Raw genomic sequence first — 48,707 nt, 5'->3', positions numbered from 1 at the left:
ATTCCTTCTTATCACGCTTGATTTTACCCGCTTTTATGAGTTCCTCTTTCTCTGCCCGAATGCGTTCAAGCAGAACCGAAGCAGGTTCATCATTAGGGTCTTGTGGAACAAGTTGACCTCTAATTGCAAGGTCGAGGATTTTTGATTTTGTCAAAGAAACAGTTTCAGCTAAAATCTCTTTTTCTTCTCTAATTTGATTTATCAAAGAATCCATTTCAACAAATTTGCTAACCATTGCCGATTGTGTTGTTATAGTGCAAACAGGAATTAAGGTTGATAGAATTCTTTCTAATGCCAACTTAGGCATAGCTACCTGATGGGTTTTGTCTTGAAATTGTTGCTGAACAAATTCCGATTGTATAATCAAGCATAAATAGGTTTTATTGATCTGTATGTTTGTAATTTTTACTGCATTTTCAGTAAGGTTCATTCCATCTAACTCAGTAGGCACTTCACCAGTAACACCAATTGTACCAGCAATGGTAACATAAAGATCATCTTTTGAAATCGTATAGTTTTTGATTTGTAAAAATACTTCCTCTGAAATATATTTCAGATCATCCGTATTTATAGAGTGATTTTTCATGTCGGTTACTCGGATATAAGCGTGAGCGGTTCGACAAGGTGAAAAGCCCACTCCCTTCGGAAGTCTCTTGCCTCCTTTAACTGCTGCAATATCTCGAACTCTACACCATTCCCACCCTTTCGGCACTTCAAAAGGTATCTCATCTTCAATACATTTTACGCTACCATTTTGAAACTTCTCATAATGTAAATTATGGATTCAATTTTCACTCAATTCTCAGTCAATGAGAGTTGGGTGGATTTTTTATATCCTATAATTACAAAATAAAACGCCCACAGGGCAGAAAGACAGGTACAGGATATGTACAACAACAATTTTACGGAAGAACCGATTGTCATCGGTATCGACCATGGTTTCTCCTTAATCAAGACTAGAAATCACATTTTCAGCAACGGAGTAAGCAACTTCTGGGCATTAATGATTTTGCGGATATATGGTTGTATTGTTACATGATTCGGTGTGAGACGTACAAATCCGTTTTCTTCCAGTGAGAGCAGGTCATGGGAGCAGATGCTGTACCAATTATAAAGGATATTCAGTGGCATTCTGTATTCCGGACACAACGCAAGAACCCGTAACAGTTTTGTAGTAATTTCAGACAAATTGTGAAAACCTATCAGATTAGATAACTGCTTGCCATACAGGTCTTCGTCGGTTTGTGCTGATGGATTGCCGACAAAGGGATTGTGAGTTGAGAGTAGTACATTTTCTTTTAGCTGGTCAAGCAACACATCCGGAGTATATACGGATAAAGATAACAACTTTGCAATAAGCTGAATGGACATGGTATGGTTACATACAGTTTCAATCGTAATCTTCTATGTTTCTTATTTCATGGTAGTAAATTGTTTCGATATGGGAAGTATATCATAAAATAAGAAGCGGAACAACTGTTCGTAATGTGCGAGAGCTATTTTTTGAAAGATTTTTTGGGATTCCATTTCTTAAATTCTATTTAATCTTTTTCAATTTGTACTCAACTGTGACTCAATGTAGAATGCGACCGGTTTTACTAAAATGAATCTATCAGGTTTATGCATCATTGCCGGCATAAAGATGACAAAACTTGGCAATCATTTAGGTAAAGGAGGTTTCGCATGGAGTTGACAGTAAACAAAGCGGGCAAGTATGCTTTAGTATGGCTTACAAATGCGGAAAAGGCTGATCCAAAAGTTATGGACAGCCTACAGCCTTTGATTGAGCAGTGTAAGGAGAAGAAGTACAGATTGGCTATTTTTGAATCAGGTGAGCAGGATTTGTTGGAAAAAACAACAGATTTGCTGATTCACAATCGAGGACTGGAAAAGACCGATGATGGAAAAACAACTGCTTTGCCAAAACAGGCATCAGGAGAAATGTAGCGAGCGGCGATTCGCCCGATACTACCCCACATCGTTTCTTTCTACCCCAAATTAGTGAAATTGGGGTAGAAAATACATAGAGTAAGTAAAGATGATTTAAAGAAGTAGCAAATGATTAAGCATATAATATGAGAAGATTGATTTTTATAAAAATAGCGGCTGAAATTACTCAGCCGCCACATAATCTAAAATTTTTTGTCTTTAGGTGGACAAGGGTCATTACCATAGCTATCTTTATCACGAATTTGTCCGCTGCGTCCGTGAATTACTAATTCACTTTGTTGTTTCATTGCAATAGGACGTCCATATTCAATAGCTTGTTTTTGGGTGGTAAAAGTTTTTGTGGCTTTATCAGAGCACTCACGCTTAAGCTGCCACTGTCCGTTGTTAGGTATAATGTGTTGATTTGCCATAAAATAGTCCTTTCTCTGCTTAAGCAGTGGTGTAGTGTTTCCAAGGGATTCTTGCGGGATGAACTTTTGCAAGAAAACGCACAATGTCTGGTCTGCCATCATAAGTAGGTATTCCGCGTGAGTTTTGAGCCATTAATATAATTGGTATGTTTCCGAAAAATGGAATAAAACTTGCACGAACTTGTTCCTTGGACGGACTTGTAAGAACATATGGTTTCACAACAGCGATTGCAAAGGTTACACCTTGCTCTCTGATTTTTGCTCCATCGAACTGCATAGGTTTATCCTCCTTTCCTAATTTTTAGGAATACAGATAAAGCCTTTCAAAATGATTGAATTCCGTGTAGGAATGTGTTATGATTCAAATGCGACTTTGAATTCGCAAGAGCGATTTCATTTTGAAAGGGTGGTCTTTTGGACCATCTTTTTTTATCCCTGCTTTAGCACTCGTAGGAATAGAGCGCTAACTATCCTTAAAAGTAGAATATCACAAAATAAATATTAAGTCAATAAAAATGCGAATAACTCACAAAAAACTTGACATAATATCCTAAAATGGGTATATTATATATGAAAAGGAGGTGCTGTGATATGTTAGTACAGTTTATGATAAAGAATGTATTGTCTTTTAGAGATGAAACGATTTTGGATATGACAGCAATTAATGCATATAAGGAACATGAATGTAATTTAATTGATATAGGTGCAAAAGATAAATTTGTGAGAGTTGCAGCAATTTATGGAGCTAATGCAAGTGGAAAGTCTAATTTAAATATTGCTATGAGATATTTTCAGAAAATAGTGGTAGAATCATTGAACAATGTTGATGATGGCGAAGATGCAGTATTGAAACGGTATTACAATCCTTTTTCATTTGAAAGTAATAATGAAAATTCGGAATTTCAAATTATTGAAATTGTGGGAGAAGATGAATATAGATATGGTTTTGAATATAACTCCGAATGTATTGTTGCAGAATGGCTTTATAGAAAAAACTTGAATACAAATAGAACATCTATCATCTTTGAGAGAACGACAGAAAATGTGGAATTTGGGGCATCTGTTAGAAAAGAGTGTGAATTGTATAAAACTCAAATTCCGACAGAAACATTAGTGTTGTCTTTTTTTAATAAATTAAAGCTGAAAACTGAAGTTTTTAAAACTGTGTATAATAGCATTATGGATACATTGGTGGTTTCTACAGATTTTTGCGAAGATCAAGGTCTTTTGGAAGCAATGTTACCCCAGATTATAGATGAAGAAAAAGAGGATTTATTGAGATTTCTTAATGCAATAGATACTGGAATTAAAGATATTGGTTATGATGATAATGAAAAAGAGATTAGTTTTTTTACAGTTCACAAGGGGAGAGATGATAAATATTATCCGTTAGGATTATATTGTGAGTCGGAGGGAACAATAAAAAGTATTATGCTCTTTATATATGCAAGAACTGCGATACTTAACGATAAGTCTATCTTTGTTGATGAATTGAATGTGAAATTACATCCGCTATTGTTAAAATTTATCATTGATTTGTTCTATAATAATAATTCAGAGGCACAATTGATTTATACCACACATGATACAACGTTAATGGATAAGAAATTCTTTAGAAGGGATCAAATTTGGTTTGTTCAAAAAGACCAATTTGGATATTCTGAATTATCGGCATTGTCAGATTTTAAGGTTAGGTCAGATGCATCCTTTGAGAAGGACTATTTGGCTGGTGTATATGGAGGAATTCCATTTCTTAAGGAGTATGCAATGAAAGAAGGTGATTAGATGGGTTCGGATGATTTGTTTAAAAAGAGACGTGAAGAAAGAAAACGAAGAAAACATGAATATAGACCGATAAATACAAACTCTTTTTTGATTGTAACTGAGGGAGAAAGAACAGAACCCTTATACTTAAAAGGAATACAGAAGAAAATCAAAGAAAAAATGGACGGAAGAATTGATGTCATTGAAATACCGGTTATTGATATACATGGTGAGGGCTGTGGAACAGGAAAATTAATCGAAGTTACGGAACGAATTGTGAAAGAGGCCAAAATACTATATCAGAATGTATGGGTGGTTTTTGATAAAGATGATTTTGATGATTTCGATGTAGCCATACAATTAGGAAAAGAAAAAGGATATCAGGTGGCATGGAGTAATCAGTCGTTTGAATATTGGTTATATTTACATTTCAATTATAGCGATTCGGCACTTCATAGATATGATTGGAATGAAAAGTTAAATGAAATATTTAAGCAATACAATTTAGGGGATGGAACATATCGGAAAAATTATGATAATATTTACGATTTAGTAAATGTGTATGATGGGGTTAATAGTGCTATAAGAAATGCAAAGAGACGCATGGCCGGATTTGTGGATGAAAGGGATATTCCTTCACAATATGATCCAGGGACTATGGTATATAAGTTGGTGGAAGACTTAAAACGCTATTTGGATGAATAGAGGAGAATGTACGAATGGGTAAAGTATTGATTATAAAAAATAATAACGAAGATCCAAGAATATATCAGTTCGCTGAGAAAAGTTATATTGAAAAGAAGATTGGGTATTATAATACATTAGATGGTTCTCTTAATGAAAAGGGGGTACAAGAGCTAAAGGAAAGGTTTGATGGTGATGGACTTGTCTTAATGATTACGTATGATAAATGTGAACCAGGAAAAACAGAAGAAATACAGGATGTTTTTATAGGATCTAATGCCAATATAAATGAAAAAAATAATATTGAGTATACGATGAAAGTACATTTGTCATATACAAAGCATAATCGTGCGATAGAGAGTATAATAGATAAAATAGATTTAAGTCTGTCGGAAGATTTTGATAATGGATGTTATGTTATGATGAGTGATATGGAGAATCTTTATCAAGAATTAAGAGAAAGAATTATTACAAAATGTAAGAACTATGATTTGGCAGGAAAAGATTATAATTTAATTGAGAAACCGAATAACTATGTTATGAATGTTTTGGCACAAAAGGATATTCAATCGATTCGTGTTTTTTCATGTGATTTAGCTGGAGATAATAGAACAGAATTTCAAAGAGATAGAGAAAGAGTTGTGAATTGTAAAGCGTTCAGACGATTGGTTGATAAAGCACAAATTTTCGGAGCAGAAAAAGGTGATTATTTTAGAACACGTATGACACATTCACTGGAGGTGAATCAAATCGCAAAAGCTATTGCATATGCATTGGGACTGAATTTAGATTTAACTGAGGCAATAGCATTAGGACATGACTTGGGACATACACCATTTGGACATCAAGGCGAAAGAACATTGGATGATATATTGAGTGGCAAGATAGATGCAGGTATAATACTTGTGAAACATGAGGATAATAAAGGGTTAAACGAAAAGAAATGTTCAAAGATTAGCACTGAAGATTTATTGCAAAAAAGATGCTTTGGAGGTTTCAAACATAATTATCAGAGCGCACGAATTCTGACTGAATTGGAGGAAAAGTATAAAGAACATCCTGGGTTAAATGTGAGCGTTCAGGTGGTAGAGGGTGTTTTAAAACATACTAAATTAAAATTGAATGAAATTGAAATATCAGATTTTTTATCGGAGGAATATATATCAAAAATTAAGTTTAATAAAGGTAAAGAGGTACAGGTTTGCTCTAGTTTAGAAGGACAAGTGGTTGCTATTGCAGATGAAATTGCTCAGAGAGGACATGATGTGGATGATGCCCTAACTTCAGGCGTAATGACAATCAACGAACTTTTGGATAGATTTGCAATTGAAAAATGTAGTGTATTGCGAAGCAGAATAGAAGAAGAGATTGAAAATATAAATAATTCTGCATATTCTATTGTTGATCGCGAGGAGTTGAAAACAGCAAGAATAGTTTCGATTATTATAAACTATTTTGTTGAGAACACGATTAAACATTCTGTTGAGAATATTGATAATTACCAATATTTAGGAGAAATAACCATGGATAATGAAATTAAAATTATCGAATTTCCTGAAGATGTTGAAAAGGTAAATGATTATTTGGAAAAAGTTGTACAGAAAAAAGTAATATGTAATAGTGAGGTGGCTAGAGCAGATTACAATGCCAGTATGATAGTGCAGACTTTATTTAAAAAATATTATTGTAATCCAAGATTATTACATTCAGGAACAGTTCATAGAATATTTTTGGAGACATTAAAACATTGTAATAACGAAGTCGCAAACAGTGCAATTAGTTTGAGTGATGGTAGTATTAAGTTAGTTAATATGGAAATTGAGGAACTGACCAAACGAGAATTGGATGGAGCTACTATTATGGCGTATCTAGAAGACAAGGATGTAGATACCACTTCGGAAGATATTATCATATTTGAAAAACGAAAAATTCTAGTAAGAGCAATAGTTGATTATATAGCCGGAATGACAGATGGTTATGCTTTGGAGGAATACGAAAAACTAAAATAAGTAGATGAGATCGGCAAGCATTTTTCGCTTGCCTTTTTCACACCTATAACTTACAATGTTGTTATAATTGAAGAAAGGAAAATTAACAATATGGATAAAAATACCAACGACCTTACACTTTGTCAGGAAATTGCCGGATACTGCCGTATTTCTGTTGATGAAGAGTTAGACAGAGACAATACATCTATTGAGAATCAGAAGAAGATTATTGAAGAGTTTGTAAAAGCTAAGTTTCCCAAGTGTAAGCTTTCTATATATGAAGACCGAGACCGTTCCGGGTATACCTTTGAACAGCGTGAAGGCTACCAGAAGCTTCGTAAGAAGCTGATGAATAGTCATATTAGTGTACTTATTGTAAAGGATTTCAGCCGATTTTCCCGTCGAAACAGTAAAGGTCTTGTAGAACTGGAAGATTTAAGAGATGCAGGCGTTCGTATCATTTCCATTGGTGATGCCATTGATTATCCGACTTATGACGACTGGACAGCCATACAGTTTCGATTTTTGATTAATGAGATGCCGGTTACGGATACCAGTAAAAAGGTGCGTAATGTTATCAGCCGAAGACAGGCTGATGGCGAGTGGATTTGTTCTGTGCCTTACGGTTATATCATTTCTAATATGAAGAAACAGGAAATATCTGTTGTGCCGGATGAGGCAGAAGTGATTCGCAAGGTTTTTGAATTATACAATGATGGTTGGGGCTACAAGAAAATTGCCAACTACCTTACAGACAAAAAGATACCTACGCCACGTATGAAAGAGATTCAGAGGGCAGAGGAGCGAGGAGATGAGTGCAAGCTTAAGGCAAAGCCGGAATGGAGCATTGTAACCATTCAGGGAATTTTATCAAATGATTTTTATATCGGAACACTCAGGCAGCACAAGTACACCAGAAAGAAGATTCATGGTGTGGATACAAAGGTGGATGAATCAGAGCATTTTGTATTTGAAAATCATCACGAAGCAATAGTTGATTATAAAACATGGGCATATACCCAAGAACAGTTAAAAAAAAGAACTACAACCCATTATCGTGGAGTAAAGAAATATGATAATGTGTATTCGGGCTTTATGTTCTGTGGGGATTGCGGTTCGCCAATGTTTTCTATGAGTAGAAGCGACATTGCACCGGCATATACCTGTGGTACTTACCATAAAAGAGGTTTGAAGGGGTGTAGTTCCCATCATATCAGAGTGGATTTCCTCGATAGTATCCTGAAAGAGTATGTGAAGAAGGTAAGAGATAACTCCCAGGATATGATTAAAGAATTGGAAACTTCCATTAAGAAAGAATCTACAGAGGTTAAGGAAAGTGAGAATACATTTTCACTTTTGGAAAGTCAACTTTCGGATGCCAAGGATGAGCTGAAAGCAGTGAAGAAACGAAAGATCAAAGAAATTGCCAAGGCGGATGAAGACACAGCCTCGATTATTGAAGAGACCTACGCAGAGATTGAGGATGAATTGATTAACAGAATCAAAGGACTCCAAAATCAGATGAATCTGAGTGTGGATAAGCGAAATGATATTATTCGAATCAACAGACTGGCGAAGACGGCCATTGATATTTTCAATGATATTCTGAATAAGAAGAACTTGGATAAGAAAGACTTGGAGTTAATTATTGATAAGATAATCGTATTTGAGGACAGAATCCATGTGAAGCTGAAAGCAGATATTGATAATCTCTTAAAAATCGGTGTTGTAACTACTTTCTATTATCAGCAGGTAGAGGGTAGAGAACAATTGTTAAGTGTTGCTGAAGAAACGAAAGGCAACGTGGCCAGTGCTATAACAGATATCGGTACAGATAACTTTGCACATATGGAAATGAATGAATTAGAAATGATTGCATCAGATAAAAAAGCAGGAAAAGAGACTATCGTAAATTTTAATCAAGACAGTAAGGTTATAGTAAAACATAAGGAGTCACCTGATACACGTAATAATTTAACCAAGTTATGTGTAGATGATCTTCTAACCACTACCGTTCCGCTAAAAACCCGCAACAAACCGGAACGACTCTTTACTGTCAATGTTATCAGTAGTGGTGACCCTATGGAGATATATACAGATATGGATGGGCAGATTGTGTTAAAGAAATATTCTCCGATGGCAGATGTATCGGAATTTGCAGTAGAATATGCGGAGTCCATAGCACAGAATACAGGAATGACAATTGCAATAACTGACAGGGATTGTGTTATTGCGGCAGCAGGAACACAGAAAAAGAATGTACAGGGAAAGCATATTACCAAAGAACTTAATGATATTATGGATAAAAGGCAGAGTGTTGTAGCATGTGCCAGTGAGAATGATTATGTAAAAGCGGTAACAGACTATGATTGTGAGTCAGAGGTGATAAGTCCGATAATATGTGCCGGAGATGTTCTTGGTATGGTTATTATGTTTGGCAATGACAAGAAACAGAAGCTTGGCGAGAGCGAGAAAAGAATAGTTAAAGTTGCGGCGGATTTTTTGGGCAGACATATGGACAATTAGCAGATAATTTTAATATAATAATATGATGTAAGGCAAAATACCATTTGCCATATACATCTAAATGCCAGAAGTTAGAAATATTGCACGGCTTCAGGCATTTACATATTAATATAAGTTAATTACGATTGGCAGACATTCCGGAGGAAGATTATGAGATTAGATAAATATTTAAAGGTTTCAAGACTTATTAAAAGACGTACAGTAGCTAATGATGCGTGTGATGCAGGCAGGGTAATGATTAATGGTAAAGTGGCTAAGGCATCAGTTGATGTCAAGGCAGGAGATATAATAGAGATATCTTTTGGTAACAAGAATGTTAAGGTAAGAGTTACAGACGTAAAGGACACAGTTAAGAAAGAAGAAGCTAAGGAGATGTTTGAATATATTTAATGATTAAGTATATTTAATGTTTGAGCATATCTAATAGTTTAATGTGTTTAAATAATAGTTATAATTAAGCATTTTTTGGCGTACCGCCTAATATATTAGACAGGTAAGATAAATGTATAATATATGGAGGCAGTTATGGACGATATTAAAAGGGTAAGACATCCTCATACAGTAAGAATGGAAGATAGAAAGAAGGCTCAGTTTACTGGTATTACTGACGTTATATCCTTTGAACCATCAAAGGTAATACTTGAGTCAGATTATGGCGTTATTGTTATAAAAGGGGAGTCACTTCACGTTAATAAGCTGTCAGTTGAGAAGGGGGAGCTTGATGTTGATGGCAGGGTTGACTCACTTGTGTATTCACAGAACAGCATAAGTATGAAAAAAGGCGACTCATTAGTGAACAGGTTATTTAGATAATTGTGAATACATCTTTTAGACATTATAAAGATTAATTAATTATATAAGTCCAGCAGTAGCGGGGAATAATGCTTATGTCAGGTGATATTATATGGGAGAGCGGCACATTTTTATATGCACTTTGGTGGGGAATGGTGCTCGCATTTCAATATGATACGATAAGAATAATAAGAAGAATAATAAGACACCGTCGTGTATTTATGATTGCTGTAGAAGATGTTATATACTGGATATATGTAGGAATACGGATATTTATTATATGTTTCTATGTTAATAGCGGAATTATAAGATCATTTATTGTAGTGGGGCTTGTGTGCGGTGCAGTTCTATATCTTAAGGCGTTAAGCGTGTATTACATAAAATATGGAGTAAGGCTTGTAGGAATTTTACTGAAACCATTGAAAATGCTTGTGTCTGTGATTAGAATAGTGTTGCAGTCATTAAGGAAAGACAGACCGAAGAATGGAGAGATATAGATGAGATTTGAGACAAAGAGAGAAAGGGAACAGCGAAGAAAAAGACAGAAACGCTCAGCAATTCTGGGTATGGTATTTGCTATGCTTGTTGTTGTGGGTCTTGGCGTGCTTTTATGGAATGGCAAGAAGAATATTGAAGCCAAAAATGTAGAGTACGAAAAGCAGATTAAAGAGCTTCAGGAACAGGTTGATGAAGAAAAACAGCGTACAGAAGAGCTTAATGAATATAAGAAGTATGTGCAGACGAAGAAGTTTGCGGAGGAGATTGCCAAGGATAAATTCGGACTTATATATCCAGATGAGATAATATTTAAAGGGAAGAAGTAACGTAACAGGGTTCGACACATTTTTTATATAACTGCTATTATAATGGTGTTCGGTTTAAGAAAACAGTATATTTAGACCAGAAATGAGGGGCTATGGCAGTTAAGAATGATGGATTGTGTATGACTTATACGATAAACAGATTGTCCGAAACAGCTAAGACGTTTCGCCGTCTGGGAGAAGCATATGAGTGTGCATCAGGTGATGAAGCACAAAGTCCCAGCTTTAAAAGACAGTTGTTTCTTGTTGCAGATATTCTTGAGGACTGCACGCTTATGCAGTTACAGGCAGATAAGCCGTCTAAGGGAATTGCAAGAGATATGGCTTCAAGGGCACTTGTCGCAGGAATAGTTATTAAAGATGTCAATATATTAAAAGACAAGACAGGCAGGAGTGAAGTTGTTATACTTGCAAGAACTCTTGGCAAGGGCTGTGTCGCAGAGAGAAAGATACGGAAAATAGTATGTGATGTTATGGGGATTGGATACTATTCAGACCATAATAACAGGCTTGTCATTAACGACAACTGCCAGCAGTATGTGTTTCATCAGGAGAACCGTTTCCGATTTTTATCAGGAGTTGCAAGAAAATGTAAAGAAAAAAGCGGCTTTAATGGCGATAATTTTATGGTATCAAGCCTGTCGTGTGGTAAAGTTGTGGCGGCAATTGCAGATGGCTGTGGAAGTGGCAAGAGGGCATTTATTGAGAGCAGAATGGTTATAGAACTTATGGAGAACTGTATAGATGCCGGATTTGAGGAGAAGACAGCCATAGATTTTATCAATACGGCATACATTAATTGCAGTGGCAAAGACAGCCCTGTAACTATGGATATGAGTGTTGTGGACTGCCAGTCAGGTATGATGCATTGCATAAAGTTAGGGGCAGTATCTACATTTATTAAAAGGGAGGGCTGGGTTGAGATAATCAAATCGTCCACACTTCCTATCGGTGTGCTTGAAAAGGTAGATTACGACTGCACAGCCAAGAAGTTGTACGATGGTGACTATGTAATTATGGTGAGCGATGGTGTGCTTGATAATCTTCCGTGTCTTAATAAAGAGGAGAAAATGGTAGAGATTATCGAGGAAGTTGTAATGAAAAAGCCTAAAGCGATAGCTGACGAGATACTTAGAAAGTCAATGTCATATAATAATTGTGAAGTATGTGATGACTGCACAGTGCTTGTGTTCGGACTGTTTGACACCTACAACAAATAAATATATAATTGGGCAATATTGCCATATAAAACAACAGGAGAAAGCATTTAATATGGATGTTAATAATATAGAGAAAAAGGTATGGGCATACATAAAGGCTAATAATATGCTTGAGGATTGCAGTAATGCAGTTGTCGGTGTGTCAGGCGGAGCAGATTCTGTCTGTCTTATGATTATGCTTAACGATTATATTATACATAATAATAAAGACGTAAAGCTTCATATTGTACACGTTAATCATGGTATAAGAAAAGAAGCCGCTGATGATGAGCAGTTTACAAGAAAGCTGTGTGAAAGTCTTAAGCTTGATTATCATTGCTACAATATAGAATGTGAAAAGATAGCAAGGGAGAATAATCTTACTGTTGAGGAAGCTGGAAGACTTGAAAGATATGATATATTTGACAAGCTTTCAAAGCAGTATGATAAGACAAGGATATTTGTTGCCCATCATATGAATGACCAGGCAGAAACGGTTATTATGAATATGGCGAGGGGTACATCACTTAAAGGAATAAGAGGAATTGTGCCGGTGAGGGATAACATATGCCGTCCTCTTCTTTGCATAACAAGACAGGACATAGAAAGCTGGCTTGTGCTAAGAAACCAGTCATTTGTGACAGATGTGACTAATTATGATAACGATTATACAAGGAATTCAATAAGAAATGTCCTGTTGCCATATATGGGTGAGCATATTAATAAAAATGTTGTGCAGAATATTGCATTTATGGCGCAAGAAGTACGGGCGGTTGAGAATTTTGTTGATAAAGAAGCAGACAAGCTGTACAAAAGCTGTGCAATACAGGATGGTGCAGGGATAAGATTATCAGTTGAACAGCTTGGGCAGGCAGATGAGGTGCTTGGAAAAAGAGTTATATATAAGGCACTTGTTAAGCTTGCAGGAAGGGCTAAGGATATATATTCGGTCAATGTATATGATGTATACAAGCTTATTAATCTTCAGACAGGAAGAAAGGTAGACTCGGTATATGGAATAAAGGCAGTGCGTGAATATGAATATATTGTGCTTGAAAGAAAGAACAGAGCAGAGAATACATTTTCTGACACAGCAAGTAACAGATATAGAGCGGACACAGAGCTAACAGCAGATGCAGGACTTGTAGAGGTTCATCGCATAGATATCACTAAATGTAGTAAAGATAGAGAAGTAATTGTTGATATAGATAAGACAGTATATATACCGGAGTATGATAAAATGTATTCAGCAAGTATCAAAATGTCCGTTTATGACAATAATGATAATGACGAAGAATTGGCGGAGAATGCTTCAAATGGTAAAATTTGCGTAAATAAATTGAATAACAGCTATACGAAGTATTTTGATTATGATAAACTTAATAAGTTACTTGATATCAGATTTAAGAATGTCGAGGATAGGATTGTGGTATCGGAAAGCGGTAATACCAAGAAGCTTAAGAAAGAACTGACAGACCGCAAGATACCTGCTTCACACAGAGATGAAATACTGCTTGTGTGTGATAATAACCGCGTGCTATGGGCGTGTGGTGTGCGCAGATGCGAAGATTGCAGGGTCACAGGCTCTACAAAGAACGTATTTAAAATACAGCTTATATTGAAAGAGAGGAATTAATTATGTCAAATAAGCACAAGATAAGTGTAATGATTTCAGAGGACAAACTTCAAGAGAAGATAGCAGAGATTGGTGCTAAGATTAGCGCTGATTATGAGGGTAAGGAAATTAAGCTTATATGTATTCTTAAGGGAAGCATATTCTTCTGCTGTGAACTTGCCAAGAGAATAACAGTTCCAGTAAAGATAGATTTTATGCAGACTTCAAGCTACGGAAGCGGAACAACTTCAAGTGGTAATATTGTAATTAAGAAAGAACTTGATGAGTCTATAGAAGGCGAACATGTAATAGTTGTAGAAGATATTATCGATTCAGGTAATACTTTATTCAGACTTATGCCTATGTTAGAGGAAAGAAATCCAGCAGACATATGTATATGTACACTTCTTGATAAGCCAGACAGAAGAGAAGTTGATATAGATGTTAAGTATAACGGATTTAATATTCCGGATGAATTCGTTGTAGGATATGGCCTTGACTATGACCAGATGTATAGAAATCTTCCATTTATAGGAGTTGTTCATCTTGATGATGAGAATTGATTATTACCTAATTACGAATATATGTAAGAATGGAGATTGATATGGATAATAAGAAAAATGTAAGATTTTCAGGAATGGGAATCTATATGATTATTGTGATTATAGCAGCGATGTTTATTATGTATGTTGCAAGAATGAATACAGGTACAAGCAATTATACTTATAACGAATTAGTTAACGATATCAGCAAGGGTAAGATAGAGAGCGTATCCATAAGACAGAATGCAGAAGTTCCAACTGGTGTTGTAACTGTTAAGGTGAGCGGTGAGCAGTCAGTTAAGAGTGTATATGTATCAGATGTTAAAGATGTAGAAGAACTTTTACTTGATAAGAATATAGAATATACACTTAAAGATGTTGCAAGACAGAGTGTTATGCTTACAACTATACTTCCATTTGGCTTAAGCCTTCTTGTTATTGTATTCATTATGATGATGTTTACAAGACAGGCTGGTGGCGGTGGTAATGCCAAGATGATGAATTTTGGAAAGAGCAGGGCCAGAATGATAAGCAGTGCTGATAATAAAGTTACATTTAAGGATGTAGCTGGTCTTCAGGAAGAAAAAGAAGAACTTGAGGAGATAGTTGATTTCCTTAAAGATCCAGTAAGATATACTTCTCTTGGTGCAAGAATACCTAAGGGTGTTATTCTTACAGGTGCACCTGGTACAGGTAAGACACTTCTTGCCAAAGCTGTTGCCGGAGAGGCAAGCGTACCATTCTTTAGCATATCAGGTTCGGATTTCGTAGAGATGTTTGTTGGTGTTGGTGCTTCAAGAGTAAGAGATATGTTTGAGGAAGCTAAGAAGAACGCACCTTGTATTATATTCATTGATGAGATTGATGCTGTTGCAAGACGAAGAGGAACAGGTATGGGCGGCGGCCACGATGAGAGAGAACAGACACTTAACCAGATGCTTGTTGAGATGGATGGTTTTGGTGTCAATGAAGGAATTATCGTTATGGCCGCTACTAACAGAATTGATATTCTTGACCCAGCTATATTAAGACCGGGAAGATTTGACAGAAAGATAGTTGTCGGCAGACCAGATGTTGCTGGACGACTTGAAATATTAAAGGTACACGCAGCTAAGAAGCCTCTTGGTGATGATGTTGACCTTGATAAGCTTGCAAGAACATCAGCCGGCTTTACAGGTGCTGATCTTGAAAATGTATTAAATGAAGCTGCTATTAATGCGGCAAGAAAGAAGAACAGATATATAACTAACGCAGATGTTGAAGAAGCATTTATTAAGATAGGAATAGGTGTTGAGAAGAAGAGTAAGATTATATCTGACAAAGAGAAGAAGATTACAGCTTACCACGAATCAGGACACGCTATATTATTCCACCTTTTACCAGATGTTGGGCCGGTTCATACAATATCAATCATTCCTACAGGAATGGGTGCGGCAGGTTACACAATGCCGCTTCCTGAAAGAGATGAGATGTTTAACACTAAGGGGAAAATGCTTCAGAATATCGTTGTAAGCCTTGGTGGACGAGTAGCGGAAGAACTCATATTTGATGATATAACAACAGGTGCTTCACAGGATATCAAGCAGGCAACACAGACAGCAAGAGATATGGTTACTAAGTATGGTTTCTCTGACAAGCTTGGTCTTATTAATTATGATACAGACAGTGATGAGGTATTCATCGGAAGAGATCTTGCACATACAAGACCATATGGTGAAGATGTAGCAGCACTCATTGATGAAGAAGTTAAGAGAATTGTAGATGAGTGTTATACCAAGGCTAAGAAGCTTATATCAGAGAATATGGACGTGCTTCATAGAAGTTCAGAACTTCTTCTTGAGAAAGAGAAGATTTCAAGAGAAGAATTTGAAAGTTTGTTTGAAGATAAGCCATATGGAGAGAGTTTATAATCAGGTATTAACAGAGATTTTGCAGTTAAAACGCAGTTAAATAATGGAAATGTATTTATACACAAAAAACATTTGGTAATAATTCACAAAAAAAGTTGCAATATATTGTAAAGTTTGTGAACACTTATGGGGCTTTGTATGATATTATAATTAACGTAAAAACCCCCAATACATTATATATTTTTTGCTACACCCCATAATAAGTGAAATACCTTCTCCAAAAAGGACAGTCCCCCCAGACTGTCCTTTTTATTTGCACGAGTAACGATGAGAATGGATAATTTAAAGAAATCTTCCATCCTGCTTGCAGGAATGGAAATTTTTTAAATTATCTATTCGAGGAGCACCGCGTCATAGGTAAGAGCGTATTTTATAAAGTAAATAAATTACGAAGCAGAAACGCTCTTACCTATGCCATCGTTACGAGTTAAGAGAAGCCGTAAATTAAAGAAATCTTAATAAATATATCTTACAGTTGAATAAATACCCGTAATGATATAAAATTATATATGATTAATGTCAAGGAGTATTTTCTATGATAATAAGCGCAGGAGTTGAGAACCTTACATCATGGGAAAGAAAGCTTTTGTATATGTGTAATGCAAGACCAACCATTAATACAAGAGCTTTATTTTCTGATGCGACAAACGATTACAGATGTCCGGCAGAGCCTATGCCGGGTGATACGGTTAAGATACGATTAAGAACAGGTCGTTATAATGTAGACAAGGCGTATATATATGTTAATAATGTAGAATACCCTATGACAAAGATTAAGGCAGTTGGAGTATTTGATTATTACGAGGCTGAGATTAAAGTTAATAATGACAAATTATATTATTATTTCAAGGTAGAGACTGGAAAGGTTGTATGCTATTACAATCAGATAGGAGCTATTAAAGAACTTAATACTTATTATAATTTCCAGATTATGCCGGGATTTAAGACACCTGACTGGGCAAAGGGCGCAGTTATGTACCAGATATTTGCCGATAGATTTTGCGATGGTGATAAATCTAATAACGTGCTTGATGATGAATACAGTTATATAGGCGAACACGTCTGTCAGGTTAAGGATTGGGATAAATATCCAGCCAATATGGGTGTAAGAGAGTTCTATGGTGGCGATTTGCAGGGCGTGCTTGATAAGCTTGATTATCTTAGCGAGCTTGGTGTCGAGGTCATTTATTTTAATCCGTTGTTTGTTTCGCCATCTAATCATAAGTACGATATACAGGACTATGATTATATAGACCCACATTTTGGTGTTATAGTAAAAGATGATGGGGAACTTTTAAAAGAAGGTGACCAGAACAATACTAATGCAACACGATATATTAACAGGGTTACAAGTAAGGAAAATCTTAAAGCGAGTAATGAGTTCTTTGCCAAGGCGGTAGAACAGATACACAGCAGAGGAATGAAAGTCATAATAGACGGAGTGTTTAACCATTGTGGTTCATTTAACAAATGGATGGACAGGGAACACATTTACAGTTCTAGTGATGACGATTATGCCTGCGGTGCATATGAGAAGTATGAAAGCCCATACCACAGCTTCTTTAAATTCTATGGTAATCAGTGGCCGGATAATGGTTCATATGACGGCTGGTGGGGACACGATACACTTCCTAAGCTGAATTATGAAGACTCAGATACACTTGAAAAGTATATTATAGATATTGGAAAGAAATGGGTATCTCCACCGTACAATGTAGATGGCTGGAGGCTTGATGTTGCAGCTGACCTTGGGTACAGCAAGGAATATAACCATACATTCTGGAAAAAGTTCAGACAGGCTGTTAAGGAAGCTAATCCGGAGGCAATAATACTTGCAGAGAATTATGGTGATTCATATGACTGGCTTCAGGGTGATGAATGGGATACGATTATGAATTATGATGCCTTTATGGAGCCTGTAACGTGGTTTCTTACAGGAATGGAGAAGCATAGTGATGAAATGCGCCCTGATTCATTAGGTAATCCTGATTATTTTTTTGGCGCTATGCACCATAATATGGCAAGAATGGGTGGACAAAGTTATTCTATATCTATGAATGAGCTTTCTAACCACGACCATTCAAGATTTCTTACAAGAACTAACCATATGGTTGGCAGGGTTGATAAGCTTGGATCAGAAGTGGCTAATCAGAATGTGAATAAGTTTGTATTTATGGAGGCTGTCATTATTCAGATGACGTGGCCGGGTGCACCAACTGTATATTATGGAGATGAAGCGGGAGTGTGTGGTTTCACAGACCCTGATAACAGAAGAACTTATCCATGGGGACATGAAGATAAGGAGCTTATAGACTTTCATAAGGCAGCAATAAAGATGCACAAGGAGAATGAGGTATTAAGAACCGGCTCGTATAAGCAGCTTTATTCAGCACATAATGTTATTGCATATGGAAGATTTACATCAGATGATGCAGTGATAGTTGTTGTTAATAATGGGGAAGATGAGATAAGAGTTAATATACCTGCCTGGGAGACTGGACTTGCTATGGATGATGATGTCGAGCAGATAATGGTAACATTTGAGGGCGGATATTCAACAGACAGACAAGGTTACAGACTTAAAGACGGAATTCTTAATATAGGCTTAAGAAAGACTTCAGCTACAGTGTTAAGACGTCTTAGATGGTAGATAATGCTGTTAAAATATAATACACAGAAGTAAGAATGAGGAGTAATGTATAATGGCAGTAGATAATAACGAGGAAAAGAATAAAATAGTTCTTAACCGTAAGATGAGATTATGGAACAAGTATAAGAAGCCAGTAATAGGTGTTATTTTGGCTGTAGTAGTTATTGCAGTTGTTGCAATTGTTCTTAAATTATGCAGTATTGGAAAGCCGGTGGAAGATAAGGCGACAACACTTGCCAATAACAATAATAATAACAATGATATAATTATTACACAGTCATCTATAGAGATGTCTAACAATGAAACAACAAGTGCAGCTGATACAGAGAGTACAACATCAGCTGTAACAGAAAGCACAACAAGCAGTACAACATCAGCAGCTCAGGTATCAGGCGGAGTTGCCAGGATTACAACTAAGGCAGAGATACAGGAATACACATCACGTTCTAATTATGATGATGCAGTATTCTTTGGTGATATGATTGTATCAGGTATAGGTGAATATGGTTATCTTGACACATCACGCATATTCTCAGATAATAACCTTACAACAGATAAGGCACTTAATTCAGTGTCAAGTGTTGTGGCGGCTAATCCATCTAAGGTATATGTCCTTGTTGGACTTAACGACCTTAACTATGGAACAAGGTCAGGAGAGAATGTAGCTGAGAGAATAGGTTCAATAGTAGAATCGCTTAAGGAAGCAATTCCATCAGTAAAGGTATATGTAGTGTCACTTCTTCCTATAACACAGAGCTTTGAGGCAAAGTCAAATGTAAAGATAACACAGGCGGCTATTGATGAAGCTAATAGCACACTTGCAGCCAGGGCGACAGAGTATGGAATGACATTTATAGATATAGCAGATGCATTTAAGGATGAGTCTGGATATCTTAATACAGATGTATCAACAGGTGGATATAACCTTAATCATAACTATTACCCATTCTTCCTTAATAATATATCGGGAGCGTCTAACTAATGAAATTTTATGTAATGTCACTATTTCCACAGATGATTTTGGATGGGTTGAATACAAGTATAACAGGCAGGGCTATAGATTCAGGAGTATTGTCTATAGAAGCTGTTGATATAAGGGATTTTTCCAATAATAAGCATATGAAGGTAGATGATTACCCATATGGCGGAGGAGCAGGAATGGTTATGCAGCCGGGACCCGTGTGCGATGCTTATGAGAGCATAGCAGCCAGATGTTCAGGCAGACCAAGGGTTGTGTATATGACACCACAGGGGCATACATTTAACCAGCATATGGCAGAAGAATTTGCCAAAGAAGAAGAACTTGTAATTCTGTGTGGACATTATGAGGGAATTGATGAGAGAGCACTTGAAAGCATAGTTACAGACTATGTGTCAATTGGAGATTATGTCCTGACAGGTGGAGAGCTTCCGGCGATGGTTGTTATCGACTCAGTGTCAAGATTAGTTCCGGGAGTACTTAATAATGATGAGTCAGCCCAGACAGAGAGCTTCTCAGATGGTTTATTAGAATATCCACAGTACACAAGACCAGCCAATTACAAAGGTATAGAAGTGCCAGAAGTATTATTATCAGGTCACCACGGCAATATAGAGAAGTGGAGGCACGAGAAGTCGTTAGAACGTACTAAGAAGTACAGACCGGACTTATATGAGAAATATATGGCTGAGAACAATAATAACAGTTAAAATAATTGTTGACGGATAAGATATTTATGTGGTAAACTAATCAAGTCTTTTGGTGAATAACTTGATTGTTTACTACAGGATATTATGATGTGAAGTCACAATAAGCCTAGATAGCTCAGTCGGTAGAGCAGAGGACTGAAAATCCTCGTGTCACTGGTTCGATTCCGGTTCTAGGCATTTTATAATTGAATATAATTTAATTATGATGATATGCGGGTGTAGTTCAATGGTAGAACACTAGCCTTCCAAGCTAGATACGTGGGTTCGATTCCCATCACCCGCTCTATTTTTTTACCCAGAAGTACTATACTAATGAAAGGAACAAAGGCAATGATAGACAGCTATGTTGCACTGGATATAGAAACTACAGGGCTTAACCCGGCAGCAGATAGAATAATTGAGATAGGAATGGCAAGGGTGTGTAATGGAAACGTGACAGATACATATTCAACACTTGTCAATCCAGGCATTAAGATAAGCGACAGAATAATAGAGCTTACACATATACATAATGAGGAGCTTACAGATAAGCCAAGAATTAATGAACTGATTGAAGATGTAATACAATTTATAGGAGATTATCCTATACTTGGACATAATGTTATATTTGATTACAGCTTTTTAAAGAAGGCGGCGGTTAATAACAATCTTGTATTTCCGTCAGCAGGAATAGATACACTTAAAATGGCAAGAAGAATACTTCCAGAACTGGAGCATAAGAAGCTTGATTATCTGTGTGAGTATTTGAAGGTTGACCCTGGTAACTCACACAGGGCTTTAGATGATGCGCTGAGTGCAAGCGGAATATACTGGAAAATGTATACAATAAAACCGGATGATTCAGGCTTTGAAATACCGTCTGAGCTTGTATACAGTGTGAAAAAGGATAGTCCGATTACACAGGCACAAAGAAATTATCTTACAGCACTTGTTGTAAAGCATAATGTTAAGCTTGATATCCCGATTGATGAGATGACCAAGAGTATAGCTTCACGAAACATAGATAAGATACTTTCAGAATATGGAAAATAATGGTTAGTTATGAATTAATGTTTATATAGGTAATATATTCATATAATTAATTAAATACCTAGTTAATAGCTGATACTATCAGGTCTTTATTAACAGACTTGATAAGTGAGGCGTATTGTCTTAACTGTCTGATTTTGGAAGCATTTCCTGCTTCTGAATATAATGCGTAAAGGTCAGTATAGGTAAGTCGTATGTCAGAGCCTATCTTTACGGCATATTCAAGAAATGCTGTGGCATCGGATATGTCCTTATGTTCAATAAGGATATGTCCAAGCTCTGAAAGACTCTTTATAAATGAAGTGTAGTTGTCTTCATATTGTGTTAAAGTATCAAGATTAGCAACACCATATTTTAGCTTAAGGTCAGTGTTGGAATACTCTGACAGGTTAAGCATTGGCTCAGTCTTAAGTGTCTGGATATTATTATAAGCCTTAAGGGCTTCTGGTGAATTATTTAATATGTCAGCTAATGTCAGGCTGTTATCTATAGCAGGAAGTGCGTCGTCCCATTTAATATAGTTAAGGGTGCTTATATCCTGCTTTCTTGTTGAATTGGCTTTCTGTTCCCTTTCCCAATATTTTTTTGAGCGTTCTGAGCCAGAACGTGTACTTTTTTTAAGATAAAGTTGAATAACTATTAATATTATTATAAAATAAGGCAATATAAAGTGCATAGTATTCTCCGTTTCCAATATGTTATTAAAATGTATTGTTTAATGTGCTGCTATGTTTAAGGAGGTAATTATGATTAATTTAAAAAAGAGCAAAACTAAAAGAATATTTGCTGCAGTTATAATAGTAATCCTTGTACTTGCTATGGTACTTCCTATGGCTGTGTCAGCATTTATTTAAGATTAAGTATAGATTGAAAATGTAATATATGCAAGTTCAAGCTTGTAATTGATTGTAATATGTGAAAAACATAGAAACGAGGAATTATATGAAATTAGGCAAGGTATCAGATACAATTCTTTCAAGGTCTGTATTAAAGCCTCTTAACACTGTAAGAGGCCAGAAGGTTACACGTATGGATATTGGACAGGATGTGTCTGAGGTGGATATTAGAGAGCATGGCGTGGATAAGACACTGTTAAGTGCGACAGCCTGTGGATATATGCCTCTTATTAAAGCCGTTAATAATATATATGCCGCTGGCGGCACACCCATAGCGGCAAGTGACTGCATAGTTATGCCAGAGCAGGCAAGGGAAATCCGTATAAGGGAAGTAATCGCAGGACTTACAAGACAGGCGGCAGTTACAGAAGTGCCAATAGCCGGAGGGCATACAACAGTCAGTGCTTCGGTCAGTGAGCCGGTAGTAACTGTTACAGTGCAGGGCTTAAGGGAAGACAATAGAAATGTTATTGAGGCAGGACAGCATATAATTGCCGCTGGCTGCATAGGAATAAGTGGAGTAAAGCAGTTAGTTGAAACTGATGAGCAGGCGGTATACGAAAGATACAGTAAAGACTGGGTAAGTAAGGCTGTTGGCGAAGATACAGATATGTATATAGGCGGAATGGTACAGCTTTTAAGGGACAATGGAATTAATTGTTATATGCACGATGTATCAGAGGGAGGAATATTTGGTGCGTTGTGGGATATGTGTGAATATGGCAATGTCGGACTTGATGTTGACATAAGAAGCATACCTGTAAGACAGGAGATTATAGAGATATGCGAATTATTCAATGTTAATCCGTATGAACTGCAATCTTTAGGTTGTTTATTAATGACAGCGGATAATGATTGTGATATTATTAATATACTTAACAGCAATAATATCCCAGCCGCAGTTATAGGAAGAATTGTGAAGGGCAATCAGAGAATTCTTCACAATAAAGATGAAGAAAGATTTCTTACATTACCTAATCAGGATGAGATATTCCGCTGTATAAAGACAGCACAATAATTTAATTGAAAGGGTATAATGATATGAGAGAGAAAATCCTTAACTTGTTAGAGAATAATGGTAGAATTGACATTCACGATATGTCCGTTATGCTTGGAGTCGCGCAGGAAGAGGTCGCGAATGAGATAGCGGATATGGAAAAGGAACATATTATCTGTGGTTATAATACCCTTATCAATTGGGATAAGACAGGCGATGAGAAGGTTACAGCACTTATTGAGGTAAAGGTTACACCTCAGAGAGGACTTGGTTTTGACAGCATTGCCGAGACAATTTACAAATACGATGAAGTTACATCAGTTTACCTTATGTCTGGTGGCTTTGATTTTACAGTTATAATTGAAGGAAAGACTATGAAGTCTGTTGCACAGTTTGTGGCGGCTAAGCTTGCACCACTGGATTCAGTGCTCAGCACATCAACACATTTTGTATTAAAGAAATACAAAGATTATGGAACTGTAATTGACGAAGAAGACAAGGATGAAAGGATGTTAGTAACACCATGAGAGATGCTTTATCTAAGAAAATAGTAGATATAGAGCCTTCAGGTATAAGAAAGTTCTTTGACGTTGTAAGTGAAATTCCAGATGCAATATCACTTGGCGTTGGTGAACCTGATTTTGATACACCTTGGAATGTAAGGGAAGAAGGCATATACGCATTAGAGAAGGGAAGAACATTTTATACTTCTAATGCAGGACTTAAGGAATTAAGACAAGAAATAAGCAGATATGTTGCAAGAAAATATGATACACAGTATGACCCAATGAAGCAGGTGCTTGTAACTGTGGGTGGAAGCGAGGCTATAGACGTAGCGTTAAGATGTATGGTTGACCCAGGTGATGAGGTGCTTATACCACAGCCAAGTTATGTGTCATATCTTCCTTGTGCAGTTATGGCAGATGCCGTGCCTGTATTTATTAATCTTAAAGAGGAGAATCAGTTTAAGCTTACTAAAGAAGAACTGCTGGAGCATATTACAGATAAGACTAAGATTCTTATAATGCCATTTCCTAACAATCCGACAGGTGCTATCATGACAAGAGAAGAACTTATGGAGTTAGTGCCTGTTATTATAGAGAAGGATTTGTATGTTATATCAGATGAGATATATTCAGAGCTTACATATGGAGATAACAAGCACTGCTCAATAGCAAGCCTTCCTGGTATGAAAGAAAGAACTATTATGATAAATGGTTTCTCCAAAGCATTTGCTATGACAGGCTGGAGATTAGGTTATGCCTGTGGACCTGCTGAGATTATAAAGCAGATGATTAAGCTTCATCAGTATGCGATTATGTGTGCACCAACTAACAGCCAGTTTGCCGCTGTTGAGGCATTAAGGAATTGTGATACAGAGGTAGAGAAGATGGTTACAGCCTACGACCAGAGAAGAAGGTTTCTTCTTCATGAGCTTAAGAGTATGGGAATAGACTGTTTTGAGCCATTTGGGGCATTCTATATATTTCCATCTATCAAGAAGTTTGGTATGACATCAGATGAATTTGCTAGCAGACTTCTAGAAGACCAGAAGCTTGCAGTTGTTCCTGGAACAGCATTTGGCAATAGCGGTGAGGGCTTTGTAAGAATATCGTACGCTTATTCAATTGAGAACCTTAAAGAAGGAATTAAGAGAATAAAGAACTTTATAGAAAAGTTATAAGTACATATTAACTACAATGGAGGAAGAATTATGGCAGGAATGAACGCAGATTTTATCAATCCATTTTTAATGTCAGCGACTAAGATAATGCAGGAAATATGTCAGACAGAGATGAAGATAGGAAAGCCTTATGTCAAGACAACAGAATTCGAGAATAAGTCGGTTGCAGTTATGATAGGTATAACAGGTGAGTTAAAGGGTCAGGTTATTATGGCATTTGAGTTTAATAAGGCATTGGACGTGGCATCTAAGATGATGATGGGTATGCCGGTAACTGCACTTGATGATATGTCTATAAGTGCAATAAGTGAGCTTGGTAATATGATTATGGGTAATGCTGCAACAATATTCTCAACAAAGGGATATGTTATAGATATTACACCACCAAGCGTATGTCACGGAGATATGACTATTACACAGTCATATACACAGAATATATGTGTGCCTATCCATTCAGGTGACGAAGTGGCACTTGAACTTAATATAGCTGTAATAGCAGAACAGTAAAGAATTATAAGGAAAGATAATTATGTTAAATATAGTATTACATGAGCCAGAGATGCCTGCTAATACTGGCAATATAGGAAGAACCTGTGTAGCAGCAGGTGCAAGATTACATTTAATTGAGCCGCTGGGTTTCAGCCTTAATGAGAAAATGCTTAAAAGAGCAGGGCTTGATTACTGGGATAAGCTTGATGTGACAGTATATAATGATTATGAAGATTTTCTTAACCGTAATCCGGGCGCTAAGATATATATGGCAACTACTAAGGCACATCACACATATGCTGATGTGAAGTACGAAGACGACTGCTATATTATGTTCGGAAAGGAAAGTGCGGGAATACCAGAGGAGATACTTGTAGACCACGAAGATACATGTATAAGAATTCCAATGATTGGAGATATACGTTCACTTAATCTTTCTAATTCAGTAGCAATAGTTGCTTACGAGGCATTAAGACAGCACGGATTTGAGAGTATGAGCTTGTCAGGAGAATTGCATAAGCTTCACTGGAAGTAATTAATTGTAATGGGATGAGGGTACATTTTATGTATCCTTATCCTTTGTAATATACAGAAATATCAGATGAGTAAGGTGTATTGGATACAGGAGTTGCGAAACGTATGAGAAACAACAGCAATATCGTTAATTTTTATGCGAAAGAATATATAAGAGAGAGGTTAGAAAGCTCTCTGGATAAATTCATAGATAAACAGCTTATAATGGTGGTAGCACCATCGGGATATGGAAAGTCCACACTTGTAAGGCATTATTTTAATGACAGGCCATATTATAATAAAATGTGGTTCCCTATGCAGAGTAAAGAAAAAGACGACAACTGGGTGTGGAAAAGATTATGCCAGAAGTTGGGTGAATATAGTGAAGAGTTAAAAGGAAAACTGTCGGATACACAGCTTCCACAGTCTAAGCAGGAATTGTCTTATATAGTTAAAATATTAAGGCAATATGTCAATGATACAGTATATCTTATAGTAGATGATTATCAGGAATGTGCAAGTGTCACATTAGACAACCTTATAATGGAAGTTGTAGATAATATAGACAATATTCATATAGTGCTTATATCAAGAATACTCCCATACAATATACCATATGAAGCAATGTTTCTAAAAGGACAAAGTGTGCTTATCACACAGCAGGATTTAAAGCTTACTAAAGACGAAGAAAAAGTAATATTTAAAGAGAATGAAATAAATCTTACAGCTGAAGAAGCAGATTTGTTATATGAGCATACAGATGGCTGGATTAGTGCTGTTTATCTGTCTTTATATGAATATAAGAAGCTTGGCAGAATGGGTGGTTTTCTTTCTGTCAATCATCTGTTAAAGACAACTATATTTGATAAGTTGTCAGCAGATATGCAGGAATTCTTTATGAAAATGTCACTTTTTGACTGGTTTGATATTGAAGGTGCAGAGTATGTCACACAGCTTGATGTTACAGAGAATGACCTGCTTGAAAGTGTAGAGCAATTTGGATTTCTTGATTATGATGTGACAACACATTCATTTGCTATGCACACATTATTAAGAAATGTGTCTGGTATGGAATTGAATAAATCGGACATAGAAATTTCTATGCTTTATAACAGGGCGGCAGAAGTATCTGAAAAGCGAAAGTCTTATATAAAGGCAGTAGCTTATTATACTAAGGCAAAGAACTGGGACAGAATTGCAGCTTTATATGCAGGAAAGAATGGAAGACGTCTTATTGAGAGAGCACCGGGAATATTCCAGAGCGTAAGAGAGAATATAGAAGAAGTTATGTGGGAAAAATATCCGACTGTAATGCTTAATTATCTTTATTATATGTCAACTAAGGAAAATGTGCATAATGTAATGCCATTATATGAAGAGATAATTAATGATATTAATAATCATCCAATATGGAAAGATAATAAGTTCCTTATGGGCGAGATGATGATTATATTATCAATTCTTCAATTTAATAATCTTGAAAAGATGAATCAGTCCTTAATAAAAGTCAGAGAATATTTTGGTGAGAGAACATCGGTTATATTTGGCAATTCACTTCTTACTTATGGAACAACGTGTATGACGACATTGTATTACAATAAGTCAGGCAGGCTCAAGGAGATAATAGAGCAGGAAAAAGAATATGCTAAAGCATATATGAGAATAACACAGGGAAGCAGAGTGGGATGGGATGAATTCTTTGATGCAGAATATGCAATGATTACAGGTGATATTGATACAGCCTACAGGCTAGCAAAGCAGGTGTTATTACAGAACATTTTAAGAAACCAGACGTGTATAATTATAAGCTGCTACTATATGATATTAAAATGTCTTATATATTATGGTAAGAAAGAGGAATTCTATGAAGGCATTGAAAAGCTTAATGAGTTGACCAGGGATATAACATATCCCCTTCTTATTATAGATGCTGAGCTTGTGCAGGGCTATGTATATGCGTGCCTTGGACAGCAGGAGAAAATGTCAGACTGGTTACAGAATTTCAGACTTGAGAACTGTAGTAAGCAGATAAGGAACATACGAAGCGGCTGTATGACATATGGAAAGCTTATGTGTTATAAGAAAGACTGGGCAATGCTTGATATGATAGGACAGCAGATGATGGTTCCATATGAGAATACATCACATATATATCCATTTATAACAGGCTGCGTATACAGGGCAATAGCACAGTATAATATGGGTAATACAACAGAAGCTGAAAGGTATATTAAGTGGGCAGTTGAACTTTCATATGACGATAACGTGATAATGCCATTTATTGAGAATGGTGTTGAATTAGAACCTGTTATAGAAAATGTGTATACAGACGGATTCCTTGAGTCATTAAAGCCATATATCGCTAAATACAAGGCTGGAATAGAAAGCTTTAATGCAGTTAAAGACGACAATCCATATAAGCTTACCAAGAGAGAAAAAGAGCTTATGGAATATGTTAAGGCTGGTTATAAGAATTCAGAGATTAGTGAGCAGATGCACATCGCATTAGTGACAGTTGAGAAAAATCTTACAAGCGTATATAGAAAGCTTGGAGTTAATAATAGAACATCAGCAATTATGATGTTACAGAAATAATATGTTATAGAATAATATGTAATTTAATGCTTGCGGACAGGCTTATAAAATAACAGATTATGGAGCAAAAACCAGTATATCATATAATAAAAAGTATGGTTTACCATAATAGAAAATCATTTTCTATATATGTATACTACAAAAGTTAGTTTAAAATTGAGTAAATAGGAAAGGAAAATTAATGGTAAATAAGTACAAAGAAAGATTAAAGCATTATACGATTAATCGTAAGTTAAAGGCTACTCTTGGAGTTGTAGCTCTTATAGCATGTATTATAGGTGTAATTCTTATAAGTGGTATATTAGCGGTTGCTAATAATGTAAAGGGAATATATCAGGGACCAATGAACAATGTTAATGATATAGCTAATGTTAAATATGGTCTTACTGATTTACAGAGAGCCATTAACAGACTTTTAGCTGAAGGTTCTGATAATATGGCAGATAGATATGCAAATTTTGAAAAGACAGTAGAAGAAGATGTCAATCTTGTCGTTTCAGGAGTTGATGATATGGATAAGCATTTCAAGACAGAAGCTACGAGAGCAAAGCTTTCAGAAATGCAGGCTAAGATTAACGAGGGCGAGAAAGTAAGACCTCAGGTTATGCAGCTTTTAAAGAGCGGAAAGATTGATGAAGCTTATGCACTTAATTATAATACATATCTTCCTATAGTTAACGAAATCAAGTCATTAGCAAATGATATAGAGACATTAGTATACCAGAACGGAGCAGTGTATTATACTCAGTCAGTGCGTCTTGGTAATGGACTTACAATAGCAGGTATTATACTTGTTGTTGCGTTATTATTTATTTCAACATTCTTTACAAGAACTATAACAGAAGTTCTTACAACACCAGCCAAGCAGATTGTTGAAGCGGCAGAGCAGATGTATCATGGAGATATGTCAGCAGCTAATCTTATAACATACGAATCAGAAGATGAATTCGGAGCTATGGCAAAGACACTTAAGGGAACAATGTTAAATCTCCACGCATATGTGGATGAAATATCAACAGTTTTAAGAGAAATTGCAAGTGGTGATTTAACTAAGGATTCAGATGAAATTACAGATTTCCTTGGAGATTTTGTAAGCATCAAAGAATCATTTGTATACATTTTAAAGAATTTTAATATAACATTAACTAATATTGCCAAGACATCAGAGCAGGTTGATATTGGTGCCGAGGATCTTTCAAAGGCAGCAGGTGATCTTGCTAAGGGAACAACAGACCAGGCAAGTGCTGTTGAAGAACTCACAGCTACAGTTGAAACAGTAGCGGCATTAGCTAAAAAGAGTGCAGATCAGACACAGACTGCATATGATAATGTATTAGCGGTAGCAGAAAATGCAGAAGAAGAACGTAAGAAGATGGACAGCCTTACAGAAGAAATGGCTAATATTATCGAAATATCTAATAAAATCGAAGCAATTACTTCAACTATCGAGGATATCGCTTCACAGACAAGTCTTCTTGCACTTAATGCTTCAATTGAAGCTGCCAGAGCTGGTGATGCAGGACGTGGTTTCGCAGTGGTTGCAGAGCAGATTGGAAAGCTTGCAACAGACAGCCAGAAGTCAGCTGTTAATACAAGAGAACTTATTGTTAAGACTATAGAAGAGATTAATAAGGGTAACGAGATAACCGCCTCTGTTGCACAGGCATTTGAAGGAACAATTAATGAAATGCAGAAGTTTGCTGATGTAGCTAAGGAAACTAATGAGTCAGCAAGAAATCAGGCAGAAATATTATCACAGATTGAACAGGGTATCGAGCAGATATCAGGTGTTACACAGAACACAGCAGCTTCTTCACAGGAAAGCTCAGCAATCAGTGAACAGCTTGAACAGAGAGCCAGGGAGCTGGATAAGCTTATTAATAACTTTAAGCTTTATAGACCGGTTAGCAGATAATAGGACTAAAATTATATATTAATGCTTGATTGGTGGCTGTAATTGATAACAACGGACGATTGGCTGCAATCAACATAAGCAACGAAGACACATTTGCATTGAGTGTCGCTCGCAGCGGTACTAAGTCGCCAGCTAAGGCTGCCGACTAAGGACCGGCGGCTCCCCATCGTCTTCTTATGCTTATGTTGATTGCAGCCAATCGTCCGTTATTAACATCACCCCTTCGCAATTGGCAGCGTAAATATAAACTCCGTCCCCACATCCGGCGTACTGATTACATCTATATGCTCTTCGTGTGCCTGAATTATTTCTTTAGTTATGGATAGTCCAAGTCCAGACCCTTTCTTGTCACGGCCTCTTGAGGCATCTGATTTATAAAATCTATCCCATATTTTATCAATATCTTTCTTGGCAATTCCGCTTCCAGTATCTTTAATGGATATCTGGGCTTTATCACCTTTTTCTTTGACAGTTACATATATAAAGGAGTTATCGTGGCTGAATTTGATTGCATTATCTACAAGGTTGTATATAACCTGTTGTATTTTACCTTTGTCAGCTTTGACATTAAGTGCTGTGCCAGAGAATGTCAGGCTGAACTTAATGCCTTTCTTTTTACACGAACCCTCAAGAGTTTCTATTGTATGCTTTATTACTGAGTTAATATCAAATGTTGTAATCTCAAGGCGGACAGTCTTAGGGTCAAGTTCATTAAGCGTAAGTATATTGCTTGTAAGCTTGGTAAGTCGTTCGGTTTCAAATAATACAATATTAATGTATTTATTAATCATCTCCGGTGGTACTGTTCCGTCCTCAATGGCTTCAAGGTAGCCTTTTATTGAAGTAAGAGGCGAACGGAAGTCGTGCGAAATATTGGATAAGAACTTCTGCTGGAACCGGTCCATTTCGTTAAGTTCTTTTGCCATATAATCTAGAGAAGCCGCCAGACGTCCGATTTCATCATTGTGGTGTATCTTAATGCGGTAGGAAAGATTACCTTTTCCATATTCTTCAGTAGCCTTGGTAAGCTCATTGATAGGCTTGTGAATATGTATGAAATATAGCACCAGCATAGAAAGTGAAAGCAGCATAGCAATCACCAGTGTAAGATAGTTGGTGTTAAATGTATCATATACCCTGTCAGTTATGACAGTTTCAGGCATATTGATGACAACATAGCCTTTCATTGTGAAATTGCTGGCAATAGGAAAATATGCACTTACAACAGTTTCGTCAAATACACCATAGAAATCACCTGTCTGTGTGTGTGCACCTTTAAGTCTGCCATAATCAAAATCCTTAAGTTCATATAGATAACCATTAGAATCTGCTGTTCCAGAAAATCCAGTATCTAACATAACATCACCGAATGGGCTTACGAACATAATTCTTGTGTGGTTGAGTTCAGATACTATTTTAAGGTCAGCTTCTATGCCTGAAAGATATTCTGGCGTGAAGGTATCTTTTGCAAATGTGCCGGCAATTTCGTTAGCCTGCTGGTAAAGCACTTCAGAATAATAGTCATATACTTTATTATAATCGTGCCTGAAACATATTGTTGTTACAGCTATAAATCCTACAACAGCAATTATTATATATAGAGTTATCTGTTTGGTAAGCATATTATATTTCATATTGAGTCCGTTCCTGCTTATTTAGTCACAAATTTGTAGCCAATTCCCCATACGGTTTCAATCGACCATTTATCGTGGTCTTTAATCTTTTCACGAATTCGTTTGATGTGCACATCGACAGTACGGGTATCGCCAATGTAATCATAGCCCCAGATATTGTCAAGAAGCTGTTCTCGTGTGAACACCTGATTAGGTGCAGATGCAAGGAAGTATAAAAGTTCAAGTTCTTTAGGCGGCATTTCTACAGCCTTTTTATCATAAGTAACTGAGTAATTGTCAAGATTGACAATTAAGTCAGGATACGTTACACATCTTGCATTTTCTGATGGTGCAACGGTAGTTTGTGGAAGATGATAACGTCTTAATACAGCTTTAACGCGTGCGACAAGTTCTTTTGTTTCAAATGGCTTGATAATATAATCATCAGCACCAAGCTCCAGACCTAATACCTTGTCAAATGTTTCGCCCTTAGCTGAAAGCATAATTATTGGCGTATTATTATTCTTCCTTATTTCACGGCATACCTGATATCCGTCAATACCAGGAAGCATAAGGTCTAACAGAATGAGGTTAGGCTTGAATGTAGAAAGGTTATCAAGTGCACTTTCGCCGTCATATACAATCTTAGTTTCAAAACATTCTTTTGTAAGATAGAGTGAGATGAGTTCAGCTATATTCTCATCATCATCTACGATTAAAATTCGTTGTTTAGCAACCATATGTGCCTCCATATACAATATTTATAGTTAATCTTTAAATGTTACAATTGTAACACCTTCTGCACCCTCGCCAATCTGTCCAAGGCGGAATTCTTTAATATAAGGAACCCCGTGCAGATAAGAAGTTATACCAGAGCGTAGAGCACCTGTTCCCTTGCCGTGAACAATTCGTACCTGTGGAATTCTGGCAATATAGGCATCATCAAGATATTTGTCAAGAACGGCAATAGCTTCATCAACAGTGTATCCAAGAAGATTAATCTCAGAAGATACAGAAGATGATTTTGACATCTTGATTTTACCTGAGCCACCAGCACCCTTAGGCTTAGAACTTGTTTCAGCAGGATCCTTATAGCCTTTAAGTATGGCAAGATTTTTAATATCCATTTTAGTGCTTAAGCTTCCTACAAGTACAGTAACCTGGTTTTTGTTCTTATGAATCTGGGATACAGTACCTATGACGTTCATTGTAAGAACCTTAACGTGCATACCAACCTTGAATTCAGATATATCGTGAGCCTTATGCTCGCTTATGTTGTTGGCAGGTTCAATCTTTAACTTTTCCTGTCGCTTATTCATTTTCTCACGGATAGCACTGCGGTGTTTCTCAAGCTCTTTTACAGTCATACCATGCTTGTTCATAGCATTAATTGTCTTATCAGCATACTCTTTCGCATCTTTAAGTATGCGTGCAGCTTCTTCGTTAGCTTTTCTTATAATATTGTCAGTGCGTTCATCAAGACGTTCAGTCTTTTTGGTCAGTTCAGACTTTAACTGGGCAATCTGTGCTTTGTACTCATTTAATTCCTCACGCTCACGCTCAATTGTAACACGGCTTTGCTCAAGATCAGTTACAAGGTCTTCAAATTTGATATCCTCAGAGTCAAGACGGCGTGAAGCATCATTAATTATATTGTCAGAAAGTCCAAGCTTTTTGGAAATGGCAAATGCATTACTCTTTCCAGGAACTCCGATAAGAAGCCTATAAGTAGGGCGGAGTGATTGTACATCAAATTCACAGCAGGCATTTTCAACGCCATCGGTTGTGAGTGCATACATTTTAATCTCGCTGTAATGTGTTGTCGCCATTGTTGTAATATTACGTCTGTGAAGGCTGTCAAGTATAGCAATTGCAAGGGCTGCACCTTCTGTAGGGTCAGTACCAGCACCAATCTCATCGAATAAAATGAGACTGTTGCTATCAGCTTTTTTAAGAATATCGACAGTATTAGTCATATGTGAGCTGAATGTACTAAGGCTCTGTTCAATACTCTGTTCATCGCCGATATCAGCAAATATATTGTCAAATACAGCTATGTCGGAATGTTCCAGTGCTGGAATATTAAGTCCGGCCTGAGCCATAAGAGTAAGAAGTCCGACAGTCTTTAAGGATACGGTCTTACCACCGGTATTAGGTCCTGTTATGATAAGAAGGTTAAAATCTGTACCGAGATAAATGTCTATAGGCACGACAGTATGCGGCTCAATAAGAGGATGTCGTCCTTTTTTAATATTTACTATACCTTTGTTATTCATAACAGGGCGGCTGCAATTAAAATGCCTTGATAAAAGTGCTTTGGCGAATATGCAGTCAAGATTGGTAAGTATCTCATAGTCTGAAAGCAGTGAATCGGTATATTCTGCGGCTTTAGCACTTAAATCTGCAAGAATAACTTCAATCTCAGCCTGTTCCTTAAGTTCAAGCTCTCTTATATCATTGTTAAGCTTGACAACTGCGGCAGGCTCAATAAATACAGTAGAACCTGTCGATGACTGGTCATGAACCATACCAGGCATAAGTGATTTGTATTCAGCTTTAACAGGCAGACAGAAACGTCCCTGTCTTGTTGTTATCACATAATCCTGAAGATAAGTTCTTGTAGATGGTGAATTTAATATTTTATTAAGTTCAGTGTGTATGCGGTCAGCAGCTATATTTTTCTGACGTCTTATACTGCGGAGGTTCGCACTTGCATCATCACTGATTTCATCTTCTGATATAATACATTTCTTAATTGCGTTATTAAGAAGTGTAACAGGGTCAAGCATATCTATTAAAGGTTGTATTGAATCAGCACGCTGTTCATAGTATCCCTTTATGTGGGCAGCACATTCTAATAACATAGATATGTTAAGAAGCTCAAGTGCATTAAGAGAGCTTCCAACTTTAAGTCTTGCAATGCTTCCCCTGATATCTTTTATCCTTGAGAAATCCACGCTTCCCTTCTGGTATACACGTGTAAGTGCATCATTAGTATAATCAAGTGCTGTATTGATTTTGTCTATGTCAGTCATAGGCTCAAGCTTATGAAGTATCTGCTTTGCACCGTCAGAACAGGCAAAAGATACAAGACGAGATATTATTTTATTATATTCAAGTGTTGATAATGATTTATTATTCAATGTAATACTCCTGTCATTTCAAATAATAATTATTATATGTCTGCTATTAGTGATAAAAGCTGACAATCCTCTCTTATTATATACTAAAACAGATTAAAACCATAGGCTAAATTTAAGAAAGAGCCGACTTTTTAACATCTATGTCATAGTTTGTTCATAAACATAGTGTATACTTTATTTATATTGCGTAATAACCGGATAGTCAGAAGAAAAATGTACTTGTGATTTAACATATCAGATGTGTAAGCATCTGTTAATGAATAAGAATGAGGGATAATATGGAACATAAAGATACGGAGCAGAAATACGATTTATATACGGAAAAGATTGTATTAAGTCCTAAGGTTAAATATAAGAATCTTATAAGAACAATTAAGATACTTATATTGATAATAATAGCAGGAGTGGTATATATAGCGGCTGACAAGCTTATTGTGCCGTCAGTAAAGGCGAAGTTTGATAAGAAGAAAGCAGAACAGGACAGGATTGAATTCACAAGAGATGAATATCCGGAGCCTGTTGTTGTTGAGGATGAAGAAGGACAGCCACAGATTAAGAAGGATTATGATACATTAATGCAGTCGTTAAGAACGAAGGTAGATGATGTGCAGAAGTCAGTTGTCATAATTCAGGAAAGCACGGAAGGGCTTAATTATGAGAATTATATTGAGAACAGGGAAAATGTAACATCTACGGCAGGACTTATTGTTGCCTATGTGAATTCAAGATATATTATACTTACATCAAAGAAATATACTGATAATACTGCGGATATAAGTGTTAAGGTTAATGATAATGAATATAAGGCAGTATATGTGTGCTCAGACAGTAATACAGGTATAAGTATAATAAGTGTTGATGCTGAACAGATGAGTGAGGACGACAGGACAAGCATAGAGGTATCAGTTCTTAGCAATTCATATATACTTAACAAGGGTGAGCTTGTAATTGCCGCAGGCAATATATATGGAGCGAATGGGGCAGTAGATTATGGAACTATAACCAATATCAGCTCGTACAGCCTTATAGATAATAATGTAGACATATTTGAAACTAATCTTACAGCCAAAGATGAAGATTACGCATTTTTATTTAATTCGGACGGCAATGTTGTAGGAATATCTGTACACAGTAATAAAGATGTCAAGCTTAAGTTTATGGGAATATCAGATCTTAAAGGTACTATTGAGAATATGATAAACCGTCAGGAGATTATGTATTTTGGTATTAAAGCAGAGAATGTAGATAATGAATTGGCAGATAAATACAGTCTTACAACAGGAATATATATACTTGCAGTTGAGCAGGAGTCGCCGGCATATCAGGCAGGACTTCAGACAGGAGATGTAATTGTAGAGGTAAATGGCGAGGAATGTCTTACTATGCAGAAGCTGAATGAGAAGCTGTACAGATGCCAGTCAGGACAGAGCGTTAATGTCCTTGTAAAAAGGCTTGGTAAATCAGGGTATTTTGAAGTATCTTATGATGTCAATGTGGAATACAGATAAAGCAGCTACTTGACAGTACAGAGTAGAATTAAATAGTTGAGATAAGAATATAATAAGATTAATTGAAATCAGAGAGAAATCTGATTGAATGGAGGAAGAGTATGCGTTATATAGAAACATTTAAAGACGGAGACAGAATTTCAGAGGTATATCTGTGTAAATCCAAGTCATCAGCACTTACTAAGGCTGGAAAAGAATACGAGAATGTTATACTTATAGATAAGACAGGACAGATAGATTCAAAGATATGGGACGTTAATTCAGGTGGAATATGCGATTTTGAAGTTAATGATTATGTATTTGTTAATGGACAGGTTACAAGTTATAATGGTGCATTACAGTTTAAAATAGAAAGAATTCGTGTGGCAGCAGAGGATGAGTACACACCAACAGATTATATTCCATCTTCAAGATATGATATAGAGCAGATGTATGAGGAATTATTAGGATTCGTAAGAAGTGTAGATAATCCATACATAAAGCAGCTTTTGGAAGCATTTTTCGTTGAAGATGAAGCATTTATTAAAAAGTTCAAGAATACGTCAGCAGCCAAGACAGTACATCACGGATTTATGGGTGGACTGCTTGAACACAGCCTAAGTGTTACAAGATTATGTGCAAAGATGAGTGAGAATTACGATTTTCTTAACAGGGATCTGCTTATAAGCTGTGCAATGCTTCACGATGTAGGCAAGGTAAGGGAATTGAGTGAATTTCCAAGAAATGACTACACAGATGAGGGAAATTTTATAGGACATATAGTGATTGGCTACGAAATGGTTATTGAAAAAATCAGACATATACCAGATTTTCCAGAGATATTAGCTAATGAGGTTGGCCATTGTATATTATCACATCACGGTGAGTTAGAATATGGTTCACCTAAGAAGCCGGCAATAGCAGAAGCAATAGCACTTTCTATGGCAGATAATATGGATGCAAAGCTTGAAACTTTAAGGGAATGTCTTGAAGCCAAAGACACTAATGACTGGCTTGGATTTAACAGATGGCTTGAATCCAACATAAGAAGAACAAGTTGTTAATGTGAGGAACAGTTATGGCATATAGTAAGAATGATATTGTACAGGTTACAATAGAGGATATAGGAGTAACAGGAGAAGGAATAGGCAAGATAGACGGCTATACATTATTTGTAAAAGATACAGTCATAGGTGATGTAGTAGAAGTTAAGATTATGAAGGCAAAGAAGAATTACGGATATGCCAGACTTATGAATATCATAACACCGTCAAAGGACAGGGTTACACCGGAATGTAATATAGCAAGGCAGTGTGGCGGCTGTCAGTTACAGGCTATGAGTTACGCTGCACAGCTTAAGTACAAACAGAAGCTTGTCAGTGATAATTTACAGAGAATAGGTGGACTTACAGAAGGCGTAGATTATGAAATGTGTGACATTCTTGGTATGGACACGCCATTCAGATACCGCAACAAAGCACAGTATCCTGTAGGTGAGGATAAAGACGGTAATATTATTATGGGATTTTACGCAGGTCATACACATTCAATAATTCCTTGTGATGACTGCCTTTTAGGTGATGAGGATAACTCTGTAATATTAACAGCCGTCAAGCAGTGGATGAAAGATTACAGGGTAAGAGCCTATAACGAGAATATCCATAAGGGAACTTTAAGACATATACTTATAAGAACAGGATTTCATACTGATGAGATTATGGTCTGTCTTGTTACTAAGAAAATGTTAAGAAAAGAGGCGGCAGATGGACTTGTAAGAGTGATTGAGCGGCTTAATAGTGGCAGTTCAGCAAGTGATAATATTTCATCAGGTAGTGATAATAATACAAGTAATAACAGTGGAAGAAAGTTAAATATAGCTTCGCTGGTTGTCAATATTAATAAAGAGGATACTAATGTAATACTTGGCAGGGAATGTGTAACTCTTTATGGAAGACCTTATATAGAAGATTACATTGGAGATATAAAATTCCAGATATCACCGCTTTCATTCTTTCAGGTTAATCCTAAACAGACAGAAGTGCTTTATAACAAAGCATTGGAATTTGCTAATCTTACAGGCAATGAGGCAGTGTGGGATCTGTATTGTGGAATAGGAACAATCTCGTTATTTTTGGCAAAAAATGCAGGAATGGTATACGGTGTAGAGATAGTTCCACAGGCGATTGAAGATGCGAAGAATAACGCGGGGCTTAACGGAATAGATAATGCAGAGTTCTTTGTAGGAAAGGCAGAAGAAGTAGTCACAGCATTTTATGAAAGCAGGAAAGCAGATGATGGTACTGGTCACAATATGACAAGACCAGATGTTATAGTGGTAGACCCACCAAGAAAAGGCTGTGATGAGAAGCTTCTGGATACTATTGTTACAATGTCACCACAGAGAGTTGTGTATGTAAGCTGCGATTCGGCAACACTTGCAAGGGATTTAAAGGTGTTATCGGAGCGTGGATATAAGATTGTGAAAGTACAGCCGGTTGACCAGTTTGCTAATACGGTCCATGTGGAGACGGTTGTTCTTTTGTTCCAACAAAAACAAAAGCCGGATGATTACATTGATGTCACGATTGAACTTGATGATGTGGATATAACATCTGCAGAGACTAAGGCAACCGCAGTGTCCAGAAGATAAAGAGAGTGCAATTGTGGAGGCATTGAAGCATTTTAAGATGAATAGTTAATAAAGAGAGGTGCATATGCTATGCCAGGTATACTTGTGGTTGAAGATGATGAAAATTTGAATCGTGGAATTACATTCTCACTGAAAAAATCCGGATATGAGGTTTTTTCAGCAGAATCAGTGAAAAAAGCGAAAAGAATTGCAAGTGATAATAATGTGGATGTTACCATTTGTGATGTGAATCTTCCGGATGGGAATGGACTGGAATTTGTAAGGTGGATGAGATGCAATTATAATACATACATTATCTGTCTTACAGCACTAGATCAGGAGATGGATCAGGTCATGGGATATGAAGCAGGGGCAGATGATTATATTACAAAGCCGTTTAGTCTTTCGGTACTTCTTTTGAAAATAGAAGCACATTTCCGCCGCAGACAGGAGAAAACGGAAGCCGGAAAGATGATTTCGGGAGATATCGTATTTATCGCAGGAGAAATGAAAGTCCTGATAAAGAGTCGTGAAATCAGTCTGACAAAAACGGAGTTGAAAATGCTGACTTTTTTTCTTCAGAATCCGAAACAGATTCTTTCAAAAACACAAATATTGGAAAATGTGTTTGATCTTGAAGGGGATTTTGTGGATGAAAATACAATCGCTGTCAATATCAGAAGACTCCGTGAGAAAATCGAAGACAATCCGGCTGCACCGGTCTATATAAAGAATATCAGAGGTCTTGGGTATATATGGAATCAGGAGGTAAGGCAGTGACAAAGAGATATCGCAAGAAGATTACAGTAGTGCTCTCCTTGGTATTACCTGTCATATTATTGTTTGCAATATTAAATTGCTTTACCACATATGTGTTTTATGAAGATTATAAATATAAAATGAATCTTATGACAGAGATTGCTGCAAAGGAAGAATTTTCCGGGCTGGATGCTGTTTCGGAATTGCTTAAGGATAAGGATATTGAAACGAACGAACAGGGAAGGCGATTATTGGAGCAATACGGATACTGGGGGAATAAAGGGAATGCATTTTATTCGCAATTCCGGCATCAGGTTATGGTGACCGGTGCTGTAAGTACTATGATATGCGTGCTTCTTTTGACTTTTTTACTTTATTGGAAGAAAAAAGAAGATGCGTGTCATCAGAAAATTTTAGACCAGTTGGAAGAAATTCTGATCAGATTCCGTGAAAATAAATTTGATGATTTACAGAAAACGGAAGATCATGCAGAACTGGAAAAATTGAATGACCAGCTTGAAGCAATCGGACATCATATTCAGTTGATAAAGGAAGAAGCAAGGGCAGAAAAGGAGAACACGAAAGAAATGGTTTCTGATATTTCTCACCAGTTAAAGACACCGGTTGCAGCTTTGGATACATGTTTTAGTGTGCTGATGCAGAATGACTTAAGTGCCACAGAACAGGAGGAGTTTCGTATTCGTTGTCGGAGTGCTCTGGATGGACTGGAGACATTATTGCAGTCGCTTCTTGAAATATCCAAGATGGAAACTGGACTGATTCAGATTAATAAGAAAAAACTTCCGCTTATGGATACTGTCATATCTGCCGTGAACCGCACTTATCCTAAAGCGGATGAGAAAGAAATTGAATTCGTTTTTGACTATGAAAAAGAGCTGGAAACATGCACGATTATGCAGGATAAAAGGTGGCTTGGTGAAGCTGTGATCAACGTTTTAGATAATGCGGTCAAGTACAGTCCGTGTGGTTCAAAAATATTTATCCGGTTACAAAAAAGAAACGATCTTGTAAGAATGGAAATTGAGGATCAGGGAATCGGTGTTCCGCAGAATGAGTATCACAAAATTTTTCAACGATTTTACAGAGGAAGTTCCAAGGAGGTCATGGAAAAGAGTGGTACAGGAATCGGACTTTTTCTATCGAGAGAAATTATCGAAAAACACGGAGGTACAATCACGGTAACCTCCGGCAAAAAGAAAAAAGGAAGCACGTTTGTGATTCAATTACCATATGTTGGTTAAATTTTAAGTGAGCAGAAATCTTACAATTTTGTAAGATTTCTGCTCGTTTTTTGAAAGTGAAATGAAAGATTGCCCTGATACAATTTGGATGTAGGATGAAAAATGACCAAATATATAAACAACCAAAGAAAGCGTGCTGAAAAGGTACGCTTTACAGAATGAAAAAGGAGGCAACACATGAGTGTGATATTAGAAACCAAGCAGCTTTGTAAGTTTTATGGCGCAGGTGAGAATCAGGTCAAAGCGGTCAATCAGGTGGACATTCAGATTGAGCAGGGAGAATTTGTCGCAATTGTTGGAAAGTCAGGTTCCGGTAAAAGTACATTACTTCATATGCTTGGAGGGCTAGACACCCCGACAAAAGGCAGTGTTACTTTAGCAGGGAAAGATTTATACAGGATGAAGGAAGATGCCCTTGCTGTTTTCCGCAGAAGAAAAATCGGATTTGTTTTTCAGGCATTTAATCTGGTTTCATCTGTTAATGTCTGGGAAAATATTGTACTGCCACTGGGGCTGGATGGAAGAAAAGTGGATGAAGCGTATGTAAATGATATTATTGCAACTCTGGGGATTGAAAACCGGATTTACAATCTGCCAAATCAGTTATCAGGAGGACAGCAGCAGAGAGTAGCAATTGCAAGAGCACTGGTGAATCGTCCGGAAATTATATTTGCAGATGAGCCGACAGGAAATCTTGATTCCAAGACCAGTGATGAGGTGATCGCCCTGCTTAAGATGACAGCAAAAAAATATGGACAGACAATTGTAATGATTACTCATGATGACGAAATTGCACAGGTCGCTGACCGTATTCTGGTGATTGAGGACGGACAGGTGGTGGATTTCAGATGAAGACAATAAGCAGGATTGCATATAGCAATGACAAAAAGAACAGGACAAGAAGTATACTGATTATGATGTCCATATGTCTGACCACGATGCTGCTTGTGATTATCAGTACTGTGGGAAATGGAATGATACGTTTGCAGAAAAGTCAGGCGGCAGGCTCATATGGAAGCAATTATGGTCTGTTTGTCGCAGCAGATGCCTCGCAGTTAAAGGAAGTAAGCCGTCGTGCAGAAATAGATGCAATAGGAATTATGTGTACAGAAGGCATCATAAAAGGCAATGAAAACGGCGGGTTTGTCTGCATGGATGAGACTGCAAGAAAAATGCTTCCTTATAATAAAGAATATGAGTTGAAGGAAGGAAAGTATCCGGAAAAAATGCAGGAAATTGCCGCAGGAAGAGCATTTTTTCGTGCAATGGGATATGATGATGTAAAGGTCGGAGATACGGTTACACTGGATTACCGCGCAGGGATGCAGTCAGAATATAAGCCGGAAGAATTTGTTGTCAGCGGAATCTTATATGATCGTGATGAGTATACCATCGAGGCATCTTATGTTGCTTTCGGGTCACAGGAGTTTTATGATGAGCACGTCGCAGAGAATGACAGACAGTATAATATCTATTTTACGTTAAACGATTCTGCAAATGTATCTATGAATAATATTGATTCGGTTATAAAGCAGATTGCAGCAGCTTGTGGGATCGAAGAAAAAAACGTTATAGTCAATGATCTCTATTTGCAATGGGTCTTGCAGCCGAGTTATGAAATGATTGCGGTATGTGGAATTCTGATTCTTGCAATTGTACTTTTCTCTGTTGTGGTCATTTATAATATTTTTCAGGTCGGTATTGCCAACAAGATACAGGAGTATGGAAAAATCAAGGCTCTGGGAGCGACAAAAAAGCAGATGAAACAACTGATCTTCAGAGAGGGCATTTTTTTGACAATTTTTTCAATACCAGTTGGATTGCTTTTTGGCTTTCTGATTGCAAAATGCGGTTTTAACTGGCTGGTAGAACAGGGGAACTTTGTATCAACTGGAACTGGCTCTATGGGAGTCCAAAATCAGCAGGTGCCATTGTTTTCCCTGCCTGTTATGCTTCTATGTATTTTCGTATCATTTCTTACCGTTGCTTTGGCACTGCGTAAACCAATGAAAATTGTTTCACGGATTTCACCTATCGAAGCAACACGGTATTTAGAAAATGCAGAAACACAAAAAAAGGGAAAGCGAATTGGCAGAAAAAATGTCACTGTGTTTTCTATGGCAATGGCAAATGTGATGGGTAATCCAAAAAGAACCATTGGTACCATCCTCACAATGGGGCTTTCTTGCACATTGTTTGTGATTATCTCTAATTATGTAGGAAATATTGACACGGAGCATGAAGCACGTCTTTCCGTTAATCATGGACAATTCGAACTGCAGCTTGACTATTCTGCTGAGTATGATGAAAGATATCCGGAGAATAATCTGGATACGATTCTGACGGACAATCCATTGAATGATTCAATGATTGAAGAAATCAAAAGCATTCCGGGAGTGACAGATGTCATGACGAGAGAGATTGTCTCTGTAAATCTGAACGGAACGAGATTTCCGGGTGCTGTTGTGAGTAAAAAGGATTTTGATTTTATGCGCCAGGACGGGGATATTGGCTCTATGGACTATGAACAGGCGGTAAAGAATGGTGATATTTTCTTTGGTTGGTCGACGTGGATGGAACAAGATGGATATGCTCCGGGAGAATCTATTGCATTTGACTTTGAGAATGGAAGTGGAACCTATACCTATCAGGGAAAGATTGCAGGATCCTTTGTAAGTGCGGACACTTATCTTGTCATTCCGGAAGGTGTATACCGTTCCATGAATCTGAGAGGAACAGCCTATGGCTATCTGTGGGTTGACTGTGATAAAAAAGATGTGGCCTCTGTGGAACAGAGTCTGAATACTTTGATTTCTAATGCTTCGCATATAAAAATGGATACCTATCATGCACAGTTACAATCTGCAGAATTAGCAGCTCGCATGATGAAGCTTGGCTGTTATCTGTTTATGGCGGTTGTAGGACTCATCGGTTTTATGAATATGGCAAACACCATGATCATGAATATTACGACAAAAAAGCAGGAATATGGTGTATTACAGGCTGTGGGTATGACAAATAAACAATTAAATTTATGCCTGCAGTTACAGGGAATGATTTTTACGGTTGGCACCATATGCGTAGCTTTGATCATTGGTCTGCCGCTCGGCTATGCACTTTTTTCTTATGCAAAACATAATGGAATATTTGGAATGAATATCTATCATGTTCCAAATGTACCAATTTTTATTATGATTTTTTTGGTCGGTCTGTTGCAGATTGTACTTTCCTGCGTTTTAAGCAGTAATCTGAAAAAGGAAACGCTGGTAGAAAGAATAAGGTATCAGGGATAGCAAGTAATATGTAATGAACTAGGTCTTAACGAAGAGGAGAAATAGATAACTTCCATTTTGTATGTATGATAAATCTAAACTGTATTTTAGCAATTATTTTAAGGAGGCTTGGCGATGAACAAGGATTTTGAACGCTGCTGCAGCTTTCTTGCAGACATGATTATTAAATACGCACCGGAGATAAAAGAAGAAGTAGAGATGTGCATGATGATCAAGGATTCAATTGATGACGAGAAAGAAAGCAGGCAGAAACAATTTGACAGATTCTGTTATTACTTAGGTGGAGTAAAACAGCTTCTGGACAAAAAGGCTGCGTAGGCAGCCGGCATCCTGCAGATAATATGCTGCAGGATGTATACATATATCAGGAGGCTTCATTCATGGCGAGTGGAGTCTCTTTTATTTTGCACTGTATGATGGGAAAAGTTTTGGTTGAACAGAGGTTGGAATGATGATAAGATTTAGTTGGGACAATAGTGAACGAATGCGTTCACATTTCATAACTAAGAAGTAATGGATTGGGGAGGTGCTTATGGCAGATAAAATTGGAACTGATGAATATGGGGAAATACTTATATATCAGACTGATGATGGGCAGACAAATATAGAAGTTAAAATAGAAGATGATACAGTGTGGCTGACACAACAGCAGATGTCAGAGTTATTCCAAACTTCTCGAACAAATGTAGTAGAACATATTAAGCATATTTATGAGGAGGGTGAATTGGACGAAATTTCAACCTGTCGGAATTTCCGACAGGTTCGAAAAGAAGGAAATCGTGAGGTGACAAGGCAGATTCCTCATTATAATCTTGATATGATTATCTCTCTTGGATACCGTATTAAATCAGTGATTGCAACAAGATTCAGGCAGTGGGCAACAAAGCGGTTAAAAGAATATATGATTAAGGGATTTACGATAGATGACGAGCGTTTGAAGGGAAATGGTGGAGGAAATTACTGGAAAGAGTTACTGGATAGAATCAGGGATATCAGATCTTCAGAAAAGGTCTTGTATCGTCAGGTTCTTGATTTGTATGCTACGAGTGTAGATTACAATCCTCATAGCGAAGAGTCTGTTAGATTCTTTAAAATTGTTCAGAATAAACTTCACTATGCAGCACATGGTCATACTGCGGCAGAGGTTATATATCAGCGGGCAGATGCAGAAAAGCCATTTATGGGACTTACTTCATTTTCAGGTGAATTACCAGCATTAAAGGATATAGGAATTGCAAAGAATTATCTTGAAGAAAATGAACTTAAAGTATTAAACAATCTTGTATCTGGTTATTTTGATTTGGCAGAAATTAATGCAATTGAACATAAACCTATGTATATGGATGATTATGTAAAGCAGCTGGATAGTGTGTTGTCATCAGGAAACAGAAAGCTTTTAACTGGTTCCGGTTCTGTAAGTCATAAACAGGCATTGGAGAAAGCAAAGTCAGAATACAGAAAATATCAGGAGATTACTTTAACACCAGTCGAAAAAGCATATCTTGAAAGCATTAAAGAGGTTTCCAAGGAAGTAAAAAGGAGATAACATCTGATGAAAAAACAGCAGAAATGTTACATATATACAAGAGTTTCCACTTCCATGCAGGTAGATGGTTACAGTCTTGATGCACAAAAGGACAAGCTTAAGAAATATGCAGATTATCAGGAAATGTCTATCGTCGGGGAATATTCGGATGAGGGTAAATCGGGTAAGAGTGTGGAAAGCAGACCACAGTTTAAACAGATGTTATCGGATATAGAAAACGGCAAAGACAATGTTGATTATGTGCTGGTATTTAAGCTGTCACGATTTGGAAGAAATGCCGCAGATGTTTTATCATCATTGCAGAAAATGCAGGATTATGGGGTTAATCTTATCTGTGTAGAGGATGGAATTGACAGCTCCAAGGATGCCGGGAAACTGATGATATCTGTGTTATCTGCGGTAGCAGAGATAGAGCGTGAGAATATCCTTGTCCAGACAATGGAAGGCCGCAGACAGAAAGCGAGAGAAGGCAGATGGAACGGCGGATTTGCACCATATGGCTATCAGCTGGTAAATGGTGAGCTTATCATTGCAGAGGATGAAGCAGAGATTATCCGTATTATATATGATAAATTCGTCAATACAACGATGGGAATGGCTTCGATATCTGCATTTTTAAATAACAGTGGTTATAAGAAAAAGCTTCGCCAGAATAACACAATCGAAGGTTTCTCTACATCATTCGTCAAAGGTGTACTGGACAATCCGATATATTGTGGCAAACTTGCATTTGGCAGAAGAAAAAATGAGAAGATTCCGGGAACAAGGAATGAATATCATATCGTAAAACAAAAGGAATACATGTTAAATGATGGAATCCATGAGGCAATCATATCAGAAGAAATGTGGAATCAGGCACACAGAAAGCGTCAGGAGACAGGTGTTTTACAGGTAAAAACGCACAGCCTTGAACATGAGCATATTTTATCCGGAATTATAAAATGCCCTGTCTGCGGAAGCGGTATGTATGGCAATGTAAACCGCAAGAAGCATCCGGATGGAGGTTATTATAAGGATTATTTTTATTATGCCTGCAAACACAGGAAGCTTGTGGACGGACACCGCTGTACTTACAAAAGACAGTGGAATGAGGATAGGATTAATGCGGCAGTTGAGGAAATTATACGCAAATTTGTAAAGAACCCAAAGTTTGAGAAGGAAATCTGTAAGCAGATAGGAAGCAGCATTGATACTTCGGAGCTTGATCGGGAATATGATGGATTAAAAGATAGACTGAGCCAGACAACCGGGGCAAAAAACAGGCTTGCTGACCAGATGGATCATTTATCTGTATCCGATAAGAATTATGACAAAAAATATAATGACATGCAGGAACGTCTGGACAAGCTATATGATGAAATCACTGATATTGAGAATGCCATGGAAGAAGTCGAAACAAGACTATATAATATCAGGCAGGACAAAATCTCAGAAGATAATGTTTACCAGTTCCTTTTATTCTTTGATAAGCTGTATGATAAATTTACAGATCTGGAAAAGAAGACATTTTTTAAGAGCTTCCTGTCTGATGTATTTATCTATGAGGAAGAGCAAAAGGACGGCAGAATATTAAAAGGTCTCCGGTTTAAATTTCCGATATATATGAATGGCAGAAATGTATTGGGGGTGGAATGGGACAACGAAAGTACAGATGAGACGGTTGTTCTTTTGTCCCAACTAAAACAAAAGCCGGATGATTACATTAATTTGCGCGTTGCAACGAGGAGAATGGACTGTTTGCAGGGCAATTCGACGACTGCCGCGACAGACTTGGAACTTGTTCTAAGTCCTAATTTACCTAAAAATGAAGACAGCAGGCAACCATAGTGTCCATAAGATAAAGAGAGCACAATTGTGGAGGCATTGAAGCATTTTAACATGATTCAGCAGAAATAAAAGGAGTTTGATAAATCGGAGTTTGGAGGTACACGATGATAATAAAAATTGTTACACTTTCACTGGTGGCAGTGTTTTACATCTGCTATTTTGCAAAGCTGATTAGTCAGAAAAAGCAAGGCATAAAGACAGACCAATTAGGAAAAGGAAAAGAGGGATTTGTCAAATTTATAGAAGTAGCTCTTAAATTAATCACATATTTGCTTCCTGTAATACAGATTATCAGTATTGTGTTTTGTTCGGGAACAGCACATATTGTGTTGCAATTTACAGGAATTGTAATAACAATGTTCGGTGTACTTGCTTTTATTGTTTCTGTTACACAGATGAAGGAGAATTGGAGGGCAGGTGTGCAAAAAGAAGAAAAGACCAATTTGGTAACAACGGGCATCTATTCTATTAGCAGAAATCCTGCATTTTT

At 36.9% G+C, this 48,707-nt stretch carries 41 protein-coding genes, 2 tRNA genes and 1 pseudogene; 37 read left to right on the top strand and 7 right to left on the bottom strand.

Annotation, left to right across the window (positions count from 1 at the left end; all coding sequences use genetic code 11):
- Positions 1-712: restriction endonuclease subunit S (locus WMO42_RS13445; protein ID WP_349192547.1), on the bottom strand; the 712-nt coding region annotated here is incomplete at its 3' end.
- A 971-nt stretch (positions 713-1,683) separates the two neighbouring features.
- Here WMO42_RS13445 and WMO42_RS13440 point away from each other — a divergent pair.
- Positions 1,684-1,947 carry a hypothetical protein gene (locus WMO42_RS13440; protein WP_349192546.1) on the top strand — a complete coding sequence of 88 codons (264 nt, stop codon included), beginning with the start codon at positions 1,684-1,686 and terminating at the stop codon, positions 1,945-1,947.
- A 185-nt stretch (positions 1,948-2,132) separates the two neighbouring features.
- Here the strand turns inward: WMO42_RS13440 and WMO42_RS13435 are convergent, their stop codons facing one another.
- Complete coding sequence (locus WMO42_RS13435; RefSeq protein WP_349192545.1) at positions 2,133-2,360, bottom strand: DUF2188 domain-containing protein; 228 nt, start codon at positions 2,358-2,360, stop codon at positions 2,133-2,135.
- 19 nt (positions 2,361-2,379) lie between these two features.
- Positions 2,380-2,637 carry a hypothetical protein gene (locus WMO42_RS13430; RefSeq protein WP_349192544.1) on the bottom strand — a complete coding sequence of 86 codons (258 nt, stop codon included), beginning with the start codon at positions 2,635-2,637 and terminating at the stop codon, positions 2,380-2,382.
- 314 nt (positions 2,638-2,951) lie between these two features.
- Here WMO42_RS13430 and WMO42_RS13425 point away from each other — a divergent pair, with 314 nt between their 5' ends.
- From WMO42_RS13425 to WMO42_RS13340, 18 genes and pseudogenes are all read left to right on the top strand, one after another.
- Positions 2,952-4,145, top strand: a complete 1,194-nt coding sequence (locus WMO42_RS13425) for an ATP-binding protein (protein WP_349192543.1) — start codon at positions 2,952-2,954, stop codon at positions 4,143-4,145.
- Positions 4,146-4,829: an RloB family protein gene (locus tag WMO42_RS13420; protein ID WP_349192541.1), complete on the top strand. Its 684-nt coding sequence runs from the start codon at positions 4,146-4,148 to the stop codon at positions 4,827-4,829. It abuts the gene before it with no gap.
- Positions 4,830-5,425: 596 nt separating this feature from the next.
- Positions 5,426-6,817: pseudogene (dgt, locus tag WMO42_RS13415) on the top strand (dGTP triphosphohydrolase); the annotation flags it as partial.
- A 90-nt stretch (positions 6,818-6,907) separates the two neighbouring features.
- Positions 6,908-9,322 carry a stage V sporulation T C-terminal domain-containing protein gene (locus WMO42_RS13410; RefSeq protein WP_349192540.1) on the top strand — a complete coding sequence of 805 codons (2,415 nt, stop codon included), beginning with the start codon at positions 6,908-6,910 and terminating at the stop codon, positions 9,320-9,322.
- A 150-nt stretch (positions 9,323-9,472) separates the two neighbouring features.
- The gene (locus WMO42_RS13405; RefSeq protein WP_022501433.1) at positions 9,473-9,712 is read left to right on the top strand and encodes an RNA-binding S4 domain-containing protein; all 240 of its coding nucleotides are present in this window, start codon (positions 9,473-9,475) and stop codon (positions 9,710-9,712) included.
- Between the two features lie 135 nt (positions 9,713-9,847).
- A complete protein-coding gene (gene yabP / locus WMO42_RS13400; protein WP_022501432.1) occupies positions 9,848-10,135 on the top strand; it encodes a sporulation protein YabP in 288 nt (95 codons plus the stop codon).
- A gap of 74 nt (positions 10,136-10,209) precedes the next feature.
- On the top strand, positions 10,210-10,611 hold the full coding sequence (gene yabQ / locus WMO42_RS13395) for a spore cortex biosynthesis protein YabQ (protein WP_172677759.1): 402 nt from the start codon (positions 10,210-10,212) through the stop codon (positions 10,609-10,611).
- On the top strand, positions 10,612-10,938 hold the full coding sequence (locus WMO42_RS13390) for a septum formation initiator family protein (RefSeq protein WP_055173850.1): 327 nt from the start codon (positions 10,612-10,614) through the stop codon (positions 10,936-10,938).
- A gap of 92 nt (positions 10,939-11,030) precedes the next feature.
- Positions 11,031-12,155, top strand: a complete 1,125-nt coding sequence (locus tag WMO42_RS13385) for a SpoIIE family protein phosphatase (protein ID WP_022501429.1) — start codon at positions 11,031-11,033, stop codon at positions 12,153-12,155.
- Between the two features lie 52 nt (positions 12,156-12,207).
- Positions 12,208-13,770 carry a tRNA lysidine(34) synthetase TilS gene (gene tilS, locus WMO42_RS13380; RefSeq protein WP_318295667.1) on the top strand — a complete coding sequence of 521 codons (1,563 nt, stop codon included), beginning with the start codon at positions 12,208-12,210 and terminating at the stop codon, positions 13,768-13,770.
- A gap of 2 nt (positions 13,771-13,772) precedes the next feature.
- A complete protein-coding gene (gene hpt / locus WMO42_RS13375) occupies positions 13,773-14,312 on the top strand; it encodes a hypoxanthine phosphoribosyltransferase (RefSeq protein ID WP_242854075.1) in 540 nt (179 codons plus the stop codon).
- 41 nt (positions 14,313-14,353) lie between these two features.
- Complete coding sequence (gene ftsH, locus WMO42_RS13370; RefSeq protein WP_055173856.1) at positions 14,354-16,201, top strand: ATP-dependent zinc metalloprotease FtsH; 1,848 nt, start codon at positions 14,354-14,356, stop codon at positions 16,199-16,201.
- A gap of 535 nt (positions 16,202-16,736) precedes the next feature.
- Positions 16,737-18,851: a glycoside hydrolase family 13 protein gene (locus tag WMO42_RS13365; RefSeq protein ID WP_349192534.1), complete on the top strand. Its 2,115-nt coding sequence runs from the start codon at positions 16,737-16,739 to the stop codon at positions 18,849-18,851.
- A 52-nt stretch (positions 18,852-18,903) separates the two neighbouring features.
- On the top strand, positions 18,904-19,833 hold the full coding sequence (locus WMO42_RS13360) for a GDSL-type esterase/lipase family protein (protein WP_349192531.1): 930 nt from the start codon (positions 18,904-18,906) through the stop codon (positions 19,831-19,833).
- Positions 19,833-20,540, top strand: coding sequence for a tRNA (guanosine(37)-N1)-methyltransferase TrmD (trmD, locus tag WMO42_RS13355; protein ID WP_349153337.1), 708 nt, complete (start codon positions 19,833-19,835; stop codon positions 20,538-20,540). The genes WMO42_RS13360 and trmD overlap by 1 nt, the downstream gene beginning before the upstream one ends.
- 104 nt (positions 20,541-20,644) lie before the next feature.
- Positions 20,645-20,717, top strand: a tRNA-Phe gene (locus WMO42_RS13350).
- A gap of 35 nt (positions 20,718-20,752) precedes the next feature.
- Positions 20,753-20,823, top strand: a tRNA-Gly gene (locus WMO42_RS13345).
- Positions 20,824-20,852: 29 nt separating this feature from the next.
- Entirely contained in the window at positions 20,853-21,572 is a 720-nt protein-coding gene (locus tag WMO42_RS13340; protein WP_349192529.1) for a 3'-5' exonuclease, read from the top strand.
- Positions 21,573-21,630: 58 nt separating this feature from the next.
- On the opposite strand, the gene WMO42_RS13335 is transcribed toward WMO42_RS13340, so the two are convergent.
- A complete protein-coding gene (locus WMO42_RS13335) occupies positions 21,631-22,245 on the bottom strand; it encodes a hypothetical protein (protein ID WP_349192527.1) in 615 nt (204 codons plus the stop codon).
- A 266-nt stretch (positions 22,246-22,511) separates the two neighbouring features.
- Here WMO42_RS13335 and WMO42_RS13330 point away from each other — a divergent pair, with 266 nt between their 5' ends.
- The 7 genes from WMO42_RS13330 (at position 22,512) to WMO42_RS13300 (ending at position 30,658) form a co-directional block, all read left to right on the top strand.
- Complete coding sequence (locus WMO42_RS13330) at positions 22,512-23,483, top strand: AIR synthase related protein (RefSeq protein WP_349192526.1); 972 nt, start codon at positions 22,512-22,514, stop codon at positions 23,481-23,483.
- A 23-nt stretch (positions 23,484-23,506) separates the two neighbouring features.
- Positions 23,507-23,989: an Lrp/AsnC family transcriptional regulator gene (locus tag WMO42_RS13325; protein WP_055173863.1), complete on the top strand. Its 483-nt coding sequence runs from the start codon at positions 23,507-23,509 to the stop codon at positions 23,987-23,989.
- Positions 23,986-25,146: an aminotransferase class I/II-fold pyridoxal phosphate-dependent enzyme gene (locus WMO42_RS13320; RefSeq protein WP_116444151.1), complete on the top strand. Its 1,161-nt coding sequence runs from the start codon at positions 23,986-23,988 to the stop codon at positions 25,144-25,146. The genes WMO42_RS13325 and WMO42_RS13320 overlap by 4 nt, the downstream gene beginning before the upstream one ends.
- A gap of 30 nt (positions 25,147-25,176) precedes the next feature.
- Positions 25,177-25,653: a chemotaxis protein CheX gene (locus tag WMO42_RS13315; RefSeq protein ID WP_055307087.1), complete on the top strand. Its 477-nt coding sequence runs from the start codon at positions 25,177-25,179 to the stop codon at positions 25,651-25,653.
- Between the two features lie 22 nt (positions 25,654-25,675).
- Positions 25,676-26,170, top strand: a complete 495-nt coding sequence (locus tag WMO42_RS13310) for a tRNA (cytidine(34)-2'-O)-methyltransferase (RefSeq protein ID WP_055173869.1) — start codon at positions 25,676-25,678, stop codon at positions 26,168-26,170.
- A 104-nt stretch (positions 26,171-26,274) separates the two neighbouring features.
- Entirely contained in the window at positions 26,275-28,743 is a 2,469-nt protein-coding gene (locus tag WMO42_RS13305; protein ID WP_055307089.1) for a LuxR C-terminal-related transcriptional regulator, read from the top strand.
- 181 nt (positions 28,744-28,924) lie between these two features.
- Positions 28,925-30,658 carry a methyl-accepting chemotaxis protein gene (locus tag WMO42_RS13300; protein ID WP_022501630.1) on the top strand — a complete coding sequence of 578 codons (1,734 nt, stop codon included), beginning with the start codon at positions 28,925-28,927 and terminating at the stop codon, positions 30,656-30,658.
- Positions 30,659-30,873: 215 nt separating this feature from the next.
- On the opposite strand, the gene WMO42_RS13295 is transcribed toward WMO42_RS13300, so the two are convergent.
- The 3 genes from WMO42_RS13295 to WMO42_RS13285 are packed head-to-tail and all read right to left on the bottom strand — an operon-like array spanning position 30,874 to position 35,414.
- Entirely contained in the window at positions 30,874-32,292 is a 1,419-nt protein-coding gene (locus WMO42_RS13295) for a HAMP domain-containing sensor histidine kinase (protein WP_349192523.1), read from the bottom strand.
- 17 nt (positions 32,293-32,309) lie between these two features.
- Positions 32,310-33,011 (bottom strand): response regulator transcription factor, encoded by a 702-nt coding sequence (locus WMO42_RS13290; RefSeq protein WP_022501632.1) that lies wholly within the window; start codon positions 33,009-33,011, stop codon positions 32,310-32,312.
- A gap of 27 nt (positions 33,012-33,038) precedes the next feature.
- Positions 33,039-35,414 (bottom strand): endonuclease MutS2, encoded by a 2,376-nt coding sequence (locus WMO42_RS13285; protein ID WP_022501633.1) that lies wholly within the window; start codon positions 35,412-35,414, stop codon positions 33,039-33,041.
- Positions 35,415-35,692: 278 nt separating this feature from the next.
- On the opposite strand from WMO42_RS13285, the gene WMO42_RS13280 reads away from it, so the two are divergent.
- The 11 genes from WMO42_RS13280 to WMO42_RS13230 all read left to right on the top strand — a co-directional run.
- Complete coding sequence (locus WMO42_RS13280; protein ID WP_349192521.1) at positions 35,693-36,922, top strand: S1C family serine protease; 1,230 nt, start codon at positions 35,693-35,695, stop codon at positions 36,920-36,922.
- Between the two features lie 101 nt (positions 36,923-37,023).
- On the top strand, positions 37,024-37,965 hold the full coding sequence (locus WMO42_RS13275; protein ID WP_022501635.1) for an HD domain-containing protein: 942 nt from the start codon (positions 37,024-37,026) through the stop codon (positions 37,963-37,965).
- Positions 37,966-37,979: 14 nt separating this feature from the next.
- Positions 37,980-39,551, top strand: a complete 1,572-nt coding sequence (rlmD, locus tag WMO42_RS13270; RefSeq protein ID WP_349192519.1) for a 23S rRNA (uracil(1939)-C(5))-methyltransferase RlmD — start codon at positions 37,980-37,982, stop codon at positions 39,549-39,551.
- Positions 39,552-39,620: 69 nt separating this feature from the next.
- Positions 39,621-40,310 carry a response regulator transcription factor gene (locus WMO42_RS13265; RefSeq protein WP_008120506.1) on the top strand — a complete coding sequence of 230 codons (690 nt, stop codon included), beginning with the start codon at positions 39,621-39,623 and terminating at the stop codon, positions 40,308-40,310.
- Positions 40,286-41,551, top strand: coding sequence for a HAMP domain-containing sensor histidine kinase (locus WMO42_RS13260; protein WP_349192518.1), 1,266 nt, complete (start codon positions 40,286-40,288; stop codon positions 41,549-41,551). Before WMO42_RS13265 ends, WMO42_RS13260 begins: the two co-directional genes overlap by 25 nt.
- A 177-nt stretch (positions 41,552-41,728) precedes the next feature.
- Positions 41,729-42,403: an ABC transporter ATP-binding protein gene (locus WMO42_RS13255; protein WP_006426335.1), complete on the top strand. Its 675-nt coding sequence runs from the start codon at positions 41,729-41,731 to the stop codon at positions 42,401-42,403.
- Positions 42,400-44,844, top strand: a complete 2,445-nt coding sequence (locus WMO42_RS13250; RefSeq protein WP_349192517.1) for an FtsX-like permease family protein — start codon at positions 42,400-42,402, stop codon at positions 44,842-44,844. Before WMO42_RS13255 ends, WMO42_RS13250 begins: the two co-directional genes overlap by 4 nt.
- A gap of 114 nt (positions 44,845-44,958) precedes the next feature.
- Positions 44,959-45,162: a hypothetical protein gene (locus WMO42_RS13245; protein WP_349192515.1), complete on the top strand. Its 204-nt coding sequence runs from the start codon at positions 44,959-44,961 to the stop codon at positions 45,160-45,162.
- Positions 45,163-45,376: 214 nt separating this feature from the next.
- On the top strand, positions 45,377-46,390 hold the full coding sequence (locus tag WMO42_RS13240) for a virulence RhuM family protein (protein ID WP_216574707.1): 1,014 nt from the start codon (positions 45,377-45,379) through the stop codon (positions 46,388-46,390).
- A 3-nt stretch (positions 46,391-46,393) separates the two neighbouring features.
- Entirely contained in the window at positions 46,394-48,217 is a 1,824-nt protein-coding gene (locus WMO42_RS13235) for a recombinase family protein (RefSeq protein WP_349192548.1), read from the top strand.
- 104 nt (positions 48,218-48,321) lie between these two features.
- Positions 48,322-48,707, top strand: a 386-nt coding sequence (locus tag WMO42_RS13230) for an isoprenylcysteine carboxyl methyltransferase (protein WP_349192514.1), incomplete at its 3' end; no start/stop codon positions are given.

It is taken from the genome of Lachnospira sp. CLA-JM-H23, from assembly GCF_040096425.1.
Taxonomy (GTDB): domain Bacteria; phylum Bacillota; class Clostridia; order Lachnospirales; family Lachnospiraceae; genus Lachnospira; species Lachnospira rogosae.
This window is presented reverse-complemented; position numbering and strand designations above follow the sequence as displayed.

Excerpts from the sequence above, each read along its gene's own strand:
- WMO42_RS13315 (WP_055307087.1), top strand. The coding sequence starts at position 25,177 with ATGGCAGGAATGAACGCAGATTTTATCAATCCATTTTTAATGTCAGCG.
- WMO42_RS13280 (WP_349192521.1), top strand. The coding sequence starts at position 35,693 with ATGGAACATAAAGATACGGAGCAGAAATACGATTTATATACGGAAAAG.
- WMO42_RS13265 (WP_008120506.1), top strand. The coding sequence starts at position 39,621 with ATGCCAGGTATACTTGTGGTTGAAGATGATGAAAATTTGAATCGTGGA.
- WMO42_RS13365 (WP_349192534.1), top strand. The coding sequence starts at position 16,737 with ATGATAATAAGCGCAGGAGTTGAGAACCTTACATCATGGGAAAGAAAG.
- WMO42_RS13420 (WP_349192541.1), top strand. The coding sequence starts at position 4,146 with ATGGGTTCGGATGATTTGTTTAAAAAGAGACGTGAAGAAAGAAAACGA.
- WMO42_RS13335 (WP_349192527.1), bottom strand. The coding sequence starts at position 22,245 with ATGCACTTTATATTGCCTTATTTTATAATAATATTAATAGTTATTCAA.
- WMO42_RS13240 (WP_216574707.1), top strand. The coding sequence starts at position 45,377 with ATGGCAGATAAAATTGGAACTGATGAATATGGGGAAATACTTATATAT.
- yabP (WP_022501432.1), top strand. The coding sequence starts at position 9,848 with ATGGACGATATTAAAAGGGTAAGACATCCTCATACAGTAAGAATGGAA.
- WMO42_RS13275 (WP_022501635.1), top strand. The coding sequence starts at position 37,024 with ATGCGTTATATAGAAACATTTAAAGACGGAGACAGAATTTCAGAGGTA.
- WMO42_RS13325 (WP_055173863.1), top strand. The coding sequence starts at position 23,507 with ATGAGAGAGAAAATCCTTAACTTGTTAGAGAATAATGGTAGAATTGAC.
- WMO42_RS13425 (WP_349192543.1), top strand. The coding sequence starts at position 2,952 with ATGTTAGTACAGTTTATGATAAAGAATGTATTGTCTTTTAGAGATGAA.
- trmD (WP_349153337.1), top strand. The coding sequence starts at position 19,833 with ATGAAATTTTATGTAATGTCACTATTTCCACAGATGATTTTGGATGGG.
- WMO42_RS13410 (WP_349192540.1), top strand. The coding sequence starts at position 6,908 with ATGGATAAAAATACCAACGACCTTACACTTTGTCAGGAAATTGCCGGA.
- tilS (WP_318295667.1), top strand. The coding sequence starts at position 12,208 with ATGGATGTTAATAATATAGAGAAAAAGGTATGGGCATACATAAAGGCT.
- WMO42_RS13360 (WP_349192531.1), top strand. The coding sequence starts at position 18,904 with ATGGCAGTAGATAATAACGAGGAAAAGAATAAAATAGTTCTTAACCGT.
- WMO42_RS13260 (WP_349192518.1), top strand. The coding sequence starts at position 40,286 with ATGGAATCAGGAGGTAAGGCAGTGACAAAGAGATATCGCAAGAAGATT.
- WMO42_RS13390 (WP_055173850.1), top strand. The coding sequence starts at position 10,612 with ATGAGATTTGAGACAAAGAGAGAAAGGGAACAGCGAAGAAAAAGACAG.
- ftsH (WP_055173856.1), top strand. The coding sequence starts at position 14,354 with ATGGATAATAAGAAAAATGTAAGATTTTCAGGAATGGGAATCTATATG.
- hpt (WP_242854075.1), top strand. The coding sequence starts at position 13,773 with ATGTCAAATAAGCACAAGATAAGTGTAATGATTTCAGAGGACAAACTT.
- WMO42_RS13250 (WP_349192517.1), top strand. The coding sequence starts at position 42,400 with ATGAAGACAATAAGCAGGATTGCATATAGCAATGACAAAAAGAACAGG.
- WMO42_RS13245 (WP_349192515.1), top strand. The coding sequence starts at position 44,959 with ATGAACAAGGATTTTGAACGCTGCTGCAGCTTTCTTGCAGACATGATT.
- WMO42_RS13295 (WP_349192523.1), bottom strand. The coding sequence starts at position 32,292 with ATGAAATATAATATGCTTACCAAACAGATAACTCTATATATAATAATT.
- WMO42_RS13330 (WP_349192526.1), top strand. The coding sequence starts at position 22,512 with ATGAAATTAGGCAAGGTATCAGATACAATTCTTTCAAGGTCTGTATTA.
- WMO42_RS13440 (WP_349192546.1), top strand. The coding sequence starts at position 1,684 with ATGGAGTTGACAGTAAACAAAGCGGGCAAGTATGCTTTAGTATGGCTT.
- WMO42_RS13385 (WP_022501429.1), top strand. The coding sequence starts at position 11,031 with ATGGCAGTTAAGAATGATGGATTGTGTATGACTTATACGATAAACAGA.
- WMO42_RS13320 (WP_116444151.1), top strand. The coding sequence starts at position 23,986 with ATGAGAGATGCTTTATCTAAGAAAATAGTAGATATAGAGCCTTCAGGT.
- WMO42_RS13300 (WP_022501630.1), top strand. The coding sequence starts at position 28,925 with ATGGTAAATAAGTACAAAGAAAGATTAAAGCATTATACGATTAATCGT.
- yabQ (WP_172677759.1), top strand. The coding sequence starts at position 10,210 with ATGTCAGGTGATATTATATGGGAGAGCGGCACATTTTTATATGCACTT.
- WMO42_RS13405 (WP_022501433.1), top strand. The coding sequence starts at position 9,473 with ATGAGATTAGATAAATATTTAAAGGTTTCAAGACTTATTAAAAGACGT.
- WMO42_RS13430 (WP_349192544.1), bottom strand. The coding sequence starts at position 2,637 with ATGCAGTTCGATGGAGCAAAAATCAGAGAGCAAGGTGTAACCTTTGCA.
- WMO42_RS13290 (WP_022501632.1), bottom strand. The coding sequence starts at position 33,011 with ATGGTTGCTAAACAACGAATTTTAATCGTAGATGATGATGAGAATATA.
- WMO42_RS13255 (WP_006426335.1), top strand. The coding sequence starts at position 41,729 with ATGAGTGTGATATTAGAAACCAAGCAGCTTTGTAAGTTTTATGGCGCA.
- WMO42_RS13340 (WP_349192529.1), top strand. The coding sequence starts at position 20,853 with ATGAAAGGAACAAAGGCAATGATAGACAGCTATGTTGCACTGGATATA.
- WMO42_RS13305 (WP_055307089.1), top strand. The coding sequence starts at position 26,275 with ATGAGAAACAACAGCAATATCGTTAATTTTTATGCGAAAGAATATATA.
- WMO42_RS13435 (WP_349192545.1), bottom strand. The coding sequence starts at position 2,360 with ATGGCAAATCAACACATTATACCTAACAACGGACAGTGGCAGCTTAAG.
- WMO42_RS13310 (WP_055173869.1), top strand. The coding sequence starts at position 25,676 with ATGTTAAATATAGTATTACATGAGCCAGAGATGCCTGCTAATACTGGC.
- rlmD (WP_349192519.1), top strand. The coding sequence starts at position 37,980 with ATGGCATATAGTAAGAATGATATTGTACAGGTTACAATAGAGGATATA.